The organism is Klebsiella sp. GW_Kp182 (assembly GCF_040062275.1).
In the GTDB taxonomy this organism is placed as follows: Bacteria; Pseudomonadota; Gammaproteobacteria; order Enterobacterales; family Enterobacteriaceae; genus Klebsiella; species Klebsiella michiganensis.
Genome location: NZ_JBEAFQ010000007.1, coordinates 230,687 through 286,069 on the forward strand (window position 1 = coordinate 230,687; position 55,383 = coordinate 286,069).

At 55.6% G+C, this 55,383-nt stretch carries 62 protein-coding genes and 1 other annotated feature (2 of these 63 only partly in view); of the genes, 27 read left to right on the plus strand and 35 right to left on the minus strand.

Annotated elements, in window-relative coordinates:
- On the plus strand, window positions 1-2,145 hold the 3' portion of the coding sequence (gene ttrA / locus ABLU88_RS09485; protein ID WP_348836398.1) for a tetrathionate reductase subunit TtrA. 921 nt of this gene lie to the left of the window's left edge; 2,145 of the gene's 3,066 nt are visible here — the last part of the coding sequence; its start codon lies beyond the left edge, outside the window; the stop codon is at window positions 2,143-2,145.
- Window positions 2,146-2,204: 59 nt separating this feature from the next.
- On the opposite strand, the gene ABLU88_RS09490 is transcribed toward ttrA, so the two are convergent.
- The 14 genes from ABLU88_RS09490 to ABLU88_RS09555 all read right to left on the minus strand — a co-directional run bounded on the left by ABLU88_RS09490 (window position 2,205) and on the right by ABLU88_RS09555 (window position 14,307).
- Entirely contained in the window at window positions 2,205-3,059 is an 855-nt protein-coding gene (locus ABLU88_RS09490) for a hypothetical protein (RefSeq protein ID WP_048262843.1), read from the minus strand.
- A gap of 27 nt (window positions 3,060-3,086) precedes the next feature.
- Window positions 3,087-3,587 (minus strand): fimbrial protein, encoded by a 501-nt coding sequence (locus ABLU88_RS09495; RefSeq protein WP_025106314.1) that lies wholly within the window; start codon window positions 3,585-3,587, stop codon window positions 3,087-3,089.
- Between the two features lie 18 nt (window positions 3,588-3,605).
- Window positions 3,606-4,091: a fimbrial protein gene (locus ABLU88_RS09500; RefSeq protein WP_025106313.1), complete on the minus strand. Its 486-nt coding sequence runs from the start codon at window positions 4,089-4,091 to the stop codon at window positions 3,606-3,608.
- Between the two features lie 20 nt (window positions 4,092-4,111).
- Complete coding sequence (locus ABLU88_RS09505) at window positions 4,112-4,639, minus strand: fimbrial protein (RefSeq protein WP_064378023.1); 528 nt, start codon at window positions 4,637-4,639, stop codon at window positions 4,112-4,114.
- 1 nt (window position 4,640) lies between these two features.
- Entirely contained in the window at window positions 4,641-5,396 is a 756-nt protein-coding gene (locus ABLU88_RS09510; RefSeq protein WP_046877952.1) for a fimbria/pilus periplasmic chaperone, read from the minus strand.
- Window positions 5,397-5,605: 209 nt separating this feature from the next.
- Window positions 5,606-6,580 carry a LuxR C-terminal-related transcriptional regulator gene (locus tag ABLU88_RS09515; RefSeq protein ID WP_025106310.1) on the minus strand — a complete coding sequence of 325 codons (975 nt, stop codon included), beginning with the start codon at window positions 6,578-6,580 and terminating at the stop codon, window positions 5,606-5,608.
- Between the two features lie 136 nt (window positions 6,581-6,716).
- Window positions 6,717-8,039 carry an FKBP-type peptidyl-prolyl cis-trans isomerase N-terminal domain-containing protein gene (locus tag ABLU88_RS09520; protein WP_224226061.1) on the minus strand — a complete coding sequence of 441 codons (1,323 nt, stop codon included), beginning with the start codon at window positions 8,037-8,039 and terminating at the stop codon, window positions 6,717-6,719.
- Window positions 8,040-8,071: 32 nt separating this feature from the next.
- Window positions 8,072-8,461: a hypothetical protein gene (locus ABLU88_RS09525; protein WP_025106308.1), complete on the minus strand. Its 390-nt coding sequence runs from the start codon at window positions 8,459-8,461 to the stop codon at window positions 8,072-8,074.
- A 184-nt stretch (window positions 8,462-8,645) separates the two neighbouring features.
- Complete coding sequence (locus ABLU88_RS09530) at window positions 8,646-9,173, minus strand: fimbrial protein (protein ID WP_025106307.1); 528 nt, start codon at window positions 9,171-9,173, stop codon at window positions 8,646-8,648.
- Window positions 9,173-9,721: a type 1 fimbrial protein gene (locus tag ABLU88_RS09535; protein WP_224328029.1), complete on the minus strand. Its 549-nt coding sequence runs from the start codon at window positions 9,719-9,721 to the stop codon at window positions 9,173-9,175. Before ABLU88_RS09535 ends, ABLU88_RS09530 begins: the two co-directional genes overlap by 1 nt.
- 77 nt (window positions 9,722-9,798) lie before the next feature.
- A complete protein-coding gene (locus ABLU88_RS09540) occupies window positions 9,799-10,533 on the minus strand; it encodes a fimbria/pilus periplasmic chaperone (RefSeq protein WP_148851933.1) in 735 nt (244 codons plus the stop codon).
- A 19-nt stretch (window positions 10,534-10,552) separates the two neighbouring features.
- The gene (locus ABLU88_RS09545) at window positions 10,553-13,054 is read right to left on the minus strand and encodes a fimbria/pilus outer membrane usher protein (protein WP_048262851.1); all 2,502 of its coding nucleotides are present in this window, start codon (window positions 13,052-13,054) and stop codon (window positions 10,553-10,555) included.
- A gap of 106 nt (window positions 13,055-13,160) precedes the next feature.
- A complete protein-coding gene (locus ABLU88_RS09550) occupies window positions 13,161-13,694 on the minus strand; it encodes a fimbrial protein (protein WP_025106303.1) in 534 nt (177 codons plus the stop codon).
- Between the two features lie 67 nt (window positions 13,695-13,761).
- Window positions 13,762-14,307, minus strand: a complete 546-nt coding sequence (locus ABLU88_RS09555) for a fimbrial protein (RefSeq protein ID WP_025106302.1) — start codon at window positions 14,305-14,307, stop codon at window positions 13,762-13,764.
- A gap of 891 nt (window positions 14,308-15,198) precedes the next feature.
- Here ABLU88_RS09555 and ABLU88_RS09560 point away from each other — a divergent pair.
- On the plus strand, window positions 15,199-16,521 hold the full coding sequence (locus ABLU88_RS09560) for an FAD-binding oxidoreductase (RefSeq protein WP_348836400.1): 1,323 nt from the start codon (window positions 15,199-15,201) through the stop codon (window positions 16,519-16,521).
- 49 nt (window positions 16,522-16,570) lie between these two features.
- Here the strand turns inward: ABLU88_RS09560 and map are convergent, their stop codons facing one another.
- The 3 genes from map to ABLU88_RS09575 form a co-directional block, all read right to left on the minus strand.
- Window positions 16,571-17,350 (minus strand): type I methionyl aminopeptidase, encoded by a 780-nt coding sequence (map, locus tag ABLU88_RS09565; protein WP_038424529.1) that lies wholly within the window; start codon window positions 17,348-17,350, stop codon window positions 16,571-16,573.
- Complete coding sequence (locus tag ABLU88_RS09570; protein WP_014838522.1) at window positions 17,331-17,549, minus strand: ParD-like family protein; 219 nt, start codon at window positions 17,547-17,549, stop codon at window positions 17,331-17,333. Before ABLU88_RS09570 ends, map begins: the two co-directional genes overlap by 20 nt.
- A 113-nt stretch (window positions 17,550-17,662) precedes the next feature.
- Window positions 17,663-18,130, minus strand: a complete 468-nt coding sequence (locus ABLU88_RS09575; RefSeq protein WP_014229412.1) for a helix-turn-helix domain-containing protein — start codon at window positions 18,128-18,130, stop codon at window positions 17,663-17,665.
- A 61-nt stretch (window positions 18,131-18,191) separates the two neighbouring features.
- Here ABLU88_RS09575 and ABLU88_RS09580 point away from each other — a divergent pair, with 61 nt between their 5' ends.
- Window positions 18,192-18,422 (plus strand): tautomerase family protein, encoded by a 231-nt coding sequence (locus ABLU88_RS09580; RefSeq protein WP_014229413.1) that lies wholly within the window; start codon window positions 18,192-18,194, stop codon window positions 18,420-18,422.
- 72 nt (window positions 18,423-18,494) lie between these two features.
- On the opposite strand, the gene ABLU88_RS09585 is transcribed toward ABLU88_RS09580, so the two are convergent.
- A complete protein-coding gene (locus ABLU88_RS09585; protein WP_025106299.1) occupies window positions 18,495-19,373 on the minus strand; it encodes a LysR family transcriptional regulator in 879 nt (292 codons plus the stop codon).
- A gap of 108 nt (window positions 19,374-19,481) precedes the next feature.
- On the opposite strand from ABLU88_RS09585, the gene ABLU88_RS09590 reads away from it, so the two are divergent.
- Window positions 19,482-20,789: a serine hydrolase gene (locus tag ABLU88_RS09590; RefSeq protein WP_064378196.1), complete on the plus strand. Its 1,308-nt coding sequence runs from the start codon at window positions 19,482-19,484 to the stop codon at window positions 20,787-20,789.
- 131 nt (window positions 20,790-20,920) lie between these two features.
- Here the strand turns inward: ABLU88_RS09590 and ABLU88_RS09595 are convergent, their stop codons facing one another.
- Window positions 20,921-21,589 (minus strand): class I SAM-dependent methyltransferase, encoded by a 669-nt coding sequence (locus ABLU88_RS09595; protein ID WP_014229414.1) that lies wholly within the window; start codon window positions 21,587-21,589, stop codon window positions 20,921-20,923.
- 71 nt (window positions 21,590-21,660) lie between these two features.
- Window positions 21,661-22,548 (minus strand): LysR family transcriptional regulator, encoded by an 888-nt coding sequence (locus tag ABLU88_RS09600; RefSeq protein ID WP_064404999.1) that lies wholly within the window; start codon window positions 22,546-22,548, stop codon window positions 21,661-21,663.
- Window positions 22,549-22,645: 97 nt separating this feature from the next.
- On the opposite strand from ABLU88_RS09600, the gene ABLU88_RS09605 reads away from it, so the two are divergent.
- The 5 genes from ABLU88_RS09605 (at window position 22,646) to ABLU88_RS09625 (ending at window position 26,309) form a co-directional block, all read left to right on the plus strand.
- Entirely contained in the window at window positions 22,646-23,701 is a 1,056-nt protein-coding gene (locus ABLU88_RS09605) for an SDR family oxidoreductase (RefSeq protein WP_064378194.1), read from the plus strand.
- A gap of 393 nt (window positions 23,702-24,094) precedes the next feature.
- Complete coding sequence (locus ABLU88_RS09610) at window positions 24,095-25,198, plus strand: serine hydrolase domain-containing protein (protein ID WP_064378193.1); 1,104 nt, start codon at window positions 24,095-24,097, stop codon at window positions 25,196-25,198.
- Window positions 25,195-25,539: a hypothetical protein gene (locus ABLU88_RS09615; protein WP_025106293.1), complete on the plus strand. Its 345-nt coding sequence runs from the start codon at window positions 25,195-25,197 to the stop codon at window positions 25,537-25,539. Before ABLU88_RS09610 ends, ABLU88_RS09615 begins: the two co-directional genes overlap by 4 nt.
- A gap of 27 nt (window positions 25,540-25,566) precedes the next feature.
- Window positions 25,567-26,100 (plus strand): DUF2975 domain-containing protein, encoded by a 534-nt coding sequence (locus ABLU88_RS09620; RefSeq protein ID WP_025106292.1) that lies wholly within the window; start codon window positions 25,567-25,569, stop codon window positions 26,098-26,100.
- 2 nt (window positions 26,101-26,102) lie between these two features.
- On the plus strand, window positions 26,103-26,309 hold the full coding sequence (locus ABLU88_RS09625) for a helix-turn-helix transcriptional regulator (RefSeq protein ID WP_004120193.1): 207 nt from the start codon (window positions 26,103-26,105) through the stop codon (window positions 26,307-26,309).
- Here ABLU88_RS09625 and ABLU88_RS09630 read toward each other — a convergent pair.
- The 7 genes from ABLU88_RS09630 to ABLU88_RS09660 are packed head-to-tail and all read right to left on the minus strand — an operon-like array spanning window position 26,306 to window position 31,610.
- Window positions 26,306-27,061 carry a GntR family transcriptional regulator gene (locus ABLU88_RS09630; protein WP_004851009.1) on the minus strand — a complete coding sequence of 252 codons (756 nt, stop codon included), beginning with the start codon at window positions 27,059-27,061 and terminating at the stop codon, window positions 26,306-26,308. The two genes, ABLU88_RS09625 and ABLU88_RS09630, sit on opposite strands and share 4 nt — an antisense overlap.
- A gap of 14 nt (window positions 27,062-27,075) precedes the next feature.
- Window positions 27,076-27,816 (minus strand): SIS domain-containing protein, encoded by a 741-nt coding sequence (locus ABLU88_RS09635; protein ID WP_025106291.1) that lies wholly within the window; start codon window positions 27,814-27,816, stop codon window positions 27,076-27,078.
- A 16-nt stretch (window positions 27,817-27,832) separates the two neighbouring features.
- A complete protein-coding gene (locus ABLU88_RS09640) occupies window positions 27,833-29,143 on the minus strand; it encodes a PTS ascorbate transporter subunit IIC (protein ID WP_004851013.1) in 1,311 nt (436 codons plus the stop codon).
- Window positions 29,140-29,427 (minus strand): PTS sugar transporter subunit IIB, encoded by a 288-nt coding sequence (locus tag ABLU88_RS09645; protein WP_004851015.1) that lies wholly within the window; start codon window positions 29,425-29,427, stop codon window positions 29,140-29,142. The genes ABLU88_RS09640 and ABLU88_RS09645 overlap by 4 nt, the downstream gene beginning before the upstream one ends.
- Window positions 29,428-29,452: 25 nt before the next feature.
- Window positions 29,453-29,896, minus strand: coding sequence for a PTS sugar transporter subunit IIA (locus ABLU88_RS09650; RefSeq protein WP_014229418.1), 444 nt, complete (start codon window positions 29,894-29,896; stop codon window positions 29,453-29,455).
- The gene (locus tag ABLU88_RS09655; protein WP_348836405.1) at window positions 29,889-30,629 is read right to left on the minus strand and encodes a creatininase family protein; all 741 of its coding nucleotides are present in this window, start codon (window positions 30,627-30,629) and stop codon (window positions 29,889-29,891) included. Before ABLU88_RS09655 ends, ABLU88_RS09650 begins: the two co-directional genes overlap by 8 nt.
- A 9-nt stretch (window positions 30,630-30,638) precedes the next feature.
- Window positions 30,639-31,610 (minus strand): phosphotriesterase, encoded by a 972-nt coding sequence (locus tag ABLU88_RS09660; RefSeq protein ID WP_014229420.1) that lies wholly within the window; start codon window positions 31,608-31,610, stop codon window positions 30,639-30,641.
- 360 nt (window positions 31,611-31,970) lie between these two features.
- On the opposite strand from ABLU88_RS09660, the gene ABLU88_RS09665 reads away from it, so the two are divergent.
- Entirely contained in the window at window positions 31,971-32,219 is a 249-nt protein-coding gene (locus ABLU88_RS09665; protein WP_004120166.1) for a hypothetical protein, read from the plus strand.
- Between the two features lie 36 nt (window positions 32,220-32,255).
- On the opposite strand, the gene ABLU88_RS09670 is transcribed toward ABLU88_RS09665, so the two are convergent.
- Window positions 32,256-33,149, minus strand: coding sequence for an oxidoreductase (locus ABLU88_RS09670; RefSeq protein WP_025106287.1), 894 nt, complete (start codon window positions 33,147-33,149; stop codon window positions 32,256-32,258).
- Window positions 33,150-33,295: 146 nt separating this feature from the next.
- Between ABLU88_RS09670 and ABLU88_RS09675 the strand changes: the two genes are divergently transcribed.
- Window positions 33,296-33,514 (plus strand): YdcH family protein, encoded by a 219-nt coding sequence (locus ABLU88_RS09675; RefSeq protein ID WP_004102179.1) that lies wholly within the window; start codon window positions 33,296-33,298, stop codon window positions 33,512-33,514.
- A 41-nt stretch (window positions 33,515-33,555) separates the two neighbouring features.
- Here ABLU88_RS09675 and ABLU88_RS09680 read toward each other — a convergent pair whose 3' ends face one another.
- From ABLU88_RS09680 to ABLU88_RS09700, 5 genes are all read right to left on the minus strand, one after another.
- Window positions 33,556-34,392, minus strand: a complete 837-nt coding sequence (locus ABLU88_RS09680; protein WP_014838530.1) for an alpha/beta hydrolase — start codon at window positions 34,390-34,392, stop codon at window positions 33,556-33,558.
- A 234-nt stretch (window positions 34,393-34,626) separates the two neighbouring features.
- Window positions 34,627-35,055, minus strand: a complete 429-nt coding sequence (locus ABLU88_RS09685) for a cyclophilin-like fold protein (RefSeq protein WP_047723791.1) — start codon at window positions 35,053-35,055, stop codon at window positions 34,627-34,629.
- 4 nt (window positions 35,056-35,059) lie between these two features.
- Complete coding sequence (locus ABLU88_RS09690; protein ID WP_064378191.1) at window positions 35,060-35,860, minus strand: carboxymuconolactone decarboxylase family protein; 801 nt, start codon at window positions 35,858-35,860, stop codon at window positions 35,060-35,062.
- A gap of 21 nt (window positions 35,861-35,881) precedes the next feature.
- Window positions 35,882-36,478, minus strand: a complete 597-nt coding sequence (locus ABLU88_RS09695; protein ID WP_348836409.1) for an NAD(P)H-dependent oxidoreductase — start codon at window positions 36,476-36,478, stop codon at window positions 35,882-35,884.
- A gap of 98 nt (window positions 36,479-36,576) precedes the next feature.
- A complete protein-coding gene (locus ABLU88_RS09700) occupies window positions 36,577-37,485 on the minus strand; it encodes a LysR family transcriptional regulator (RefSeq protein ID WP_207172718.1) in 909 nt (302 codons plus the stop codon).
- A 226-nt stretch (window positions 37,486-37,711) separates the two neighbouring features.
- Window positions 37,712-37,806: a sequence feature (Trp leader region), on the plus strand.
- Window positions 37,807-37,955: 149 nt separating this feature from the next.
- Between ABLU88_RS09700 and trpB the strand changes: the two genes are divergently transcribed.
- From trpB to ABLU88_RS09725, 5 genes are all read left to right on the plus strand, one after another.
- Window positions 37,956-39,149, plus strand: coding sequence for a tryptophan synthase subunit beta (gene trpB, locus ABLU88_RS09705; RefSeq protein ID WP_025106281.1), 1,194 nt, complete (start codon window positions 37,956-37,958; stop codon window positions 39,147-39,149).
- Entirely contained in the window at window positions 39,149-39,961 is an 813-nt protein-coding gene (gene trpA / locus ABLU88_RS09710) for a tryptophan synthase subunit alpha (RefSeq protein WP_108703466.1), read from the plus strand. The genes trpB and trpA overlap by 1 nt, the downstream gene beginning before the upstream one ends.
- A gap of 201 nt (window positions 39,962-40,162) precedes the next feature.
- A complete protein-coding gene (locus ABLU88_RS09715; protein WP_025106279.1) occupies window positions 40,163-40,762 on the plus strand; it encodes a dienelactone hydrolase family protein in 600 nt (199 codons plus the stop codon).
- On the plus strand, window positions 40,762-41,334 hold the full coding sequence (locus tag ABLU88_RS09720; protein WP_004851043.1) for a DUF1349 domain-containing protein: 573 nt from the start codon (window positions 40,762-40,764) through the stop codon (window positions 41,332-41,334). The genes ABLU88_RS09715 and ABLU88_RS09720 overlap by 1 nt, the downstream gene beginning before the upstream one ends.
- Before the next feature lie 137 nt (window positions 41,335-41,471).
- Complete coding sequence (locus ABLU88_RS09725) at window positions 41,472-41,864, plus strand: VOC family protein (RefSeq protein WP_025106278.1); 393 nt, start codon at window positions 41,472-41,474, stop codon at window positions 41,862-41,864.
- A gap of 133 nt (window positions 41,865-41,997) precedes the next feature.
- On the opposite strand, the gene ABLU88_RS09730 is transcribed toward ABLU88_RS09725, so the two are convergent.
- Together ABLU88_RS09730 and ABLU88_RS09735 are read right to left on the minus strand one after the other, a co-directional pair.
- Window positions 41,998-42,606: a DJ-1/PfpI family protein gene (locus ABLU88_RS09730; RefSeq protein WP_025106277.1), complete on the minus strand. Its 609-nt coding sequence runs from the start codon at window positions 42,604-42,606 to the stop codon at window positions 41,998-42,000.
- 189 nt (window positions 42,607-42,795) lie between these two features.
- Complete coding sequence (locus ABLU88_RS09735; RefSeq protein ID WP_014229435.1) at window positions 42,796-43,422, minus strand: DUF1062 domain-containing protein; 627 nt, start codon at window positions 43,420-43,422, stop codon at window positions 42,796-42,798.
- Window positions 43,423-43,788: 366 nt separating this feature from the next.
- Here ABLU88_RS09735 and ABLU88_RS09740 point away from each other — a divergent pair, with 366 nt between their 5' ends.
- The 11 genes from ABLU88_RS09740 to ABLU88_RS09790 form a co-directional block, all read left to right on the plus strand.
- Window positions 43,789-44,808, plus strand: coding sequence for a LacI family DNA-binding transcriptional regulator (locus tag ABLU88_RS09740; RefSeq protein ID WP_025106276.1), 1,020 nt, complete (start codon window positions 43,789-43,791; stop codon window positions 44,806-44,808).
- A 286-nt stretch (window positions 44,809-45,094) separates the two neighbouring features.
- Window positions 45,095-46,048, plus strand: coding sequence for an ABC transporter substrate-binding protein (locus tag ABLU88_RS09745; protein ID WP_014229437.1), 954 nt, complete (start codon window positions 45,095-45,097; stop codon window positions 46,046-46,048).
- A gap of 65 nt (window positions 46,049-46,113) precedes the next feature.
- Window positions 46,114-47,646, plus strand: coding sequence for a sugar ABC transporter ATP-binding protein (locus ABLU88_RS09750; protein ID WP_025106275.1), 1,533 nt, complete (start codon window positions 46,114-46,116; stop codon window positions 47,644-47,646).
- Window positions 47,633-48,652 carry a ribose ABC transporter permease gene (locus tag ABLU88_RS09755; RefSeq protein ID WP_064374663.1) on the plus strand — a complete coding sequence of 340 codons (1,020 nt, stop codon included), beginning with the start codon at window positions 47,633-47,635 and terminating at the stop codon, window positions 48,650-48,652. Before ABLU88_RS09750 ends, ABLU88_RS09755 begins: the two co-directional genes overlap by 14 nt.
- 77 nt (window positions 48,653-48,729) lie before the next feature.
- On the plus strand, window positions 48,730-50,100 hold the full coding sequence (locus tag ABLU88_RS09760; protein ID WP_025106273.1) for a hypothetical protein: 1,371 nt from the start codon (window positions 48,730-48,732) through the stop codon (window positions 50,098-50,100).
- Window positions 50,097-51,017: a carbohydrate kinase gene (locus ABLU88_RS09765; RefSeq protein ID WP_025106272.1), complete on the plus strand. Its 921-nt coding sequence runs from the start codon at window positions 50,097-50,099 to the stop codon at window positions 51,015-51,017. The genes ABLU88_RS09760 and ABLU88_RS09765 overlap by 4 nt, the downstream gene beginning before the upstream one ends.
- Before the next feature lie 239 nt (window positions 51,018-51,256).
- On the plus strand, window positions 51,257-51,397 hold the full coding sequence (locus ABLU88_RS09770; protein ID WP_004851064.1) for a hypothetical protein: 141 nt from the start codon (window positions 51,257-51,259) through the stop codon (window positions 51,395-51,397).
- Between the two features lie 314 nt (window positions 51,398-51,711).
- A complete protein-coding gene (locus tag ABLU88_RS09775; RefSeq protein WP_004851066.1) occupies window positions 51,712-52,503 on the plus strand; it encodes a phospho-2-dehydro-3-deoxyheptonate aldolase in 792 nt (263 codons plus the stop codon).
- 14 nt (window positions 52,504-52,517) lie between these two features.
- Complete coding sequence (locus ABLU88_RS09780) at window positions 52,518-53,069, plus strand: glycerol-3-phosphate responsive antiterminator (protein WP_004851068.1); 552 nt, start codon at window positions 52,518-52,520, stop codon at window positions 53,067-53,069.
- A 20-nt stretch (window positions 53,070-53,089) separates the two neighbouring features.
- Entirely contained in the window at window positions 53,090-54,628 is a 1,539-nt protein-coding gene (locus ABLU88_RS09785) for an FGGY-family carbohydrate kinase (protein WP_025106271.1), read from the plus strand.
- 11 nt (window positions 54,629-54,639) lie between these two features.
- Window positions 54,640-55,383, plus strand: partial view of an SDR family oxidoreductase gene (locus tag ABLU88_RS09790; RefSeq protein WP_025106270.1) — the 5' portion only. 18 nt of this gene lie beyond the right edge of the window; only the first 744 of its 762 coding nucleotides appear in the window; the start codon lies at window positions 54,640-54,642; its stop codon lies off the right edge, out of view.

The following is a 55,383-nucleotide window of genomic DNA, read 5'->3' on the forward strand; positions in this document are numbered from 1 at the left end:
CAGCTCGCCAGCGCCCGCCTGCGCAATGACTTTCAGTATGTGGTGGTCGCGCCGGCGCTGCCGCTCACCACGGTGATGGCAGACGATCGCGGGCACTGGCTGCCGGTGATCCCCGGGAGCGATTCGGCGCTGGCAATGGCGATGATTCGCTGGATTATCGAAAACCGGCGCTACAACGCCGATTACCTGGCGCTACCGGGCGCGCAAGCGATGCGGCAGGCCGCCGAAAAGAGCTGGACCAATGCGACCCACCTGGTCATCACCGATGACCAGCCGGAGCTGGCCGGACAGCATTTAACCCTTGCTCATCTGAATGCGGAGGGAGCCAGCGAACCGGTGGTGGTTAACGAAAGCGGTGACGTTGTCGCCGCCAGCGGCTGCCCGCGCGGCGCGCTCTTTGTAACGCGCCAGCTAACCCTGCCGGACGGGCTCAGCGTGACGGTCAAAAGCGGCTTCCAGCTGCTGAAAGAGTCCGCTGAAAAGCTCACCCTGGCACAGTACAGCCAGCAGTGCGGCGTCGCGGAAGATAAGATCGCGGCGCTGGCGGATGCCTTTACCCGTCATGGTCGTAAAGCCGCGGTCATTACCCACGGCGGCATGATGGCCGGCAACGGATTTTACAGCGCCTGGGCGGTCATGATGCTTAATGCGCTAATCGGTAATCTCAGCCTGGAAGGCGGCGTGTTTGTCGGCGGCGGCAAATTCAACGGCGCGACAGACGGCCCGCGTTACAACCTGGAGAGCTTTGCCGGTAAAGTGAAGCCGAAAGGGCTCAGCATCGCGCGCAGCAAAACCGCGTATGAATCCTCCGAAGAGTATCGCAGCAAGGCGGCGGCGGGCGTCTCCCCCTATCCGGCCAGAGCCCCGTGGTATCCGTTCGTCGCCGGACAGCTGACCGAGCTGCTGACCTCGGCGCTCGAAGGCTACCCCTATCCGCTGAAAGCGTGGATTTCCAATATGACCAACCCGCTGTATGGCGTGCCCGGGCTACGCGCGGTTGCGGAAGAGAAACTAAAGGATCCGCAGCGGCTGCCGCTGTTTATCGCCATTGACGCCTTTATGAATGAAACCACCGCTCTGGCCGACTATATCGTTCCGGATACGCATAATTTCGAAAGCTGGGGATTCAGCGCGCCGTGGGCCGGCGTCGCCAGTAAGGCCACCACCGCCCGCTGGCCGGTCGTCCCTGCCGCCACCGCAAAAACCGCTGACGGTGAGCCAGCGTCAATGGAAGCATTTTGCATTGCGGTGGCGAAGCGTCTTAATCTGCCAGGATTTGGCGAAAACGCCATTACCGATGCTCAGGGTAACCGCTATCCACTCCACCGGGCTGAGGACTATTACCTGCGCATGGCCGCGAACATTGCGTTTCTGGGTAACGCGCCGGTTGCCGAAGCCATTAGCGAGGATCTGACGCTGACCGGGGTGCAGCGTATTCTGCCGGTTATCAACCAGACCCTGAAAGCGGACGAAGTGAGCCGGGTAGCCTTTGTCTACTCCCGCGGCGGGCGCTTCGCGCCGGACACAATCGGTCGAGCGGAGAATCGCGTCGGTCAATTGTGGGAAAAACCGCTGCAAATATGGAACGCGGAGGTTGCCGCCCACCGCCACGCCATCACCGGCGAGCGCTACAGCGGCTGCCCGGCATGGTATCCGGCCAGATTGTCCGACGGACGCGCTGTCGAAGCGCTTTTCCCGCGACAGCAGTGGCCGCTGAAGCTGATCTCGTTTAAATCCAATACCATGGCCAGCGCCTCGACGGTGATCCCGCGCCTGCATCACCTTAAGCCGACCAATCTGGTGGCGCTGAATCCGCTGGACGGCCAGCGCTACGGCCTGGCGCACGGCGACCGCGTACGAATTTCCACGCCCGGCGGCCAGGCTGAAGCCGTCATTAGCCTGTTAAGTGGCGTGATGCCCGGCGTCATCGCGATTGAACACGGCTACGGGCATCGCGAAATGGGCGCGGCGCGGCACATCCTCGACGGTGAGCCCATGCCGTTCGCGGCGCAGATTAAAGCCGGCATTAACCTTAACGATTTGGGATTTGCCGACCCAACCCGCGAGGTGAGCAATACCTGGCTGGACTGGGTCTCCGGCGCGGCGGTGCGTCAGGGGCTGCCGGCAAGGATTGAGCGGGTGTAGACCGCTTCGGTACGTACAGGGTTGTGCTCCTTAGCGTACCGGTATCGAGGCGGCCATGATTAGTTATAAACCACCATCATCACGCCGGTTCCGTTGAAGGCGCCGGTCGAGGTTGGCGTCCCAGCCAGCGTTCCTCTTAACCGTAGCGAGGACTGAGAGCCGGAGTAGGTGGTATTACCCGGCGCTGAGTTAGCTGCCCCAAGTCCCAGATTGGCACGCATGCCGTTGCTGAGCGGGATATAGGTATTGCCTGTTTGTAGCTTTAACACATAGCTCACCGAGGAAGACGTGCAGGAAACGCCCACCGTACTATCAGCCGTTTTGCCCGCCGCCTGGTCAAGCATTAGCGTACCGAAACTTAGCGTTACCTGAGGCACAGACATGGCGCACCACTCGTTTAGCGGTGGCGCCGTCATGCAGTTTATACCGCTACCGGCTCCCGGCGGATAAACAAGGTCGGAAAAATTAAAGTTACCATTAGCTTCACGAAGCGTGTATCCAAAGCAGACGGTGGAAGAGCCTCCCACGACACTGTAATTTCGGATGGAAATTTGATTTCTGACGCTATCGACGCTCGCGTTAAGCACTTCTCGCCAGGTTCCCTTATACGGGACGCCGGGCGGAGGATAACTCGTGGCAACATCCGATGTCCCCCAAAAGTCGCCATTCGCAGTCAGCGCGTTTGCAACCAAAAGCCCGCCATTACTGCCTAAGTTCGCTGGTGTATCCAGGCTGACGCTACCTGAACTCACGGTAATATCACCTGTGGTGATAATCCACTCAGTACCCGTACCGAAAGGGACCAACCTTACTGCGGTGACCGTTTTCCACCGATAGTTTTCACCGTACACGGGTACAGAAACCGGCACGATCATGGCTGCCGCTAAGGCTGCCTGAAATAGCTTTTTCTTCACCTGCACTCTCCTGTGCATAAAATAGCGTTACTGGTATTCGGCCCGCAGGGTTGCGGTGGCGCTAAATAATCCTTCCACCAACTCCACCCCGTTGCGCTGAACAAGGAGAGCTTCAATACTCGGCAGCGTCACGCTATTGATGTTGATGGCCTCGCCCAGCTTAAACGGCTGGCCGTTCTGGTAGATTTTCACGCCAAGATTGGCCTGCTCAGGGGTCACCACGGTGGCATTGTCGGCATCAAACCCGGCCGCGTTACCGCGTACGCTAAGCCGCAGCTGCCATGCAAGGGTGCTGTCTTCACATTTCAGGGTTAGTGGAACGGTTTCACGGTATTTTCCCTCCACGATTTTTTTTATTCGGACATCACCGAAATCCACATACACAGGGCCGCCTTCGCTTATTGAGCAAGCCGGTGGCGTCACCAGAGTGCCGATAAACTCGAGGTTTTCCGGGTCTGCCGCCTGAAGAGATGACGTCATCATCAGGCCGACCAACAGCAAGGGGGCATATCCGCTCAATTTCATCATGTTGTTTCCCTGCGCCATTTACTGATACTCCACGACCAGCGAAGCCATGACCCTGAACGGCCCACCGCTCAGAGTCACTCCGCTTTGTTTGATGGGGGCGGCGTAAAGCTTGGGGATATTGGGGTCGGTGAAATTTAGCCAGGTGCCAACGTTAAGGCGGGTATCACCATTGTACAGGGCGATGCCCAGCCCGCTTTGACCTCCCGCCAGCGCCGTGCTGTCAAAGCTTGCCGCTGTCCCCGTTATGCGCACTTTCTGTTTTGACGATACCGCCATGGAGCAATCTAAATCGAAATCAATCAGCTTCCGGTATTGCGTCCCGTCGATACGGGTGGTCATCACCTCGTTGCCAAAGTTGACGGTGATAACGTTATTGTTATGTACCACGCACGGAGGCGCTTCTATTAAGGTGCCGCTAAAGTTAACCGTTGCGTCGGCCAGCGCGCTGGTGCCAAAGCACAACGTAAGGGGAAGCACCAGGCCACGCAGATTTATGGGGGTCACTATGTCTCTCTCCTCTCGCGTCACTGGTAGTCAATGACCATGGTGCCTGTGCCGAAAAACGGACCTGCGGTAAGCGTGGCGTTATTCTGAGCCACGGGTACGGCCCACAGCCTGGGTTTATTGGCTGTGCCATTGAAGTTGACATAATTGCCGGGAGTCATGAGCGTGGTGCCGGCACTTCCGCTGTACAGCCGTATGCCCAGGCCCCCTTTACTGGTCAACAAAAGACCGCTGCCAAAACTCGCCAGAGCCCCTCGAATCGTCAGTTTGAGGGCATTACTGTTCAGGCCAGTACAGGTGAGACCATATTGAATCTCTTTCTTATAATTCACTCCGTCTACCAGACGAGTAATCAGATCATCACCAAACTTCACGTCTACGGTGTTGTTACCGTCAATAACGCACTGCGGCCCATCGATCAGGGTGCCGTTGACGGTGATAGTGGTGGTATCTCCTTCAGCGGCCTTCGCCTGTCCGCCGGAAAAAAGCAGTAAGGCTCCAGCCATCATCAGATACGCTCGGGATGTTATTGAGTGTTGGCGCGTCATATCAGCCTTCCTTTGGTAGTGCCACTTTTCCCGCACGGCATAGCGTCCCGGTGCAGGTAAACGGTAATAATCGCGCGCTGCCATAATCATTAATAAACATCAGCGTCGGATTATTTCCCAACCGCAAGGTGGGTAGCGTCAGCGCCGCTTTATCTTTTGGAGAAACCATCACGGGCTCGAAATCGTCCAGTGCTTTTCCGTTCAGGCTGTCACGCGCTTCAACAAATGAAAAATGGTACGGTGTCGGATTATTAACCTCATAGCGGTCCCCCTTACGAGCGAGGGTCAGCGTTTCTACGCCGGGCACCGCATCAAGCAGGGGATCCACCTTAATCCCCTTTGGTCGCCAGAACACTTTCATTCGCGTCTGCATAGCCAGCATCAGAACGTTAGGCTTGTCGGATTTTGGCGGGATCTCGCGTAAGTTAAGCCAGAATACGCTTTCTCTGTCGTTGGGCAGTGAAGAGGCATCCGCAACCTGCTGTACCCTGATCATCGTTCTACCGTCGGGCTCAATACGCTGTACGGGCGGTAAAATCATCAGAGGGCCGTTTATTTTTTCTTCTTTCTCGTTTTCCATCCACCCCTGGGCGAGATAGGGATCCTGCGTATTATTATTTTTCACGCTCAATCCGACAGATTTCTCCCCTTCATTGAAAATAACCCGGGAGCGTTCCACAGATAATGCAGCCTGAGCTGAATGCTGGCTTCCGGTAAACAGTAGAATACCCAGAAAAGACGTTAATTTAAGTTTCATACTTTCACCTGTCGTATCACTTACAGGACCAGAGTTATTTCATCTAGCAGATAATTTACATTTTATGTCTATCTGTACATATGCGTTTTTAAGGGGGAGATCCATTTTCAGAAATGGCATGATGAACATTCCTAAATTTGCACCCCACCCATTATTAATATTCATTTTCGTCCCTGCTTATTAGCCGAGACAGTTGTCCTGGACAAGAATTAACTTGCCAGCTTCCAGCGGAGAGTATGACTTCTCCCTTTTCCGGTTTTGATACTGATCACTTTACCGTTTGATTCCATCTGGCATAATAAATAACGCATGCTGTAGATACTGATATCCATCTCATTGGCTATTTCTCGCGTTGTCAGCCATACCTCATCATCCAGTTCGCTTTTTCGTAACCGTTTTTTGGTCAAGCGTTTTATACTTTGTAAAGCTCGCTCTTTATCATCGAGCTGTCTCTCCATATCACCGGACAACGTGGTTTTCCATATTAGCTGATCTTCATCCGCATCACGTTCGTGATTATTAACAACCTCAGCATATTTATCAGAAACCGATTTGGTACCCAGCCACGAAACGAAATCACTGTATCTGGTGATATTGACTTTCCGCATAATCGAGCGTCGATAGCCACTGAGCGCCTTAATACTACAGCCCATTTTGCGAGAAATTTCATCGTGGCCTAAGCCCTGGCTCAAATAGCCTAGCATTAGCTGTTCACGCCATGTCAACTGGTAGGGACCAGGACATTTATTACAATTTGGTTTACGTAAGTCAGGAGGCCCGCACATGAGATCGGCGAAAAACAGCATGAACAGTTTGCGCCGGATGGTCGCCACTGAGTTCCTCATCGCGAGAACTGAACTAACAACCGGGCAATGAAAGTTTTTATCATAGTGTTCACTACGTGGATAAACGCTTAACCACTTTTTCTTGAGGAGCTTAAATTTATAGTCATTGTGGGCGCGAAATCGTTGACAATCGACCCAGTCAAAGGCTTTTTCCCCAGGAGATTGCACTTGCACAATGAGATCGGCTTCCTGCAATTTTTTGACTAAGGATACGGTAATATTGCCGCTAAACTCATCCTCAAATAACTCCTCAAGGAGAAAGACCACCCCCTGAGAAAAATAATTATTCTCAGTTGCCACATAAACCGGCAAATAGGTACCTCTGGTGTCATCCATCATATTTTCTCCTCTTTCCCGAACAATTAATATCTCTACATAAATAAACACTAAAATAATTATACAATTGATGCCCCACTCACTCTCTCGGCCATGCGAGCTATATTTTAAAAGTAACGTAAATTTTTACTTAAATTATTTACATTGCATGCAATTCAATTACCCGGATGCGCCAATGTTCAATATAATTCCCGTATTTTCGAGGATCGCCATACTCATCAACCTTAACGGCTAACTCTGCTTCACCATGAAGACGAATATCCTTCACCACAATCTGAAGCCATTCAGGAAGATCGGACAACTTTTCCTGTAATACCAGACCCGTCAGATCGGTGTCCGCAATCACGGTACCATCTGACAGACGGCGATTGACCGAAATGGTTAGCGCCGCTTCAGAGTGCTCATCCTCGAACAGCGGCTCACCCGCATGGATGACTTTATACCAGGCCTGCTCACCCGCAGTTTGTATGCCCTCCTCCCGGCGAAATTTCTCCAGCCATGCGTTATCCCGCGCTTCCTTTTGCTGCTTGATCTTGTGCATCGCAACCTCGACTCGCTGATTGGCGCGGTTAAGATGGCGCTCAAATTCCTCCTGAGATAACCGGCGTTCGCCGCGTATCGTTTCGCTAATGCCGGCCAGAAAGGCCGCCTTATCAACATGAACATCTTGTTCATTCCGCTGTTCGAGTACGCCCAAAATGTCAAACCCCATCGCCATCCCGGCGGCAAAATCGGCCAGTTCATCGTCGGTTGCCGGCAGTGCGGGATGCTGTGCTTGCTTAAGGCTCGATTGCAATTTTCTGGTTACTACTTGCCACTGCGCATTTTTCTCTTCCAGCTGATTGGCACGCACGGTGAGCGCCTGGAGCTCCTGTTGTTGCTTGCCATTGTTCTCCATTGCCGCGGCGAGCTGTTCAGAAGCCGCCTGGAGGGTAACGAACTGCTGCTGTACTTCACGGTGTCGCAAAGCGAGTTGAGCCTTCAATCTCTCTACCTCATTGCGCGATAGCTGGAAATTTTCGCGTAAATCAATCTCTGCGGGACTCAGTGACGCATGTTGCCTTAACGCCTTAAACCAGCGCCCCAAAATCTGGGGATCGGGTAAAGAGGGATTCTTACTGGCCCCAGCCACTAACTTGTCCCGGTCTTCCGCTACCGTTGGCGCCTGCTTATCCGTCGGTTTAGAAGGCGTAATCGCAGGTGATGTCATTCGCTTATCGGCGGCAACAGCCGGTGGTACTCTTTTTTTTCTTGTTGCCGCCGGAGGCGGAGCTTTAGATTTCTCACCGGGCAGCGATCGCTGTACAGCAGATTTTTGACGCGGCGCAGAAGATTTGTCTTCCTCCGCTTGTGGCTGAGACGGGGATGTAATGGCTTTATTTTCATCATTGCGTGACGTCCATTCACGAGCATAGTTCAACACATCCGCCCGTGAAGATGAAATCAAAACGATACCCATCATCAGGACCAAAACGTTCCCTGCTCTACGATCCATTAAATATTCTCACCCGTTGGCTTCACGGCGAGGCTATTGAGCATTTCGGCGCGGACCTCCGAGCATAATTTTACCGCCTGAAACTTATACAAAGCGTCAATGGCATTACGCGTTTCAGGATTAACGGAACTTCGTACGTTGGTATAGCCGGAAGCGCCGAGCATCACTCGCTCAAAGCGAGACTTGAGCTCGACATGTTTAATAGGGTTAATCGACTCCAGCGCCCTGAGTTCTTTTTCGCACTGCACCATATCCAACTCCCCGTCTGAAGTCGTGGGGGGATCCACGGATTCCATGGAAGAGGTAACCTGTGACGGAATGTTTTTTGCGACGCAACCCGTTAAAAATGTACCTGCGATGATCGCTGCTATACATCCTGATTTAAACATTATTTAATGCACTCCAGTATATGACTTATTAATGTCTTCTTTCCTGAAAATAAAGCAACAGGAAGCAAGCAGATTCTTATAAAGAACATTCAAATGGTTATTTGACCCATGAATAAATAGCAGCCCAGAAAAGTTAACCAACTGACATTTTGCGTAAAGCAGTAATAACTAATCAGCCCGGGTTTTAATCATATTCCAGAAGAAAAGTGGTGACGCATTCAAAATCTCCCTCTCTGACCAGATGATGTACTGGTGCGGAAATAAAGGCCTGAAAATTTAAAAAAGTATCTCCCGCCTTCAATGCTGCCGGCCGCATAGGGACATTGGGTTTTACCGGCGTACCGTTCTCATCTTCCAGCGCAATGGCAATACCACTCGCCGTTCCGCTGACGGCGAATAGCCCTGGCTGAGCGCTATCCTCAGTTCCCATAAAGGTTACGGTCACCGTGTCGCCCAGCGAGAGATCGCACTCCGTCAACCAGATTGAAAAACGCTCGCGTTCGCTGCGGGGATATTTCATAAATGTCTTAGAAGGCACGTTACGAAAATCGACAATCTGATCTTCCGAATCCACGTGTAATTCACAAGGGTCGGCAATCAGATTCCCGGAGAAATGAACGTCAGTATCGGCATGAGTGACCGACACACCAGCCAGCAAAAGCAGCAGAGGAAAGCTTGCCAGGCTGAGTACGCGCACGATATTTTTTTTCATTATTCGTACTCCAGGCCGATATTCACCACGCTGCGCCATTCATTAGCCATCAGCGGCGCGGGAAGACGCCATAGCTGAGCCTGCACCACCAAATCGTTGCGTCCCGGATAGAGAATCTGCGGTCGACTCTGGATCGCGGGTCGTAAGAGTTCTCCCTGTCGGTCGCTAAGGCGCAACGCGACCCCTTCTACGCCACCATGCACCCGGAAAAAGCGGTCATCCATCGGTTCTGCTTCCCCATAGATAGTCAGTCTTACCGCAGACTGTCCGTTTAACATCGTGGCGCCGCGCATCATTTGGCGATCGCGCATAAACGAGTATTCTCCCGGGCAACGATCTAATTTGATGTACACCAGTACTGATGGCGTAACGCTACCCGGCCGTTCCAGTCCCCAGGCAACGGTGCTGCCCAAATCGATCTCTTGTTCTGCCGACTCAGGCAGCAGCGCGCACGGTGACGCAACAAGCGTTCCGCTTGCGCGAATGCCGCCATTCAGGCCATCGGTATCCCAGTTAGCGGCGCTCGCCGCGGAAACGACTCCAGCCATCAAAAGCCACAACATGAGGGCGGTATGACCAAATCCTTGTTTCATCAGGCTTCTCCTGTGTTCAGCTTCGGCGTCCATCAGCTTGCCGGGGTATCCGCAGCCTGGCAGATGTTACCGCTGCAGCTAAACCGCAGGGTTGGCTTACCGCCGAAGTCGTTAATCGTGGTGACATGCGGCACGGTATAGTGCGCGCTATTGACCATCGAGGTGGACTTCGGCGGTACCATCACCGTTTGAAATCCGCTGGCCACCGCCACTTTCGGCGCAGCGGTAATCCCGATCACCGTCAAGTAATAGGGCGTCGGGTTTTCTACCCGATAACCGCCGTTCACTTTATGCAGCACCAGTTGGTTATCCCAGCGGCTATACTTCTCCGGCAGAATGGCTTTGGGGCGATAGAACAATTTTATTTTGGTGTGTAACGCCAGCTGCATCACGTTGGGTCGCTCGCTTTTTGGCGGCACCTCGCGCACGTTGAAATAAAAAATGCTCTCTCTGTCCTGAGGTAACATCGCGGCATCCGGCATGGCGTTGATACGCATCATGCTCTTCCCTTTCGCCTCAAGACGCTGCAGCGGCGGAACAACCACCAGAGGACCGCTGATTTTCTTCCCGTGTTCATCCTCAATCCATCCCTGCGCCAGGTACGGCATTGACGTACTGTCGTTAGTAATACTCAGGGAAATGCTCTTTTCCGAACCGGGGAAAATCGCCCGCGTTCTGTCCAGCGCAATCGCTGCCCCGGCTTCGTTAACCAGACCTGCCGCCAGGCTTGCCAGCACTATCGTCATCGCTATCTTTTTGCTTTTCATTACATCACCATTCACTTTCTCAGCCGCGAGTGACCGGCTTGCACGGCAGCAATAGCTGCTGTGCAGGGATAACCCGTGGCAGTACGACTTCACACTGAGCGGAACCACTCCAGTGCACGGTTAAGCGTTCATCCGGATTTACGCCGGTCAACCAGGCCAGTCCGCTGTCGCTGACCATCCCCAGTTCGCGATCTTTTGCGTTATGTACCGTGGCGCCGAATGGCGGATGGCGCCCATCTTCCTGGCTGAGGATGGCCACGACCTTAGAGCCTTTCAGCACATCAAAACGACGGAACCCGATGGCCCCTTCAGTCAGGGCGAGTTCAACAACCGGCGTTCCGCCAGACTCGACATCGTCTGGCAGACGATTAACGTCAATCTCAGCGCGGGTTCGATAGTAATTTGGCACCCCAGGGATTACCGCGATGCCAAAAGCATTGGTATGGCCCTGAAAGCCCACCGGAACACCGCTTACCCCATCAGTACTGACCATCAGACGAGTCCCACCCTGTACCCCACCAGGGTGCAGCGCCACGCCTTCAGCGGTCGCGGTCATACCGCCGCTGGCGGAAATACCAAACGAGGAGTACTGGCTTTGCGCCCAGTTAAAGTTGGTGGTGACATCCGCCATATTGCCCAGGTGCGAGTAGTACCCGCTCATCTGGCTGCGAGTTCCTTCCCCACCGCCGACGCTGTTGCCGGCGTTGATGCTGTAATAGTCGTTGTTATCCAGCCTTTGGCTCCAGCTGGCATTTTGTGTATAGCGGTCGCGGCTCATGCTGCCGTTATAGCCAACGGTTCCCGATCCAAACGGCATCGTCAGTGAGATATAGGCGCTGTCGTCCTTACGCCCGTTAAATTCACTGCGGGCGGCGTTGAGGGACAACGACAGATGCCGCCAGTCGCCGAGGTCAAAATATTTATTCAGCGACACGCTGTAGCGATCGGTTGCCGGGCGGTTCCAGTAAGTCTGATGCGACCAGTTGATGTGCGTCGACAGGCGCAGGTCTGCGAAATTTTTGGTCGCCTGGAGGGTATAAAGCTCTTTGCTATTCCCGACGTAGCCTTCCCGATAGCGCATATCCAGATATTCACCCATGGTGAGATAGTTGCGCTCAGAAAAACGGTAGCCGGCAAACGTCACTTCACTGTTGATTTCATCAAAACGTTTGGAGTAGCTCAGGCGCCAGGATCGCCCTTGCCTGTTTTTATCATCCGGGAAACGCGCGCTGGCATGAGTCACGTCAGCAGAAAGTGTCCCGAAGGCGTTCATATCACGACCCGCCCCCACCGCCAGGCTGTTGTAGTCCTGGGAAAAAATGCCACCTCCGTACAGTGACCACGCGTTGGTAAGCCCCCACGAGAGCTCACCTGTGGCGAAGTATGGTCCCTGAGTGCTGTGGTTATAATCGCGCGGACGACCGGTGGTCATTTTATAACGCAGCTGGCCGGGGCGCGTTAGATAAGGAACCTGAGCCGTTTCAACCGAGAATGTCTGCACGGAGCCATCCTGCTCTTCAACGCGAACATCCAGACGTCCGGTCAGGGCGCTGTTGAGTTCCTGAATACGAAACGGGCCAGCGGCAACCGTCGTTTCATAGATGACTCGACCCTGTTGGCTGACCGTCACTTTGGCGTTGGTACGGGCAATGCCGGAGACTTCAGGCGCGTAGCCTCGAAGTTTAGGCGGCAGCTGGCTTTCATCGCTCGCCAGCGACAAACCGGTATAGCGCCAGGAGTCAAAGAGATCGGAAGAGAGATAATCCTCACCAACGGTGAGTTTCGACATCATTCCAGGTAACGCGCGATAGGCGTAGAAACGACTCCAGTCAAAATTACGTGAATTTTTATCCGCGCGTCCGGTCGTATTGTAATAGCTCCCCTGATAATCCCCCCTCAGGCGCCAGGCACCCAGGTTAACGCCTGTTGTACCGCTGATACTGGCACTCTGGCTCTGATTACCCTGACGAGGCCAGGTGACGTTGGTATTCAGGTTATAGTCAACCAACATCCCGGGGATGCCCTCTTCCCAGCGGGAAACAGGCAGCCACGAAGCATCCTGATATTCCAGCCAGGCCTGGGGGACCGCAATTTGCAGGGAAGATTCTGACAGATCGCCGCGCAGGACGACGCCTTCAAGAGCGGAAAAATCAGCGCAACGCCCCTCGTCGAGCCACTTAATCATGTTGAGCGCGTCATCCCGCAGACCGAGAAGTTCGACCTGCGCAGGCGTCAGACAGGTTTCTACAACCACCCCATCGTCACGGGTTCTTTCAATAAAAGAAATTTCCTGGTCAGAAATACCGTGCTCATTTAAACGCATGCTGAGCGTATAGGTTCCGGGCATAATATAGCCGGCCCGGGAAAAGCGTGATAAGTCGATATTTTCCCGGTCTTCCGAGTCCAGAATATCAATATTAAATTCTACCGCCACTACCGGTGATGTAGAACCCAAAATGGCAATAGCAATGTAAATACCCAGACGTCGCAGGTAAAAAGCTGGTGGTCTGCTTTTTTTCATTTTTTAAAATCCGTTTATTGCCTGGTAGAATTCACCGGCGGGAAGCGTCAATCCCGGAAATAATTTAGATGAGAGGCTCATCTGTTTTTATCATTCATATTTCCCGCTACTGATAGGTCACCATGAAACGAATAATTCCGTACCAGTCGCCTTCTGACAACGTTTTTCCACCGCGCACTAACGATAATAAATAACGTAATTCATTATTTTCATTTTGGATCATGACGGCAGGCATCGGTATTCCATCACGCGCCACATCGCCAGCCTGATTGTGGATACGCAGTCCAAGCCCCTGCGCCTCGCCATTGACTTTAAAAATATCCGGGCGGAATATCTCCGTTTCGCCACTAAAGGTAATATTTACGCTTTGCCATAAACCGCCGCGAATCCGTTCCAGTGAGCAATTCACCAGCCGAACCGCAAAAGGTTTGATGACCGCTTTGCCTTCCTGATTAAGATCGCTATACGAGATCACGCCGAATGGAATCTCCTGCCAGATATCGTCGGTATGAATAGAACAGGCCGACTCCTGAATTTGACCATTCATTGTAACCAGGCCCCGCCCCTGGTCGGATGCCTGAGACAGCGGTGATATGCCTAATAACAAACTCAACATCAGAGAACGCGATATATTTACCATGACTGTGCTCCTGAATATCGGGCTGCAAATGCAGCCCGAATAAAGCTACATGAGAACAGGACTCACCTTATTCATAAGCCAGGGTAAAGTTGGTCACTGCTTCAAAATCACCCGGAGTGACGTTGGTTACGGTAGAGATTTTTTCGAGGTAAGCGCTGAAGTTTAGGGTATTGTCGCCAATGCCCAGGCCGCGACCGCTAGTAGGTACCAATAAAGTCACGGGTTGACCAGAACCATCTTCAATACGCACGCCGGCGCCAGCGGCCTGACCGGAAATAGCCAACATGGTCATATCTCCTGGGACATTACCGCCAGCAAAGGTCACTTTAACGGTGTTATACATCGGGTCGCCGTTTGAATCCTTCTCGAAGGAGCAGTTTTCCAGCTCGATGTCGAACGGACGAGGAGTGGAAATACCGCCGTTATCTAAATGAGTATTGGAAATCTGACCCAGTTCAATACGCTGATCGCCGTAACCATTTTTGATTGAGCATGGTGCATCAATAATGGAACCCCAGAAAGTCACCTTGCCGCTTCCCTGATCGGCCTGAGCTGCGAAAGAGGCGACACCCATAGTGAGAACAACAGCAGATGCAATTTTGCTAATTTTCATAATACATTCCGTTATATTAAAAGTTACTGGATAACCATCCTGGAAATAACATCAGAAGATAATAACGCATATTTATGCTGACAAAATACCGCTATATCCTCTTGAGTTATGTGTATTCCTGACAGCGAAATCATACTAACTTGAAAAATCTTACAATTGAACATATGCATCTACCAAATGGGTAATTACGAGCTAATAATTTCATTAAAAAATAATTTGCAGGATAAAATCTCGCAAAAGCAGCTTAATGCGACAATGTATGTAAAAATATTACCAATAATTTAAAAAAATATATTCACAACTTAAAAAATTTCATCGACAGCATCACGCAATTAAAAAAACCATGTATTTCATACAATTGCAAAAGATCGATGCGCTTGTGGAATATTAGGACTCATCCGTAAGAAAATTCCTAATACATATTGTAGGAAGCGAAGTTTAAAAGCTGAAAAATCCTATGAAAGGGCAGGATTTCTTTATAGAGAGGAGCGCGGAGAGGCTATATTTTACCAGTTGGTCAAAATTCCCTCTGCGGAAGAAATAACCTTATAGAGATGTTGGTCATGCGATCATGATCCACAGCAATATCTTATGCGGTATCTTGCAGGGTTAGAGGAAAGGAATAACCAGGTAGCCGACTCGCTGCCGTAGTGAATCGTCAGGGTGATATCGCAGGCCAGAGAAAACCGCATACCCCTACAGCAAGAGGTGTTATTTTGCCTGTTCCTTGTTATTCTGCTGAATTGTTGTCCAGGTGATTATCATTCAGCGTGGTGATTTTTCAGACGCTGCCCTGGCGCTTGCCGACTCACACTCCAGACCAAAAACGCGGAGAGCGGCAACCCCATTCACACCTGCCCTGCAGGTGTTTTTTCCACAGGGAGATTAACCGTGAAATTTGCATCAGTGCCTTTCAATCAAAATCAGGTGGGATGGCCGCTTAATGAAGAAGATCTTTATCGACAGCCCTCGCTGAGCGGCGACATTAAAGCTGACTGGGTGATTATCGGCTCCGGCTATGCCGGCGTAAGCTTTGCCCGCAGGCTGGCCAGCCTCAATCCGCAGCTGAACATCGTGCTCATCGACGCCGAATGCGCCGCGACCAGCTCCTCGACGCGAAATTCCGGCTTTATCATCGGCCTGCCGCACAATATCGGCAGCTCTACCGCCGAGCTGAAAAAAGCGCAGGATTACCGCGCCCTGCTCCAGGAGGGGATCCGCCTGCTCGATGAAACGGTGACCGAGCACCAGATTGCCTGCGAATGGGAAAACGTCGGGAAATACCACTGCCAGATAGATCCGTCCAGCGAAGCCATTATGCAGGAGTATGTGGATAACCTGCAGCTGATGCAGGAGCCTTACAGCCTGCTGGACGGCGAAGCGCTGTACCAGAAGCTGGGAACCCGCCTCTACAGCAAAGGTATTTACACCCCCGGCTGTATTCTGGTGAACCCGGCGAAACTGATTGCGGGCCTCGCGCGTCATCTGCCGGAAAACGTCACGGTTTACCATCAAACCCCGGCGCTGGCTATGCGCCAGGAAAACGGCGGCGTCAGGGTGACGACGCTGCAGGGCACGATCCGCGCCGACCAGGCGATGCTGGCGACCAACGCGCTCTCCCGCGAACTCTCGCCCACCGTGAGCCGCCAGGCGTCAATGGCGACCTACGCCAGCATTACCGCCCCGCTCACCCCTGAACAGCGCCAGCGTCTGCCGGCAATGGAAAGCTGGGGATTAACGCCGGTCAACGCGATCGCCGGCGCCACGCTACGCTATACCCACGATCATCGTTTTCTGGTCCGCCAGCATGTCGATCCGGCATTGCGGGGAGTGATTACCGCCGGACAGACCGCCAGCGCCGCGCGCCAGCATCTGGCGCTGTTCCATACGGCCTATCCGCAGCTGCAGGATGTGCCGCTGGAGCGAACCTGGTCCGGGACCATCAGCGTCACCCGCAACGGCGCGCCGGTCTGGGGGCGTTTTGCGCCGCAGATCTGGACCGCCGGGGGCTGTAACGGCGCCGGCGTATCTAAACAGACTATCGCCGGGACGCTGCTTGCCGATCTGGCGATGGGCCAGGACAACCCGCTGATCGCCGCGATGCAGTCGCTCGGCCAGGCGAACGTTATGCCGCCTTCGCCATTCCTCGATATCGGGGTGGCGGGCGCATTATGGAAAGAGCGTTATGTGGGGCGCAAAGAGATGCCCGCGTAGTCGCTGTCTGACAGGTTTCACTGCCCGGGCGTGAAACCTGTTGTTTGGGCTACTCCGGGATCGCTTCCTCTTTACGCAGGGTCAGGACCTCGAATCCATCCGCGGTGACGGCGACGGTGTGCTCCCACTGCGCGGACAGTTTTTTATCGCGGGTGACCACCGTCCAGCCATCTTTTTTGGTTTTAATCCGGCTATCGCCCTGGTTTACCATTGGTTCAATGGTAAACACCATCCCCTCCTTGAGCACGGCGCCGGTTCCGGGTATGCCGTAATGCAGCACCTGGGGATCTTCGTGCATCTCTCTGCCGACGCCGTGGCCGCAGTACTCCCTGACCACGCTGTAGCCGTTACCTTCGACATAGGTCTGGATCGCATGGCCGATATCGCCCAGCGTCGCGCCCGGCCTGACGACCTTGATCCCTTTCCACATCGCTTCGTAGGTTTTCTGCACCAGCCGACGGGCCAGCGGTGAAACCTCGCCAATCAGATACATTTTGCTGGAATCGGCAATCAGCCCCTCTTTTTCCAGCGTAATATCCACATTCACGATCATGCCGGATTTCAGATGCTCGCTCTCCTTTGGCATACCGTGACAAACCACTTCGTTGATCGACGTATTTAGCACGTAGGGGAAATCATACTGCCCTTTGCTGGCCGGGCGCGAATGCAGATCGTTGACGATAAAATCCTCCACCCGGTTGTTGATGGCCATGGTGGAGATACCGGGCTGAATAAAGGTATCCAGCATGTCGAAAACCGAGGCCAACAGCTCACCTGCGCGGCGCTGTCTGGCCAGCTCGTCCGCGGTCTTAATGGGAATTGATAGCATTGATCACCTCCAGCAAGCGGTCAGAGCCGGACTTGAGCATCAGCAGCTTAATTTGCTGATGGTTAAGTTCGGGATAGAGCTCGCTCATCATACCCAGACGGATCCAGTACTCCGCCTGCGCGTTGACCGAACGCGACATCGCCTTGCTGGCGTCACGAATATCGTCGTGCAGCAGGTCGGAAATTTTTACAATGCCCATTTATACGTACCGTAACAATTTATATATGTTTCGTATATTACGCCTCCCCGCTCAAGCAGACAACGTTTGCCGTCAGAAAGCAGAAAACGGGGTTGCGGTTTTTGTCGCCCGCGCTACGGCTGGTTAAGGTTCAGAGCCACTATCTGGATGTTCCGAGGTTCAACAACGGTGCCTTTCGTCGTCACAAATGCATTGTGGACGACGTCCCCGCTCTCTTTATCCACCAGCGCAATATGCGGTTCATCATGCAGGATATTTTTATGCCCCCACGCCATCAGGGAAAACAGGATCGGCGCCAGGCTGCGGCTTTTTGGCGTAAGGATATACTCATAACGTTCGCGCACGCCTTCTTCCTGATAAGGCGTTTTGCTCAGTAAACCCAGTTCCGTCATTTTCTTTAACCGGTTTGCCAGCGTCTGCTTAGGCATTTTTGTATGCGAGCGAATCGTTTCAAAGCGCGTCACGCCGTAGAAAGCCTCTCTTAAAATCAACAAAACCCACCGATCTCCCAGGATTTCCGCTGCCGCAGAAAGCCCGCAAAGCTCCGGTAATAGGTAGGCAACTGAATTATTTTTTGACATGTCCGCTTTCGCTCTTTAATCTGAGTATGAATTTTAGACCTAGCTTATCAAGGAGAATACAATGCCCTTCGTCAATGTACAAACCATTAAAGGAATAATGAACCCGGAGCAAAAAAAAGAGCTTTTACGCCGCATGACCGATCTGATTGTCGAAATTGAAGGGAAAGGCGATCCCGAGTTCCGCCGTTCAGTCTGGGTTCGCATTGATGAGCATGAGCCGGAACAGTGGAGTCTGGGCGGCATACAGCCCACGGCTGAAGCGATCGCGGCAAAATTTTCGTCTGCTCAATAGCTCTGCAAGGTAGCGTATTTATCGATTTACGCCTCGCCCTGTCGCCGAAATGCCAGCAGCGAGGCCCGGCTTTCACCACAATGCCGGCAACAAGTCCAGCGTGTCAGCTACCAGCGCCCGCCTGTCGTTGCCTGGCTTCCAGATAGTGACCATCGTTTGGCCGATCCCCTGATTGCCGACTTCGGTGCGCAAGGTTGTGACGTTTTTCCAGCGCGCCGCATTCATGTGCGTCGGCAAGAATCCCCAGCCGCAGCCCTGTTCAAGCAGGCCACGCAGCATCTCCAGGTCGTTGGTGAAGATGGTATGTCCTGAAATTTGCAGACGGCGGGCCACGGGCTCGTCAGTATCCGGGTGCATAATCACCTGCGGCGCCAGCGAAAGTTCCAGCAGGGATAGCGGTTGTTTAGCGCCGGGAAAAAGCGCTTCGGCGGCGTAAAAATCCATCTCGATTGCCCCTAAGGCGCGCCACTCCATAGCGTCTCCCACGCTACGATGGCGCGCCTGGCAGATCCCCAGGTCGGCCTGCCCGCTCGCCAGCAGCTTTTCCGCCTCGTCGCGCGACGCGTTTATCAGACTCAGACGAACGTTGCGCTGGGCCATAGCGCTAATCAGCCCCTGCAGCAGCGTTCTGGGGGTAAAGGGATCGTAGACCAGGGTCATGTCCTGCGTGGCGCTGTTCGGCACCGCCCTGGCAAACGCTTCAAACGCTTTCACCTGGCGCATCAGCAGGTGCGCCTGCCGCTGCAGCTGCTCACCTTCCGGCGTCAGGCGCAGGCTTCGCCCTTCGCGCAGGAACAGCGCATACCCCAGGCCATCTTCGAGGAACTCAATTAAATCGCGCAGCGTCGTCCGGTCCTTGCCCAGCTGGCGCGCCGCTTTCGCCAGGCTTTTGCACTCGACCACGGCGGTGAAGGCCTCCAGCTGGGCAAAAGAATATATCAGGCTCGGCATACGGCCCTCCATTCAGTTGTTGTGGGGGATTTTCCCCCATGATGCGTTTTTTATTATAGGCCGCGTTTTTTTAAGCTGAACACCTTCCTGAGCTGAACGAGTAAAAATATGAAAAGCAAAGTGTTTAACCCTGGCCTGCTGTCTGGCGTTGTTATCAGTCTCTGCAGCGTCCTGCTGGCGCCCGCCGCGCAGGCCGCCTGTACCGGCACCGAACTCAGCGTCTGTCCCGCCCCCTTTGATGCGCCGCTTCCGGATCCCCACAACATGCTCACCTGGAGCCAGACCGACCGGGTAATCGGCTTTCGTAACGACTACCGCAATTACGCTGGCGATGTGTTTCATCACGGTAATGCCGTGCCGTTGCAGGCCGCGGCGAAACGCTTAACCGACGCAAGCTATCGGGTGAACGGTCAAACCTGGAATCTGCAGGATTACCTGCGGCGCCAGAACGTCAGCGGCATGCTGGTGCTGAAAAATGGCAAAGTGGCCTGGAAATATCTGGCAGAAGGCAATACCGACACCACTCTCTGGACATCGCGCTCGGTGGGCAAATCCGTGGTTGCCACCCTGGTGGGCGTGGCGATTAAACAGGGCAAAATTCACTCGCTCGACGATCTCATCACCCAGTATGAACCCGACCTGAAAGGCACCGCCTGGGACGGTGTGACCCTGAAGCAGCTGATTAGCCACACCTCCGGGGTGGCGTGGAATGAGGACTACACTAATCCGCAGTCGGACTTCGCCCGGCTTACCGAGTGTGAAGCCAGACCCGGCGCCTATGACTGCGTACGTCAGTTGGTGTCCGGCCTGCGCCGCGCGCATCCGGCCGGCGAGAACTGGTCTTACTCCTCCGGCGGCGCATGGCTGCTGGGGGATGTGCTGGAACGCGCCACCGGCATGACGCTGGCGGCATATCTGGAAAAAAGTATCTGGCAACCCTACGGTATGGCGAGCGACGGCGTGTGGCATGCCTACACAAAAGGTGAGCACGATGTGGGCGCACACGGCTTTAACGCCACGTTAGAGGATTGGGGGCGCTTCGGTGAGTTCATTCTGCATAACGGCGTGCTGCCGAACGGCGAGCAGATCTTGCCGGAAAACTGGGTTGCCGAGTCATCACGCTGGACTCGGGCGGCAGACTCGGTGTCCGCGGCGCATCCACACGGTATTTACGGCTACCAGTGGTGGAACAATGAAGTGCCGGCCAATGCGGCCAACGTTGAACCTGCGCCGCAGGCACCCCTTCAACATTCGCTGTGGGCGCTGGGCATTTTTGGTCAGATGATAATGGTTAATCAGGCGGAAAATCTGGTCATCGTCCAGTGGTCGACCTGGCCGCAGGCTGAGCCCGCCTTCAGCGCCCAACCGCTGGAAGCCTCGCTGATGTTTAGCGCGATAGCGAAGGCACTGCATTAACGCCGGTTTGGATCCCGTCGGTGCTGAGCGCCTGAATCAGGGGCCTGGCACCGTCGCCGGCGGCAGAACGTTCACGTTTACCCATAAGCTCCCCGTCCGCTCCAGGCCATAGCGGACGGGAGGCGTGAAGGTTAATCGACTCTACATACCACGGTGGCATGATCCCACCATGCGTTCTCATTAATATTCACCTCAAGAACCGTAAATTGCTCCGCCCGAATCTCGTCCAACAGGGCCTGGAGCGGTCGCAACGTACGCCAGGGTTTGCCCTCTTTAAGTAAATGATGGCGGATAGGATCGTACGCGAGAATATCCTCGGGATGACGCGGGGTTCCGCACATGGAGCCGATCACCAGCCGTCCTCCGGGTTTCAGTAATCTTCTGACTTCGGCAAAGCAGAGGTGGCGGGCATCGTCAATCAGGCAATGCACACAGCTGCCATCAACAATGAGCTCAAACGTCGCATCCTGACACTGATGAATATGGCAGACATCTCCGACAAAAAAATTTGCCGGGAGACCCGCTTGCTGAAAACGATTTTGTGCCCATCGGATCGCGGTTTCGGACCAATCTATCCCCCACACCGAATAGCCTCGTTCCGCAAAATACTGCGCGGCCATCGCGCCATTCCCGCACCCCAGTTCAAGGACAGGCGCGCCGGGTTGGGGGAAATAGTGCTGTAAATGAAGCCAGCTAAAAACGCGCTCCTGCTGTTCTTTGGCCCGGAAATAACCTTCGCCAGCCCAGGCGATAGCGCCATTTGCCAGCAACTGCCGATACTCTTTTTCATAGCGGTTCATAATCAAGACGCCTTTGTCAGCAGCAACGCTCGTCACTTTACGCGCGGTAGAGGCAGGAGAAAAACCAACCGTCAGACACGCTCCGTCATCTCAGGCAGCAATTGTTCAATCACGTCGATAATACTTCTTACCCGCGGTGGGATAAAGCGGGCGTCAGGATAGACCGCATAGAGAACGCGATCGGGTAATCGCCAGGCGGGTAATACCGGTACCAGCCTGCCCGATTGCAAAGCGTGGGCCGCAAGGGGTAACTGCATGCCGCCGATACCGATGCCGGACTCTAGCGCCTGCAGCAGCGCTTCGCTGGTGTTGGCACGGAAGACGGTATTCACTTTCATATCAACCGTTTTATCACCCGAGACCAGCCGCAGCGGCGCGTCCTGCGCGATGCCGCTGAACCGCACGTGCGGGTGGGCGGACAGCTCGCTGACGGCATGCACCGTTTTAAAACCGGGGGCGGCAAAGAGCGCGGTTTCAATACGCGCCAGCACGCGCGCCGCACTCCCCGGCGGCGGTTCACTGCTCAACCGCAGCGCGACATCCACTCCTTCAGCAACCAGATCGGCAATGCGGTCATCAAGGGAAAGCGTCAGTTGCAGCTCGGGGTGCATTTTCTGCAGCGCCAGCAGATGCGGCAAAAAGAGCTGCCCCAGGCCGCTCGGCAGCTGCACGTGCACCCGGCCTTGCCACTGGCGATCGGTTGGCTGTAAGCGTCTTTCCGCTTCATGCATCGCTTCCAGCAAAAGCTGCATATCGCGCCGGTAAATTTCTCCCTGCTCGGTCAGCGCCATCGCACGCGTGGTTCGGTGCAGCAACACCACCCCAAGCTCCTCCTCAAGCGCCGCGATCTGCTGACTGACGGCGGATTGTTTCATCCCGCACTGGCGGGCTGCCGCTGAAAAGGATCCCGCTTCTACCACGCGCAGGAAGGTGGCAATGGCGTTGAGCTTATTATTCATTTAATGATTCTGCTTATAAGTGCCATCAGTTTTACGGGATATGCGTGAAAAAAATAATATACCACACTGCCTCTGTCACCCACCCTGGAGAAGCAACGTGAATAAGATACCGCAACCCAAAATCGCCCTGGTCGCCGGCGCCAGCGGCATTATTGGCAGAGAACTGGTGAAAACGCTGTTACGCAATCGCTGGGAGGTTATCGGCCTCAGCCGCCATGCATCGTCCCACCCGGAAAACATTCCCTTCATTCACGTCGATTTACTGGATGCGCAGCACAGCGCGCAAAAACTGCATTCGCTCAACGGCGTCACCCACATTTTTTACAGCGCATGGGCCAACGCCGGGAACTGGGCGGAAATGGTTGAACCGAACGTCACCATGCTGCGCAACCTGGTCAGCAACATCGAGCAAACCGCACCGCTACGGACGGTAAGCCTGATGCAGGGATACAAAGTGTACGGCGCGCATCTTGGTCCGTTCAAAACCCCGGCGCGTGAAAGCGATCCCGGCGTACCCGGGGCCGAATTTAACGCCGCTCAGCTCACCTGGCTCAGCCATTTCCAGCGCGGAAAAACGTGGCGCTGGAACGCGATCAGGCCGGGCGTGGTCGGCAGTACGGTGCCCGGCAGCGCCATGAATCTCGCACTCAGCATCGCGATCTATGCTTCGCTATGTAAAGCGCAGGATCTACCGCTGCGTTTCCCCGGTTCGGAAAAAACCTGGCACAGCATTGTCGATCACACGGACGCCGGGTTGCTGGCTGATGCCACGCTCTGGGCCGCGACCTCGCCAACGGCGCAAAACCAAGCGTTCAACGTCAATAACGGCGACATCTGGCGCTGGTGCGAGCTGTGGCCGCGCATCGCGAGCTGGTTTGAACTGGCATCCGCCCCGCCGGTCAGACTGTCATTTCACCAGCTGTTTGTGGATTACCGCGCGCACTGGCGCGAACTGGCCGGGCAGAGTCTGGTGGAAGCGGACATCTTAAGGCTCAGCGACGGTAAATTTGCTGATTTCGTCTTTGGCTGGAACTACGACATGTTTGGCGATGGCAGCAAACTGCGCCGGGCGGGCTTCACTGAAATGCAGGCCACCGACGATATGTTTTTCCGCCTGTTCGCTCAGCTGAGAGCCGCGCGCATTATCCCCTGATAACGCCTCCGCCAGACAGATATTCTGCCACTTTCAAAGAGCCATTAACGCCGCGCGATCAACCCACCGCTTCTGTTTTTCGCGCGCGACTCGCGCTTCGTGCTCTGGCTCTCCCCGCTTTTTAATTAAATATAAAACGATAAAAGTTTATTGTAAAACGATAAACACCAGGATAATCTGCGCGCTCTTTCACCAACCAGATTGCCAGGAGAGGCAAGTCATGAACAGAAGTATGCTGCGCGGGGGGTTACTCTCCGGGGCGCTGCGGCGCGCGCCGGCGATGTCAGCCGAGATGTCAGGATTTGCCGGGACGGGCGCGTCAGTTGCTCCACGCTATTCAGGGTCCAGTACACCTTGTATTCATTGCGGTTGTACTCATTTTAAGGAGAAAGCATGATCGGGTATCGATACCGCAGTGACTGGCAAATCCTGTGCTCAGGCCTGGCTTTTGTCGCGGTGATGGCGGCAGGCATTTATTTGCAACCCGGCTTCAGACCCTTGACCACCCAGGTATCCGGGGACAAAGCACTGGTTGCCTTTTTAACGCCGCTGCTCAAAGGCGCGCACGGTCACGTCGCCGCAGCGCTCATCACGCCAGGCGGCGTGCGCTATGGTATCTGGGGCAATGATTATGCCAGGCAGTTTGAGATTGGCAGCCTCAGCAAAACCCTGACCGCCAGCCTGCTGATTGATGCCATCCGGCGCGGCGAAGTCACAGCCACGACGCAGGTCGGCGATCTGGTGCCAGAGCTCGTCGGTCCGGCGCGGAATATTAGCCTTGAGGAGCTCGTCTCGCATCGTTCGGGCCTGCCTCCGTTCGCCTCATCGCTCACGCAGAAAATCGCCATGCTTACCGCCATTGTGAGACGAGAAAACCCGTGGAGCTACGATCGCCAGGAGCTGGCGGAAATGATTAGCCGGGCGCGGATACCGAAGGTCAAAATATTTGATTACTCCAATTCCGGGTTTGCCCTGCTGGGGCTAGCGCTGGAACGCGCCTCTCACCGTACATTCGCGGCGTTGCTGGAACAGCGCGTTTTTGCACCGGCCGGGATGACCCGTTCGCTTGTGGCGCAAGAGACGACGCCGCCTGACGCGGCATTTATGCCGGGCTGGTCAGCGTCAGGTTTACGCGAAGCGCCGTGGATCTTAAACGCCTTCTCGCCTGCGGCCGGCGTACGTTCCACTATTGTCGATATGACGAAATATGCCCAGGCGCTTATGGCAGGAAAACTGGCCGGAAGCCAGGGCATGGCGCCGCGGTTCGCGACCGACGATCCCGATTCACGGGTAGGCTATTCATGGTTCACCACCGCTATCAAGGGACGGGATATTATCTGGCACGATGGTCAGTCCGCGGGCTATGCCGCCGTGATGGCCTTTGACCCCGAGCGTAAAACCGCCGTCGTGATCCTCTCAGATACCGCATGGCCGGTAATTGTGCCGGCAATCAAATTGCTGCTTTCCACGCTATCCGACGTTAAGGAAGAACGATGAACTGGATTAATATGCTGTGGGCGATATTGACCCTGCTGTCAGTGGCGGTCTTTATTTCCGGAAACGGGTTTGCACGGTACAAAGTACGCCTTATTAATTATGTTCTCTTCACCTTCATTGTTATTTATATTGCCGAGTCATTACAAACCATCGATAACCTGAGTAAAACAGGCTACCTGATGCGAATGTTGACCTGGACAATACAGGCGGCGTTTATTGCCATCGGTCTGTTTAGCGTCTGGCAGCGCCCGTGGTTCCGCGGCCCGTCGCGACGGGCGGCCGGACTACACGTTGTCTTATCTCTGCTCCTTATGTCATGCTTAGGCGTGCTGGTTCTGTAATCGCACCATTATTCAGGAAGGTTAAAGGTGAAAAACGCACGAAACAAACTCAGTCTGTTCTTACTGGCTGGAATATTACCGCTGTTTTTTATTCTGGCGGTCATTACGCCAGCGTGGATCTATTTTACCGGCGAGTCGTTTTTCCTCGCAAATATGCTTGAGTTTGCCGAGGTTCCGCTCGGTAATGAAAGCGGTCTGACGGCACCGACTTTTAAACTGCTGGCGCTGCTGGCGATACTCTATTTACCCGCCGGGCTTTTCGCCTGGGCGATCTGGCAGGGGATCCGCGTCACTCAATACGTCAGAAAACGCACCATTCTGAGCCTCGACCTGGCGCTGAGGGTAAGAAAAATCGCGCTGGCGATGCTGGGGATGGGGCTCCTGCTGCCGCTGTTTCGCTTCCTGGTGCCGCTGGTTTTTTACTGGCCGCATCCTTATACCCAGATCGTTCTTTTACTTAGCGATTTTGTCCTGCTGCTGACCGGCGGCTTGTTATTTGTGACGTTTCACTCCATGCTCGAAGGGATCAGAGCGGAAAATGAGAATAAGGAGTTTATCTGACTATGGCGGTAGTGGTTAATCTGGACAAATTGCTGGTAGAGAGAAAAATGACGTCCAGAGCGCTGGCGGCCTATGTAGGGATTACCGAGCAAAACCTGTCTTTGCTCAAATCAGGAAAGGTGAAAGGTATCCGCTTCGATACGCTGGCAAAAATCTGCCAGGCGCTGGAGTGCCAGCCAGGCGATATTCTCGCCTGGGAGGCGGATTAACGCCCTTTCTCGATCGTGCAGGCCCACTGCTGGCTCATGCTGCTCTGGCTGGTGGCGATTTGCAGCGACAGGCTGGCGTCAAGGGTATGCGTGACGCTGTATTCAAGCACCACATCATCCAGATCGCGGGCGACGCGCTCAATGCGAAACAGAGCCTGGCCGGGTTCAATATTGAGCAATCCCGCCGTGCGGCTATCGCAGCACACCGGCGTATAGCGTTCCGTGGCGTTGGCCGGCGAGTAGCCGAACGTTTCCCGCAGCTGCTTATACAGCGATCGGCTGCCGTCAACGTGGCTCAGATCGTTATAGATACGGCCATTAAGCCAGGTCAGCACATGGCCAACCGGCCGATCGCCCTGCACTAACAGCCGCTCCAGACGCATCAGCTGGCAGCCTAAATCCAGCCCCATTTGCTCCGCCACCTGGCGGTCGGCCATGGTCGAAATCAGCGACAGAACTTCCACGGCTATCTCCCCCGGCGGAGCAAAGGTGGTCAGTACGTCCGGGAGGTCGGTGTAGTATTTCTGCAGCGCATCGCGGTTAATAAACGTCCCTTTACCCTGTTCGCGGTACACCATGCCAATACTGGCCAGCGAATCTATCGCCTGTTTAATGGTACCGCGCGCGACCTTAAACTCCCCGGCGAGCAGCAGTTCGCCCGGGAGTTTATCGTCATAGGTAAAAGAGAGGATCCGCTGCAGGATAACGTCTTTTATCCTTAAATAGAGAGGGAGTCCATCCGACTCAAACATACTTGTGCTCCAACTCAGAGGTAGTGTATCTGGCTCCTGTAAGCGCTAAGTATATCCTGATTTATCTCCTGATTACCGTCTATGTTTGCGCTGGCGAGAATGGGCGGCGTGCGCGCATTTTCCAGCATGATTTCGCAAATACGTAATACCAGGCTGTTGGCGATAGTCGCGCCCATGATGGTGGAGAGCGGCGCGGCTTTCTGCGCCATCCCCGGCAGGCTCACCGCCGCATCGCCATATTCGCAGTGGTTATCAATGGTGATATCGGCCACATCCACCAGCAGCTTGCCGCTGGAGTGGCGCGACGTGACGCGCGCCGCCGTCGCCAGGCTGGTAATCGCGATAACCGTTGCGCCGCACGCTTTCGCCGCCAGCGCGACATCAATGGTAATCGCGTTGCGTCCCGACACCGAATGGATCAGCAGCGTATCTTCAGCCCTTAGCGGCGACTGCTCCACCAGTACCCGACCGAGGTGCTCCACATTTTCCACCGCGCTGGTGAGGGTTAACGGCCTGACGTTAAGCATCAGCGCAGGCGTAAAAAGCGGATTGATGATGGCCAGGCCGCCCGCGCGATAGCTCATCTCCTCCGCCAGAATCCCGGCGTGGCTGGCGCCAAAGACGAAGATGTTGCGCTGCCCCATAATGCTGTGGGACATGATTTCCGCCGCCCGGGTGAGTTCATCGGGGCGCTGCTCAAGAAAAGCCAGCTTCTGGCGGATCTGACTGTAGTACTGTTTCAGGGCCTGACTCATAGACTTCCTCCCGATATCAGAACGCCAGCAGGCGGGTCAAAAGATGAATGACTGGCGCGAGGACAAACATATCGCTGTCGCCTGCCCATAGCGCGGTATCCGGGATCGTATTGTCGATAAAGCCGGTGACGCAGAAATACTGCCCCCAGGCGACCACGGTCGAGGTGATAAACCCCGCCAGCAGAGCGCCTTTATAGCCTCCGGTAATATTGCCGAAGACCCCCGCCGTACCGGCGTGAAAGAAAATCACAATCATGCTGGGAATAAAAACGTAGCCGGTATAGCGGCCGATCAGGGTCAGCCACAGCAGCGAGCCGACGAAAGCGCCGACAAACCCCAGCACCACCGCGTTTGGCGCAAAGTTAAACAGTATCGGGCAGTCCAGCGCCGGTTTTGCGCCGGGCACCAGCCGCGAGCCGATGCCGTTAAATGCCGGCACCATTTCGCCAATAAACATCCGTACGCCGAGCAGCACGACGGCAATGCCGCCGGTAAACATCAGCGATTGTTTGAGGGCATAGATGTAGAAGCTCAGGTCGCCGGATTGCGCCAGAATCTCCGCCGCTTTCGGCGTACCTTTAATCTGCAGAATAAAGGTGCCAATAAAGAACAGCAGCGCCATGGTCAACGCCGTCACCACGTTGGAGTCGCGCAGGAAACCCAACTTTTTAGGGACTTTGATATCTTCGGAGCTGATTTTGTTGCGGGCGAAAATCTGGCCAAAAATCGCCCCCAGCAGCGCGACGGAGGCGGAAGTATGCCCCAGCGCCACGTTGTCGTTGCCGGTGATTTTTCGCACCCAGGGCTGAACCAGCGCGGGCTGTAGGGTCCAGTAGAGCCCCATAATCACCGTTAGCATCAGCGTCAGCTGCACCGCTGAAATAGCGGGCTCGGTGTTCACCATCACCCCGGCAAAGATCATCGTCGTCCAGAACATCATATGTCCTGTCAGGTAGATGTATTTAAAGCGCGTCAGCCGGGCCAGCAGCAAATTGATAGCGAATCCGCCGGCAATGGCGATGGTCACGCTGCTTCCGTAGCGTTCGCTGAAGCGCGCCTGGCCGATAATATTGGTCAGGTTCATGGAGCTGAGACCGAAAACTTCGGTCCAGATCGGCTGAAATATCAGCAGCGCGGAGACGATAATCCCGGCCCCCGCGCCGATGATCAGAAAGCCCAGAATGCCTTTCAGGGTGCCGGACACAATGTCCGCCAGCGATTTCTTTTGCAGCACTAGCCCCAGCAGCACAATCAGGCCAATTAAGATCGACGCTTCACCAAATATATTGATGGTGATCCAGCGCAGCACGCCAAGAAACTCGCTCATGACGGCTCTCCTGCGGGCAGAATTTTCGCCTGGGTCAGCGCCGCGGTGATTTCGGCGTTATCGATATAGTTGTTCACCACCACCACCGGACAGGACAGATGCTTAAGGTTGTCCACCAGCTCCGCGTTGGTTATCACCACATCGGCGTTGGCCGAAGCGGCGGAAGAGACATCCATATGTTCCACGGAGGCCTGAATCCCGTGCTGTTTTAACACCGCCTCAACGTTCATTTTTAAAATCAGGCTGGAGCCCATACCTAAACCACAGACTGTCAGAATTTTCATCGCTACTCACTCCGTGTTCATCACGCTACAAACGCTGCGAGCCGCTGGCTAACAGCCGATAAAGTTGTTCTGGATCGTTCGAATGCATCAGGGTATGCAGGTTATTTTCATCGCTGAGTACGGTCACGATATGCTGGATAAGGTGGATATGCGCATCGCTGCTGGTTGCCGAAAGCCCCAGCACCACCTGAACCGGGTCGTTTTCCGCATGACCAAACGCCAGCGGTTCACGCAGCCTGACCGCGCTGATCTGCGCTTTCATCGCCCCCTGCTCCGGGCGGGCATGCGGCAGCGCCAGCCCGGGGGCAATGACAAAATAGGGGCCCAGCTCGCGGTAGCTATCGACCATTGCCTGGACGTATTGCGGGCTACAGGCTCCCGCACGGCACAGCGCGTTCCCCGCCTCGCGGATGGCCTCCTCAGGGGTAGCGGCCGGGCAGTCTACACGTATCGCCTGACGCTCAATCATCGGAGGCTCCTTGGGTTAGGTGATGATGGATAGAGGCAAGCGTGGTCGCCAGCGCCCGCTGGACGAACGCGCGCCCTTTCTCTTCGCTGGCGGCAGTTGGATCGCCCAGCACCGCATAGTCAGAAAACTCGGTCCAGGGTATCGGCTGATAGCGAAAATTGTTCGGGAAAGCCGGATAGTGCGCGCGGGCGTTGGTCATGGTGACGAACTCTGGCGCCAGCGCCAGCATCAGCGAGGTTTCGACCTCATCAGCATGCATATAGCCGGGGTAAGCCACCGCGGTGGTTTGCCGTCGTTTTACCTCCTCCTCCATCCCCGCCCAGCTATAGCTAAGCAAGGTAATACCCTGCTCTTTTAGCTGCCGGGAGGCCGCTTTCATCGCATCAAAATTGCCGTAATGCGCGTTAATCACCGCCGTGGTGGTGATACCGTAGCTGGCCATGTTTTCCGCCAGCGACACCAGCAGCGACGTCAGCCGTTCATGACCGATATCAATCGCGCCCGCGTGGCCGCGCAGGGACCAGACCTGGCTGTAGGAAACGACCGGCAGGCTCAGGGCGCACTCGCCCAGCTGCTCGTCAAGCAGCGCGCAAAACCGCTCGGCCAGCAGGTTATCGGTATCCAGCGGCAGGTGGTCGCCGTGCGGCTCGACGGCGCCGAGCGGCAATAAGGCGATCCGCGCCTTTTGTAAAGCCCGCCGGGCCTCGCTTTCGTTTAAACGATGCAGCTTCATAACATCTCCTCAGGCAAAAGCGAGGTAACGCGCCGGGTTGTCGACGAAGAAATCATGCAGCAGCGCTTCGCCGTCAAACCCGGCTTCCCGGGCCTCGTCAATGAATCTTGGCCGCCAGTCGCTAAGGATAAATTTCAGTCCCAGCCCCCCTTTGCCGTAATGCGCGCTCATGGATTTACGGGCAAAATCGCCGCCGATTAAGATCTGCTTTTGATAACCGCGCTGGCAGAGCGCCAGGATGGCCTGGGTACGGATGTGCTCTGGGTGATATTTGATGCGGCTGATACCGTCGAAAGAGAGAAACGCCCCGGTGTTGGCGATCTGACGGTGCAGCCAGGGATCGGGGTTACGATCCATATGAGCAAAACATAAGCGGGAGAGATCCAGCCCCCATTTTTTGAAGAGCTGCGCCTGCTCGAGTCCCATCGTCCCCATTTCCGTATGGCTGTGCATCGGCGCCCCGGTGCGCTGCTGGGCGCGAACGATAACCTCCATGGTTTTTTGTTCCAGAGGGGAAATTGCGTTATAGCCGGTACCGCACTTCACCACGCCGGCCCGATGTTCGGTGCCCTCTATCCCCTCCGTGACCTCGCGACAGACATGTTCAACCAGTTCATCAACCTCTGAATGTGCAATCCACTCGGCGAAAGTCTGCGCGGAGCCCGGCCGCTTGCTGCTCCACAGAAAGCCTTTGTTAAAACCCGCAGTGGCGATAATGTGCAGCTGCTGGCGCTGCGCCATGGCGGCGACGGCTGCAGCCTGACGACCATAGTCCGGCGCGGTGGCGTCGTAGATGGCGTTACCACCCGCCCGGCGGAAGTCGCTTAATTCACGCTCTGAAGCCTGCGGATCGTCGAGTAACAGATCGTCATCCTGACGCTCGGCCCAATAGGGCGGAATACAGTAGATATGGTCGTGGCTGTAGGTGACGCCCAGCTGATTAGCGGAAATATCCCCGTTTAACGTTCGAATGATGCCCATTTTTCTTGCTCCCCGGAACGGATAAGAAGGTGCTTTCAACATAGGCGCGCCCCACTTGACCAGTCAAGTGATCAAGTTCGCATCCGTCATATAAAATTTCTATCTGTGAGGTAGGTCGACATTAACATTTATGTGACGTTGTCACATAAATGGATTCGGGATAAAAAAACCGTTACTCATGGAAAAACATACGTATCCCGGGTGAGGTGATTAAATTTATGTTAATTAAATTCAGTGGGATACACACTCACTAAGCCAATGCATTCCTGACTAATAATCCATAGCTTTGATTAAAATGTTTAATTGAATGAATCGATAAAGAGAGTATTGTTAAAAACAATGATGAGCGGAGATAAATAAATGTTACGTGATTTTTTGAAGGTAGAAAAAGAGGATCGTCTGGTCGAACAACAGGACGCCAGCAGCGGTAAAGCGAATTCAACGGACGTCACCGAATGGATTATTGTGAATAAAAATGGTGATAAAAAAGGCCGGGTGGCATTATTCAATCAATTTACCACCCGCCGTTCCTATTGCGTGAATTACCGCATCACCCAGTTTGATAATAGCGGCAAAGTGGTTGTCGACCGGCTGGCGGAATCAATCTGATCCCGGGGAACGTTATCACGCCGGCGTCCCGCGCCTTTAGCCCGGCCCGTCGCTGGCGGCGGCCAGCAGCGGCACAATCACATCGCTTAACGGCGTGGGGATATGGTGAATACGGCCATATCGCTGAACGACCCCGTTGCGAATATCCCACTCCAGCGGCAGCCCGGCCTCGCGATCCGTCAGTATTGAAGTGCTTAAATCCGGAGGCGCTCGATGGAAACCGGCGAGAATTTCCTGCGGCACGCCGTCGTCCAGGCTGGCGCCTGCGGCGCGCGCCACCGTCAGACCCTCTTGCAAATAGGCCAAAGCAAGCGCCGTAATATCGTCGCGGGCAAACATCCCTGCCCGCCTCCCCGCCAGCACCATCAGACCGGCGACCGCATTCTGCAGCAGTTTACGCCACGCAACGGAGAGAAAATCCGCGCTGATATCCACTTCACAGCGCGTGTCCCGTAGCGCGTGCCGCACCCGCTCGGCCCCCTCAACATCCGGCAGCGTCAGGCGCGGTTTCGCCCGCAGCCAGACCGACGCTTCAGGTTCACGCTGGGCGGGGAACCAGACGACCGATGGCAACACGGCCGCTTCCGCCACGTACGGCGCGAACAGCGTTTTTTGTTCAACGCCGTTTTGAAGCACGCAGACTACCGTTCGATCGTGACACAGCGCTTGCAGCCACGGTGCAATAGCCGCAATTTGTGTCGCTTTTACCGCCACAAATACCAGGTCGTACGGCGCGGCGACCGATGCCGGTTCCGTCAAGACCGGCCCCGGCACCACAATATTTCCACCATCAAAACGCAGCGAAAGCTGCGGGTGCGCACGGCGGCCGCATACCAGAGGCGTACGGCCAACCTCGTGCAGCGCCGCGGCGATGGTGGTACCAATTGCGCCCGGACCGATCAGCGCAACGGTGGGTTCTTCAACTGTCATCTATGCCTCCAGGCCGCTTCCGGCCCCTGAGATTTCATTAGTACGTAACATAAACGCGACTTCGTTCGCATTACCATTTTATTCATATGGGTAATCTGAATGTGTGTGTCAGCGTACACACTTTTCACCATCAACAAGGAAGGTACATGTTTCCAGAATACAGAGAGCTGATTTCTCGATTAAAAACCACGCATCCGCGCTTTCAGTCGCTATTCGAAAAACATAATGCACTCGATCACGACATTTCCCGCATAGAAGGAGTCGATGGCAAAGGATACAGTCTCGAGCTTGTACAGATGAAGAAAGAAAAACTTATGTTGAAGGACGAGATGCTCAAAATCCTCCAGCATGAAAGCTTGATGTAAACAAGAAGGCCGCCGGATGGCGGCCTTCTTATAGCACCAGGCTACGAGCGAATAAACGCCAGCAGATCGGCGTTAATCACATCGGCGTGCGAGGTATGCATACCGTGCGGAAAGCCGGGATAAATTTTTAGCTGGCTGTTCGGCAGCAGCTTATCCTGCAGTATCGCGGCGTTTTGATAAGGCACAACCTGATCATCATCGCCCTGCATCACCAGCACCGGCAGCGTAATGGCTTTTAAATCTTCGGTCTGGTCGGTTTCCGAAAACGCCTTAATCCCCTCATAGTGCGCTTTTGCGCTACCGGTCATGCCCTGCCGCCACCAGTTCTGAATCGTGCCCTGGGACACCTCCGCGCCTTCACGGTTAAAGCCGTAGAACGGCCCGGACGCCACGTCGAGATAAAACTGCGAGCGGTTGGCGGCCAGCGCTTTGCGAAAACCATCAAACACCTCGATTGGCGTACCGCCCGGATTACTCTCCGTTTTTACCATCAATGGCGGAACCGCGCTGATCAGCACCGCTTTGGCCACGCGCCCCTGCGGCTGACCATACTGCGCAACGTAGCGCGCAACCTGCCCACCGCCGGTAGAATGCCCGATATGCACGGCATTATGCAGATCCAGATGCTCCGCCACCGCTGAGGCATCGGCGGCATAATGATCCATATCGTGACCGTCACTCACCTGATCTGAACGACCATGACCGCGTCGGTCAATCGCAATAACCCGGAACCCTTCTGCCAGGAAAAACAGCATCTGGTTATCCCAATCATCGGCACTTAAAGGCCAGCCATGATGAAATACGATCGGCTGCGCCTCCTTCGGGCCCCAGTCTTTAAAGAAGATATTGACGCCGTCTTTGGTTGTCACAAATGCCATGTTACAAACTCCTCTCGTGAGAAAACAAGGCTGCGGGCCTGACGCCTGCAGTGGGTCGGGTCTAAAGGCGGGATGCTATCTCTGGACGATAGCGTCCCGTTAGGTGTGAAAATGACCTGGCTGGAAAAGTGTAGATGATTTTTGCCGATACTGAGCGTTCGCTTTGTATCCGATAAATGGGCTGTTAACAGCCCGGTTAAGCATGCAGAAAGGAAAATTTAACGCAGCACGAACTTAATAACGCCGGATGGTTACCGTTTCGGCTCCCGCCTGGTCGAGCGCGGCGAGTCCCTCCTCTATCCGCCCGAGGCTTATCAGCCCGGGGGAGTGGCGAAAATCCTCGCGAAAAATGGCCAGATTGCCCCACGGTGCGTAATAGGCGATGTCGCCGCGCCGTGGGGTCATTGAGGCGCCAGAATCCGCGCGGCGCAGTTTCGTCGGCAGCCAGGCGATTTTTTCCGTGGAACCATAATCCTCGAGCTTCACCGTCATCGGCAGCTGCGCCAGGAACTCATTAGCCGCTGCGCTCTCATCCAGCGAGCCGACAACAGTGGCGCCATTGAACTCAAACTGAATCTTCACCGCGTTCTCCCGCCCGGCGGCAAATGCCGCCCCCGTCGTAGCAATAAAAATCAATAGCGTGGCGCTAAGAGAGTTGAACATCCGCTCACCCTGCCAGGCCACGAGCGCGCAGGACTTCACTCACCACCGCTACCGCCGAAAAGGCATTTGGCCAGCCGGCATAGAAAGCAGCATGCGCAACGATCTCCCCCGCCTCTTGTGCGGTGAGGCCGTTATCCATCGCCCGGTTAAGGTGGTAGCCAATTTGCGCGCTTTGCCCGGCGGCAATCAACGCGCTGACCGTGACCAGGCTGCGGTCGCGCGGCTTCAGCCCCGGTCGCTGCCACAGGTCAAGAAACAGCGGTTGAGTCGTAAACTTCACCAGTCCAGGGGAAATCGCGCCGAAGTTCTGTTCTACGGTTGTTGAACGCTGGTTCTCCACCGCCTGATTAAGAGGGAGCAGCTCCGGGGAGGCAGCAGCCAGCTGCTCGCGGCCAATGCCGCGCGCGACAAAAATATCTTTCGTCACCGCAACGGCGGCCATCGCGTTGGGCCAGCCGGAATAAAAAGCCAGATGCGTGACGATCTCTGAGATTTCAGCCGCCGTGACGTCGTTATCCAGAGCAACTTCAACGTTATGTTTTAGCTCCGCCGGCTGATTACGGGCGATAAGAATCGCCACGGTCACGATGCTGCGGTCGCGACGCGAGAGTTCTGTTCTCTGCCAGAGATCCCCTATCAGCACCTCGCTGCCGAAACGGGCAAGCGCCGGCGCGACGGATTGAATATCCTCAGCGGACAATACGGATGGACTACGTGGGGCCATTTTTTCACCTCTTTTTTCTTCTGCCAGGGCTGGCGCGCCCAGCATTAACGACATTGCAGCTACGGCAATAAAAGCTTTCATTGTGAACACCTTCCCGGCACGTTAATTCTTCAGCCTTTCCACCAGTTGACGCTGGTATTCAGGCAGTTGATCGCGGCTGGCGCGCTGAAAAACCAGCGGAGGCAGCCAGGTCATTCCCGCATGCAGCGCGCTGGCCTTCATTGGCGTAAAGATGTCGGCCAGGCTGACGCCCGTTCGCCCGGTCTCGCCGTATGTCGCGTCACCGCCTGCGGCCGTCGTGACAATCAGCATCTCTTTGCCCTGCCATACTCCCGGCCCTACGCTGCCCCAGGTATCGTTCAGCCAGGCCTTCATCATCGGAGTGATGTTGAACCAGTGGGTCGGGAAGATAAAAACGATGCGCGAGTGTTCCCGCATGAGCCGTCGCTCTTCATCGGCATTGATATTTCGGGTGTCAAAACCGTAAAGCGCCTCGAGATTGCGTACGGTCACGCCGGGTACGCTTTGCGCTGCGGCCTCAAGACCTTTGGTCATGACCGATTGCTCGGGATACGGATGAGAGACGATAACCTGCGTGTTCGACTCTGCCGCGCGGCTGGTAGAGGTAAAGCTAAACAGAAATGCGGTGACGGCCAAAAGCCAGAACAGACCGGGAATACAGCGGTGCGAATAGTTCATCAAGCTCTCCTTCTCTTTTGCCACAGGGTAAGGCGCGGAATAAGAAGGAGCCAGCCCTCGCTATCGAATGGGGCTGTGAGTTATTTTCATCAATCGGGCTACAGACCGAGCGGCTTCATTTCCCGCACAAGGGAGATTAACAGGCGCAGCCCGGTGGGAACCTGATGACGGCTGGAGTAATAGATATAGAATCCCGGTCCGTATGACGCCCAGTCGGTCAGCACCAGACGCAGGCGCCCTGCGCTGACGTGCTCTGCTATCAGCGGTTCCGGCAGGTACATCAGGCCAAACCCCTGCAGAATGGCCACCACGCCCGTCTCGGCCAGATCGACCGTTAACAGCGGCGGTACTTTGACGATGAGCTGCTCTTCGCCACGTTCAAACTCCCATTTATAAATGCGGTTGTTTCCCAGACGATTGCTGACGCAGCGGTGCTGTTGAAGATCGTGAGGATGCCGGGGCTCGCCAAAGCGGGCAAGATATTCCGGGGATGCGGCGACCACCCAGCGCACATCGGCGGACAGCCGCTGCGCCACCATATCTTCAGGCACGGTTCCGCCATAGCGGATCCCTGCGTCAAACCGCGCTTCCGTTACATCAACAATGCGGTTGCTGGCCACGATATCCAGCTCAATATCGGGGTAACGTTCAGCAAAAACAGGCAGGACCGGGGCCAGCAGCAGCGTGGCCGCCTCGACGGCGACGTTGAGCCGAATATGTCCCGCAGGCGAGTCGCGAAACTGGTTGAGCTGTTCAATCGCGCCATCTATGGCGGCCACCGGCTCGCTCACCGCGCTGGCCAGACTCTCACCTGCCGCCGTCAGGGTTACGCTTTTGGTCGTACGGTTCAGCAGACGCACGCCCAGCCGCGCCTCAAATCCCTTGATCGCGTGGCTCAGCGTCGATGCGCTCACCCCAAGTTCAACGGCAGCTTTACTAAAACTCTGATGGCGGGCTATGGCGAAAAAATAGACAAGATCGGCCATGTCGGCACGGGTTATATTCATACGGTCTCGCTAACTGGATAGACTTTAAGCTGAAAAAACAACGTTACTTTGATGTGATGGCGTAAAGCAATCTGGCGCGTTACGCCTGCCCTGGCCGGAAAAACGGCAACGATTCATTCTGCGTGTCAATTATTATGTCGTTGACATTGATCTACAGAACTAGTTTACTGGTACAAAATAAATTCCTGGGTAGTGAACAATGCAACACGTAAACAATATGAATTTGCACGGCTGGTGGCGTACTTCCCGATAACGGGCAGTATCGCTACGTCTGCAGTTTGCACACCGATACCCGGCCCGCCAAAGCGCGGGCTTTTTTTCGTCCAGATTTTACGCCTACGGTACATCTACCGTAGAAAAAGCAGCCAGGAGTCGCTGCGCAGTACCTGATTTCACTTCACGTGCAGCGTCCTCTCCGGAATCAATAGACCCCGAATCATCAGGCACTGCGCATACAACAAGGAGCAATAATGAATACCTTACTCAACCCCTACTTTGGCGAATTCGGCGGTACGTACGTTCCGCAGATCCTCGTCCCCGCACTACGCCAGTTAGAAGAGGCGTTTGTTAGCGCCCGCGAGGATTCGCGCTTTCAGGCTGAATTAACCCGGCTGCTGAAAAACTATGCCGGTCGTCCGACGGCGCTGACCCGATGCCGTAATCTAACACAGGGTACCCGCACAACCCTGTATCTCAAACGTGAAGATCTGCTGCACGGCGGCGCGCATAAAACTAATCAAGTGCTTGGCCAGGCGCTGCTGGCAAAGCGTATGGGTAAAACCGAGATTATTGCCGAGACCGGCGCCGGTCAGCACGGCGTGGCCTCGGCTCTGGCCAGCGCGCTGCTGGGCCTGAAATGCCGCATCTACATGGGGGCGAAAGATATTGAACGTCAGTCGCCGAACGTCTTTCGTATGCGCCTGATGGGGGCGGAGGTGATCCCGGTGCACAGCGGCTCATCCACTCTGAAAGATGCCTCGAATGAAGCGCTACGCGACTGGTCCGGAAGCTATGAGACCGCCCACTTTATGCTGGGCACCGCCGCTGGCCCGCATCCTTTCCCGACTATCGTACGCGAATTTCAACGCATTATTGGCGAAGAGACCAAAGCGCAGATCCTCGAAAAAGAGGGTCGCCTGCCGGATGCGGTTATCGCCTGCGTTGGTGGAGGTTCCAACGCCATCGGCATGTTCGCTGACTTTATCGATACGCCCCAGGTCGGGCTGATTGGCGTTGAACCCGCTGGCCTGGGGATTGAGACTGGGGAGCACGGCGCGCCGTTGAAACACGGACGTACCGGCATCTATTTCGGTATGAAAACGCCTCTGATGCAAACCGATGACGGCCAGATCAAAGAGTCCTGCTCCATTTCCGCCGGCCTCGATTTCCCGGCCGTCGGGCCGCAGCATGCCCATCTGAACAGTATTGGCCGCGCAGAATACGTTTCGGTCACCGACGATGAAGCGCTGGCGGCATTTAAAATCCTGAGCCGCGCGGAAGGCATTATTCCGGCGCTTGAGTCATCCCACGCCCTCGCGCACGCCTTAAGAATGATGCGCGACAATCCGCATAAAGAGCAGCTGCTGGTGGTGAATCTCTCCGGCCGCGGCGATAAGGACATCTTTACCGTGCACGACATTCTGCAAGCGCGAGGAGAAATGTGATGAAACGCTATAACGATATGTTTTCGCAACTGCAAACTCGGGGAGAAGGCGCGTTCATTCCCTTCGTGATGCTCGGCGACCCGAATCCGGAGCTGTCGCTGCAGATTATCGATGCGCTGATCGAGGGCGGAGCCGATGCGCTGGAGCTGGGGATACCGTTCTCCGATCCGCTGGCCGACGGCCCGACAATACAAAACGCCGCCCTGCGCGCGTTTGCAGCCAACGTCACCCCTGCGCGCTGCTTCGACATGCTGGCCACCATTCGCGCCAGGTATCCGGCGCTGCCCATCGGTCTGCTAATGTACGCAAACCTGGTGTATAACCGGGGAATCGAGACGTTTTATGCCGCTTGCGCCCGTGCTGGCGTCGATTCTGTACTGGTAGCAGACGTCCCGTTCGGAGAGTCGGTACCGTTCCGCGAGGCTGCGATGCGCCATAATATTGCGCCCGTTTTTATCTGCCCGCCGAACGCTGACGATGAGCTGCTGCGACACATTGCCGCTCACGGCCGCGGCTACACCTACCTGCTGTCGCGCGCGGGCGTAACCGGCGCGGAAAACCGCGCCGCGCTGCCGCTGGAGCATCTGGTCTCTAAGCTTGGTGACTATCAGGCGCCACCGGCGATTCAGGGGTTTGGTATTTCAACCCCGGAACAGGTGGCGGATGCCATGAAAGCGGGAGCCTCCGGGGCTATTTCCGGCTCAGCAATCGTGAAAATCATCGAACAACATAAGGACGATCGGGAGGCGTTACTCAGTCGGCTGAAGGCTTTCGCCCGCAGCCTGAAAGCAGCCACCGTCAGGCTAACATAGCGCGGGGTTAATGCGGCAAAATGCCGGTGATGATTAATATCAATCACCGGCAATATCGCCTGACCGCTGAGGAATGAGCAGGGTATGGCGTAAAAAGCGAGCTTGCTGCTCTGACCTAAGTGCTGCAAAATTTAGCCAGGTTTCCCGGATACCATCATTCGGCCATCTGGCAATCCTCTTTTATCCGACCGAGGCGCATTTATGTTACCTGATTGCGATAAAGCCATCGTCCTGCTGCATGAAATCTACGGCATCAACGCGCATATTCAGCGATCCGCCGCGACCTGGCGCAGCCGCGGCTTCGATGCGTACACGCCAGCGCTTTTCCCTCACTCTGCGCCGTTCGCCTATGAGCAGCAGGAGCAGGCCTGGCGCCACTTTTCCGATAACGTCGGATTTGATACCGCCGCCATCGTGTCGCTGCTGGCCGAGCTAAGAGCGAAATACGGCACGCTAATCCTTATCGGCTACAGCGTGGGCGCCACCTTAGCCTGGCTGGCCGCCAGAAGCGGACTCTGCGACGGTGCGGTTTGCCACTACGGTTCACGGATCCGCCAGTACTGCGATGCGGCGCCTCCGTGCCCAACGCAGGTGATTCTCGCCCGCCATGAGCCGGCGTTCGATCCCCGCGCCCTGCAAAACGAGCTGGAGAAATATCCCTCCGTGGCCTGCCGGATGTTCAATGCGCAGCACGGCTTTTGCGATGCCGACAGTCCGGCGTGGGATGCGCGCCTTGCGCAGCAGGCGGACGAAGACACGCTGCGGTTTTTAACGCTTATTCAGCAAAGACAGGAGGCCTGATGCATCAGATATTTCAATGGATTAACGAACCCGCGACATGGTCAGAAGAGGACGGCGAACTGCGCGTCGTCACCGATGCGCAAACCGACTTCTGGCGCGAAACCTGGTACGGGTTTGAGCGTTTTTCCGGGCATATCTACGCCACGGAAGCCGCGGGGGACTTCACCTTTCAGGTAAGGGTGCGAGCAGATTTCAGTACGCTGTATGACCAGGCAGGGATCATGTTAATGCAGGACGCCAGGCGCTGGATTAAGGCCGGTATCGAGTACAACGACGGCGCGCCCGCTATCGGTAGCGTACTGACGCAGGGAACATCAGACTGGGCAACCGGTATTTTCCCGGGCGACCCCGGTGAGTTCTGGCTGCGTCTGACCCGCCGCGGAGAAGCGCTGCGCCTGCAGTATTCAACGGATGGCCAACTGTGGCCGCTGCTGCGGCTGTGCCCTTTTCCGGGCGGCGCGGCGAAGGTCGGCATCATGTGCTGCACGCCGCAGCGCAGCGGCCTGCGGGTTACTTTCGACCAGATATCACTGCTGCCGCCGAATGATAAAGATTTGCACGATCTGAGCTGAGCAGTCGGCTCGCGCGCGGGCAAAATCGCTGAAGAATCGCGACGGAGGTATGATTTCTGGCTCCTCGGGCTGCCCGTGCTCGCGCCTTGCTGCTAGATTGGCAGCAGCAACCTTCAGGCGAAAAATGAGGAGGAGTCATGTTTTCCTACATCATGCTCGGCACTAACGATCTGCCGCGCGCGATTCGTTTTTACGACCCGTTGATGGAGATGCTGGGGCAGCCCCGGAGCGGCCGCAGCGAGCAAGGCGCATCGTGGGGGACATTCAGCGGAAACCGCACCATCGGGCTGTGCGTTGGCAAACCGTTCAACCAGCAACAGGCAACAGCGGGCAACGGCGCTATGGTGGCCCTGAACGCACGTTCGGTTGAGCATATTCAGCAGTTGCATCAGCTGGCGCTACGCCTGGGAGGAAGTGATGAAGGCGCCCCAGGACACCGCCCGCAGTACGGTGAAGGTTTCCACAGCGCCTACGTCAGAGATCCGGACGGCAACAAGCTGGCGTTTGTTTATTACGCAAACACAGACTAAGCCCCACGCCGGAAAGTTAAGGCAGGGTTAGCGCATGGCGAAACCCTGCGCATCTCTCAATATCGCGACGGATGCTCTCAGCCAGATGATTCGATTTCGGCAAATGGCCATGCAAATCGCGGCCTTGTCTGCATCAGCCTTCCGTAAACATTCCCGACCTGAACGTCTCCCTCATGGCTTCGATCTCTTGCTGGCGGGCCGCCTTTAAGGCAGACAGCATATTGCAGGTAAAATCCACAAAGCCAACGCCGTTGGCAGTCACCAGGTTACCGTCGCGAACAGAAGGCACGTTTCTGTACCGCGCGGCGCCGCTGTAGGCTGACCCCGCCCGGCTCTGCAGGTAGGCCAGCCCGTTCGAGGTGTGGTCGACATCATTGAGAAAGCCATGCGCGCCAAGAAAGGCCGAAGCGTCGCATATCGCGCCTACCACAATCTGCCGGGCCTGCGCTTGTTCTACCAAAGGTACAACCCGCCGGGCCTCCTCTCCCCACCAGTTCATTCCGCCCACCAGCACCAGCGCGGCGTAATCATCGGGTATCGTCTCGAAGGTATAATCCGGCAGGCAGCGCACCCCGCCAATTGACCTCACCGGCCCCTCATCGGCAGCCACGGTTCTGACTTCGTATCGCGGTTCCCATACGCCAAACCCGCGGCGCAGCCCCGGTGCCAGCAGCGCGAACTCCCAGTCGGCGTACTCCTGGATGAGGACAAACAGCACTTCTTTACGCGTATCCATAGACATCGCACTCTCCTTTTATTAACAGAATTTGCCGTCGCAGCATCCGGGGTACCGATGGACACTATCGCCGTACTGCCGCCAAAAACTGTATAAATTCACAGTATAAAAGGCAAGGCTATTTTGCCCCTTGCGGCAACCCGAATCGATTTTTGCGAGTCAGCTCCCCGGATAGAAAACTATCCGGGGCAATGGCTATCGTCTCCCGCGCGCTGAGCCCGCGTTTAATGAAATAGGCCTGCGCGCCAGGAGAACCTCCCTCGTGATGTACAGCGTATATCCCTCCGGCCGCAGCCTGGGCGCCCGCAGTTCTTTCAGCGTAATACCGACGATATCTCCCGATTGAAGACGTTGACGGATCGCGCTACCGCTAAGCCGCAGCGCTCGTCTCAGGACCGACAGCAGGCTGGTCTGAAAGGCGCGCGTGACTCTGACATCCACCCTCACCTGAGAAGCGCGAACAAGGTTGATGCGCCAGCGTTCCTGAACCACAAAGTCAGGCGTACCCGATAGCGCCGCGCGATTACGCCGCAGAACGACCGGATCGTGAGAGTAAGCCTCGACGGCAGATTTATCGTTAGCGATAAGTCGCGCGTAGAGCTGCGGATTGATTTTGCTGACGGGCAAACGCGAGAACAGGCTGATGTTCCAGGTATACGCGCAGCGCACGCACTTATAGATACTCCAGACATCGAGCACTTTTTTTTGCGAGTTGACCCGGAAGGCGCCGGACGGGGTGAAATCCTGCTGCCCATGACAGGCGGGGCAGCGCTTGCTAATCAGCTGATAGCCGACTGGCCTGACGTTCCATGTAATTTTCATGGTGAACCTTTTTTTAACCCATACAAAAGCGGATCCGTCGAAAACGGACCGTGATTTTTGCGATGTGAAAAATATTTAGAGAATACTTTTCAGTGGGTTAAAAAAAGATTTCCAACGCGACGACCCTGTCTGACCGTGAATGAATGCGTTCAAGAGTAGCAAAGCGGCAAGCGGGCTAAATATGCATTAAATCAATAAATACATAGAAATCATTCACAAACGACGTTGTTTACCTTCTGTTCACAAAACGAGAAGCGGCTCACTGATCAAACAAACCTAAACGTTTATGTTTAGTCTCATAAACGTTTAGGTCAAGGAAATAGCCGTCTGTATCGCGGGTAATTTCATAAATGCAGAGAGCGAAATATGCGTAAAGCAACGATGCGGGATGTAAGTGAAGCGACGGGATTTTCTATGTTTACCGTTTCACGCGCGCTAAACGGTGGCGATGGCGTTGCTGACGACAGCCGGGAGCTGATTTTAAAAGTGGCGCGAGAACTCGGCTACGTACCTAACCGCGCGGCCCAGGCGCTACGCCGCTCAAGCAGAGACTCGGTGGCGGTGATTACCGCCCATGCCTCGAACTCTTACTACCTCAACCTGATGTCCGGTATTCAGCAGATGCTGCAGCCGTCGCAGTGGACCGTAGTGCTTGGCGATATCGCGGTCAACGGTACCTACGACCGCGCGCAGGAAGATCGCATGATTAACCGCCTGATCGAGTCGCGAATGGCCGGGATCATTTCGACGGTGACGCTTCAGCCGGAAAGCCTGAGCCTGCTGGCGAAATGGGATATTCCGGTCGTCTTCGTTGACTCACCTCCCCGCGGCGAGCACAACTTTCCCAGCGTCACGACCGACAATTATCAGGCCAGCCTGCTGGTGGGGAACCATCTGGCGCAGCACGGCTATAAAAGCTGGCTGCTCCTCATCTACCCGGACCGCTGGACCACGCGTTTTGAACGCGAGCGCGGTATTCGCGAGGCCGCAGAGCGCTGCGGCGCAACGCTTGAAGTTGTCGAAACGGAGAACGACGCGCAGTCGGCTGCGGACACCCTGAGCCGATACCTGGACCGCCAGACATCGCTGCCGGACGCGCTTATTGCCGGTAACAACCCTATTCTGCTGGGTTCACTTAAACAGCTTCAGCAGCGCCAGATAGCCATCCCCAACGATATGGCGCTTATCGCCTACGATGAATTCGACTGGGCGCCGCTATTAAATCCGCCGCTAACGGTGCTCAATGAAAACAGCGAAGAGATTGGCAGGCAGTCGGCTGAAATGCTTATCCAGTTAATTAATCCGGAAGGAAAAGGAGAAATTAATACCCAGCGTAAAGTTCCCGCCGAACTGGTTATTCGCCAGTCCTGCGGCTGTAGAAAATGAATAACTATTAAAAAGATTGCTGACAACGTACCGCCCGGACGGCATTGCCCGGCGGCGCTTCCCCTGCACGGGCCGACAGAAACGGCGCTTGCGGTTTTCGTCGGCCGGGTAAGGCGCCACCCGACAAAAAAGCGGGCTACGGCGTGCTATACGCGCTCATCATTTTAGCGATGTAAATAACGGCTGAATTTCAGTCGCTACCGAAAAACAACATCAGGGGATTATTTCTGAGGCTTCCCCACACCTGGCCGTACCTTATACCACACGATAATGAAAGGAGCAGAATATGACCAAACTTCGCAAAGCATGGCTGGCTGTCGCGGTTAGCGCGGTAATCACCACCATGACAGGGTTTATTCCCGCAGCCAGCGCCGCGCCGCAGGATGGCAAAAAAATCTCCCGCATCGGCTTAATGGTGCAGGACATGTCCAACCCCTTCTTCTCGGCAATGGAAAGGAACGCTAAGCAGGCCGCGGCGCAAATCGGCGCAACCCTTAACGTACAGGATGCGCAGGTCGATCTGGCAAACCAGAACACGCAGATTGACGCGTTTATTCAGCAGAAAGTGGATCTCATTATTATTTCCGCCGTCGATGAGTCCGGGATCGAGCCGGCCATTCAGCGGGCAAAAGCCGCCGGAATTATCGTTATCGCGGTCGATACGCCCGCGAAAGGCGCAGACGCGGCGATCATGACCAACGCCATCCAGGCCGGGGAAACCTCCTGCGAATACCTGTTCAGCCAGATGGGCGGCAAAGGCAAAGTGCTGCTGGTGGATGGCACGCCGATTCAGACCATTATCGACCGCATCAAAGGCTGTAAAAACGTCGCGCAAAAATACCCGGATATCAAAATCGTCGGCCAGCAGGCATCGCGCAACGACCGCGCTTCCGGCCTGATGGTGACCACCGACATGCTCACGGCCAATCCGGACGTCGCCGGTATTTTCGGCATGAACGATCCTTCCGCGCTCGGTGCGGTACTGGCCGTTGAACAGGCGGGCAAAGCGGGCGCGATCAAAGTTACCGGCGTCGACGGTAGCCCGGAAGCGGTTGAAGAACTTAAGCGCAGCGGCTCGCCGTTTATCGGTACCGCAACGCAAAATCCGGGCGAAATGGTGCGCCAGGCCATCACGCTTGCTCAGGATATGGTCGACGGCAAACCGATCGCCTCCCATACCGTCCTGATCCCCAGCGTACTGGTCACCCGCGATAACGTCGACAGCTATCCGGGCTGGTAATCACTTCGTCACTTTAAGAGGCAAAAACGGGATGACGCTCAGGTTCATCCCGGAGGGCAAAGACAATGGCCGATACAACATCACCTCCCTTGCTCAGGCTGGAAGGGATTTCAAAACGCTACGGCGCGACCCTGGCGCTGAACAACGTACGCTTTGATTTATTCGCCGGAGAGGTCCATGCCCTGATGGGGGAAAACGGCGCGGGCAAATCCACGCTGATGAAGATCCTCTCCGGTAACGAGCAGCGCGATAGCGGCGTTATTTTTATCGACGGGCAGGAGATTGATATTCGCACGCCCAGGGATGCCCGCAAATATGGCATCGCCATTATCCACCAGGAGCTGAATACGGTTCCCGATATGACGGTGGCGGAAAACCTGTTTCTCGGCCAGGAACCGACCGCTTTCGCCGGTATTCTCGATCGCAAACGGATGCACCGGGAGGCCAGAGAGAAGCTGGATCGGATTAACGCGGACATCGACCCGCAGGCGCCGCTCGGCTCGTTGAGTATCGGGCGTCAGCAAATGGTCGAGATCGCCCGCGCCGTCAGTGAAAACGCCAAAGTGCTGGTGCTTGATGAGCCGACCGCCGCCCTGTCGCGGGCGGAGACTCTCCAGCTATACCGGCTGATCGAGCAGATGCGTCAGGATGGCGTCGGGATGGTCTATATCTCGCACCGCATGGAAGAGGTATGGCAGCTGGCAAACCGGGTCACGGTCTTCAGGGACGGCACGTGGATCGGCACGGAAATCCTCGGCAACGTCTCAACCACCGATATCGTCCGCATGATGGTCGGCCGGCAAATCGTCGATCTTTATCAGCACGAGCCGCGTACGCCCGGCAAGGTACTGCTGGAAGTCAGGGACCTGGCAGGCAGTGCGACCGGCCCGGTCTCCTTTGAGGTCAACGCGGGCGAAGTGGTCAGCATGTCCGGTCTGGTGGGCTCCGGGCGAACCGAAGTCGCTCGCCTGCTCTTCGGCGCCGACCCGCGCACCCGGGGAAGCGTGCGCATTGACGGCCGGACGAGCAATCCGGTAGACCCCACCGCCGCTATCGCCGACGGTATCGGGATGGTGACCGAAGACCGCAAAACTCAGGGACTGTTTCTGGGGCATTCGGTTGAGCACAACATTGATATCAGCTCGCTGGATAACTTTGTCGCCGGCGGCGTGGTGAAACGCAAGACGATTCGCGCCGCCGTCCTTGAGCAGATGCGCAGGCTGCGGCTGCGGGAAAATGCGGTTGAACTGCCCGTCAGCGCCCTGTCCGGCGGAAACCAGCAGAAAGCGGCGCTGGCGCGCTGGCTGCTGCGCGATTCGAGGCTGCTTATTCTCGATGAACCGACCCGCGGCGTGGATATCGGCGCCAAAAGGGAAATCTACGAACTGATCGACAAGCTCGCCCGCGCCGGGAAAGCCATTTTGGTGATCTCCTCCGATTTACCGGAGGCCATCGGCATTAGCGACCGCGTGCTGGTCATGCGCGGCGGGCGAATCGTTCATCAGTTACCCTCGTTTTCAGCCACGGAAGAAGAAGTGATGCTGCACGCAACAGGAACCTTTACCAGTCAATCCGGAGAATGCCATGGACAACAATAAACCTGTGACGGAACTGCCGGTCAAAGCGCCGTTTGATTTTGCGAAATGGTGGGATCGGGTGGGGATCTTAATCGTTCTGCTGGTGCTGCTGATCCTGATGTCCACCCTCGCGCCAAACTTTAACCGCGTCGATAATCTGCTGAATATCGCCCGCTCGATTTCCGTCAACGCTATTCTGGCGGCGGGCATGACCTTCGTCATTTTAACCAGCGGCATTGATTTATCCGTCGGGTCAATCGTCGCCGTTTCCGGCGTAGTCTCAGTGGTCGCGGCGATGGCCGGGCTCCCTGCGCCGCTGGCGATTCTGGCCGGCGTTGGCGTGGGCGCGCTGTGCGGCCTGCTTAACGGCGTGCTCACCGCCTATCTCGCTCTCGCGCCCTTTATCGTCACTCTCGGCACCATGACCTTCCTGCGCGGTATGGCCTACACCATTACCGAAGGGCAGCCTATTGTGTCGAGCAGCCTGAGCTTCCGCGAGCTGGGAAATGGCTATCTTGCCGGTATCCCCGTGCCGGTCATTATTATGCTGATTGTTTATCTGCTGGCGTGGTTCATTCTTGAGCGCACGCGGTTCGGCCGTCATATCTATGCCGTCGGCGGCAACGCCCAGGCCGCGCGCCTGGCCGGCGTACGGGTCAAACGCGTGCTGGCGGCGGTCTACATGATTGCCGGCGTCTGCGCGGGTCTGGCGGGAATTATCTTCGCCGCCAGGGTGATTTCCGCCCAGCCCACGGCGGGTACGGGATATGAGCTGGACGCCATTGCGGCGGTGGTGCTGGGAGGCACCAGCCTCGCCGGTGGACGCGGGCGGATTATCGGCACCCTGATTGGGTCGATTATTCTTGGCGTACTCAGCACCGGCCTGATTCTGCTGAGCGTGCCCTTTTTCACCCAGCTATTGATTAAAGGCATCGTCATCATTCTTGCCGTGGCGATTGACGGGCTGAAGCAGCATCCGGAGCTGTTTACCTTCTGGCGGAAAAAAGAGATCGCCCGTACCCGCTAGCTTTCCCTGACGCTTTGTTTATCCGCCGCGCTGGCGGCGGGTCTTCGCACGCTTAAATTTTAATGGAGTATACCCTCATGACATATCACATTACGCTGACGGACCCGATGAACGGTACCCGGGATCGCGAACCGATTACGTTTACTCTCCCGGAGAAACTGCAGGAGCCCCTGTGGTGGGCGATTACCGACGAGGATGCGCGGATCCTGTGCCAGCGCCTTGAGCAGGAGTCGTCGGCAAGCCGTACCGCTTTTATCGCGACGGTCAGCTTCAGCGGGACCCTCAAGATGCGGCTTGACCGCCCGCTCACGGCGGCGGAAGTCGGTGAAATCGCCGGTATCCACCGGCTGCCTGGCCGGGAAAAGGACTGTTTTGTCCGTCTCAATACCGGCTGTTTCGATCTGGAAATGTGTCGGGGAACCGCCCAGGGCGTCGGTGCATCCAAGTGGGGGCTGCGCCATTTTCGCGCGCTGCAGGACAACGTCGAGCTGCTTCCTTCCGGAAATAACGCCATTGGCGGGTTTTACGGCCCGTTTTTCACCCCGGAAAATGGGCTGATAAACCCGCCGGAGCATACCCTCGTTGATATTGAGATCCTCGAGGAAGGCCCGGTCTATCATCACTACCGCATGCGCGGCGCGATCCCCGACGGATTATTACCGGAGCTGCGCGGTAAACGTTTCTCCATCGACTGGAAATTTAGCTGGAACACGCCCTGGTTTCAGCGGCGCTACTGCGTAGATGATTTTTCAACGGTGATTAACGGCCGTTCGGTGACCAACAAGATCACCGTCGGCGACGAATTTGAGAGCGGCCCGGGAAAACTGCTGTTCGATCGCTTCGCGGCGTACGGCGGCACCCGCTATCGCGCGGGCGACCCCTATGCCGAAGAGCTGGTCGCCATGGTGGCCAATACCGTCACCACCTCGGAAAACCAGAGCCCGAAATTTACCGAATTCCGCGAACAGCTCGCCGATATGGCCTCCGCCCACTGGGATCTCTACTGGCGGATGTTCTGCCGCTGGGAGAACGTGCTCGATGAGGCGGAGATTCGCGAACGGCTGAGCCAGGTTCGCGCCCGGGCGCATCGCAGAGCCGATCTCACCGAGCGGGAATGGCTGCTGACCGATTCGCCCGTTGACGTTTCCGCCGTCGCGGATGAAACCATCTTTCCCGGGCCGGCCAGTAAAACCGTCGAGTATGATTCAGCGAGCGGCCGGGCGATGATCTGGTGGACCTCCCGCCCCTCCGGCGCGTTTCAGATAGTCCAGCGCCGCCAGTCCGGATGGGTTAACTGGGGCAGCAACGGCGAAAACGAGTGTCCGGAGCTCCCCGTCGGCGTCGATATCAAGACCGCCTGCGGACGTTTTGCCGAAAACTGGATGCAGGTAGCCGATCGGCTGGAAACCCCGCCGGCGGTCGCGGTGAGCCAGGGAGAAAAGCCATGATCCTTTGCTGCGGTGAAGCCCTCATCGACATGCTGCCCTGTCGGAGCCGCGAGAATGCCCCCGCCTTTACTCCCTGCGTTGGCGGGGCGGCGTTCAATACCGCCGTCGCCCTGGGTCGCCAGGGGATGGCGGTCGCGCTGTTTTCCGGTTTATCGGACGATTTTATGGGTGACATGCTGCGCCACACGCTTGACGCCTCCGGCGTGGATTATTCGCCCTCAACCCGCGCGCCGCTGCCCACCACCCTCGCCTTCGTCAGGCTGGTAGGCGGTCAGGCCCGCTATACCTTTTACGATGAGAATAGCGCCGGTCGAATGCTGACTGAAAACGACCTGCCGACGCTCGGGGATGACGTCTCCGCCGTTCTGTTCGGCTGCATCAGCCTGATCGCCGAACCGTGCGGCAGCGTTTATGAAGCGCTGATGGTAAGGGAAGCGCCGCGTCGGGTGATGTTCCTCGACCCTAATATTCGTGAAATTTTCATCCCGGACCGGCAGAAACACCTGGCGCGCATGAGGCGCATGATTGCGCTGGCGGATATCGTCAAGCTTTCCGATGAGGACCTCGCGTGGTTTGCCGAACCCGGCGAAGAGCATGAGGTGATAGGCCGCTGGCTGGCGCGGGGGCCGAAGCTCATCGTGGTCACCCGCGGCGCTGACGGCGCTGATGCCTGGACCGCTGATTTTCATCTGCATGTGCCCGCTATTCGCGTAGCGGTGGCCGATACCGTCGGCGCGGGCGATACGGTGAATGCCGGTATTCTCGCCAGCCTCTCGCAGGCCGGGCTCCTGGAGAAGGAGAAACTAGTGACACTGTCACGCGAGCAGGTTCGCCAGGCGGTGGATCTGGGGATGCGCGCCGCAGCGGTGACGGTTTCCAGGCCGGGCGCTAACCCGCCCTGGGATCATGAACTCTGAAGACAGCGGACGCCCTGTCAGCAAGCGATAGCCAGATGAGGGTCTGAAACAGCATTTATTGACGGACCCTTATCCTGATTTATTTTGTATATGATTTGAGTCCCAATTATTGAATGAAAGCTAAACCAGCTTCATTTATTCATGGGTTATTGCCGACTAATCCATTAATATCAGCTAATTAGATCGTCATTCAGTTTCTGTCGATCCCGTTAACAGACATCAGGGACAGGACGTCAATAATGAAAAACAATCCATGGTTCGTGCGTTTGCGTAATACCTCTATTCCGCAGCATAAGCTGCGTCCGGCGAAATGGCTGGCGCTGATTGCCCTGCTGCTGCTGCTGGCGCAGTTGACGATAGAGTTTTTACTCTTAGCATAAGCACAATAAAATCGGCTGTTGGTGTTCAAATTCGCAAGCGCCGATAAGATTAAACTCAAGTTTAATTCGTGATAAGCATCTCAGTTTATCAACAACGGCTAGACAGAAAGAACGCCGGCATGCTAGTAATTAATTCAAGCAAGGGAACGGATTTAAATTAAACACCATTTAAACCCTACCCGTCAGGCTGAAAAATTAATTGATAATGGTTTGGATTACTGAACGATTATCAAAAGGGTAAGTGAATCGAAGGCCCTCAGAGACGAAAGTCTCTGAGGGCCTTTTTTGTTTTTTTCTATCTCAGGAGTCAAAAAATGTCTAAAGAACGTCGTCTCTCTCGCATTTTCGCAAAAGATGGTAAATCCGTCACGCTGGCGCTGGATGGCTACTATTTTTCAAGCAAAACAAATGGTATTGATAATACGATAAATCAGCTTCCGGCCCTTGTTGAAAGCGGCCTGGACTGCGCGCTGGTCACTTATGGCATGTTGAAAAATTTCCGCGAAGTTTTCAATTGCGTTCCCGTTGTATTACGCGTCGATAGCACAGTGAATATTTTTGATAATACCGTTCCCGATACGACCCCCGTCTTTTCCATTGAGGATGCGCTGAAAGTGGCTGCGGAAGGCGTGGTGTGCATGACCTTCCCCGGCGCGTTCAATGAAGAGAAAACGCACATCATGGCGATGCAGCTGGCGCAGGCCGCCGATCGCTGGAACGTGCCGCTGATCGTGGAATCCCTGCCGTACGGCTATCCCGTGACCAGCGACGACTCCAACAACCCGGCCGTTATCGCCGCCTCGGCCCGCATCGCCGTAGAGCTGGGGGCTGACGTGATCAAAACCCGCTTTACCGGTACCGAAGATGATCGGCTTATCGTCGAAGCGGCCGGCGTGCCGGTACTCGCGCTGGGCGGCCCGAAAACCGGCATCGACGGTTATTTTAAATTTGTGCAGCACTGTATGCAGGTGGGTGCAAAAGGCGTGGCGGTGGGCCGCAATATTACTCAGGACCCACAGCCGGCAAAAGTAGTAGCAGGTCTGAACGCCATCATCCATGAAAATGCCACAGCGGAAGATGCCTACAGCCTCTACATGGCTAAATAACATCGGATATTAATATGTTCTTAAATAACACCATCATTCCTTCCGTCAGAAAATATAAACATTTTGAACAGGCGTTGGCCTGCGCATCAGAATACGTACTGCTGTCCGAAGCAAATATCGGCAACCTGCAATCGCTGATTGGCAAATGCCATCAGCGCGGCAAAAAAGTGCTTATTCACCTGGAGCTACTGGGCGGTTTTAAACCCGACCAGGCGGGGATCAGTCTGCTCAAAAATTACTACAAGGTTGATGGTGTTATTTCGTCCAATCTCTCGGCCCTACGCTATGCCAAAAAAGAGGGATTGTTAACTATCTTCCGGGTATTGCTCATCGACTCGCGTTCGCTGGATCACTCCATCGATATTGTTAAGCATAACCCGCCAGATGCTATTGAAATCCTACCTGCTGAATATGCCTGCCAGTGTCTGGAATTGATTAGCCGGAATTTAAAAGGCTTTGACGTGATATTCATCGCCGGAGGCTTTGTAAAGCGGAAATACCTTGTAGATAAAATTTTCCATGCCGGATTTAAAGGCATTACTACCAGCGAACCCGGTTTATGGTAACGCATAAGGAGTCCACGTCAATGAAACAACACTACGTCATGGGCATTGATAACGGCGGCACCGTCACAAAAGCGGCGATTTACGATCGCGCCGGCAACGTGGTGGCCAGCGCGTCGAAGTCTACGCAAATGCTGACCCCGAAGGAATTTCACACCGAGCGAGATATCAACGAACTCTGGGCGGCCAACGTTGAAGTCATTAAAACGGCCCTCGCGCAGTCGGGGATCGACGCCAGCCAGATCAAAGGCGTGGCGGTCACCGGCCACGGCAACGGGCTGTATATGGTGGATGAAACGGGCGCCCCGGTGCGCAACGGGATCATTTCCACCGATAGCCGGGCTAAGGGCTGGGTTGAAAAGTGGTACCGCGACCCGACGTTTGTCAGCGACATTTTGCCCAAAACCATGCAGTCCATCTGGGCAGGCCAGCCCGTCGCCCTCCTCGCCTGGCTGAAAGAGAACGAGCCTGAAGCGCTGAACAACGCGCGCTACATATTCATGGTCAAAGATCTGATTCGTTTTTATCTGACCGGCGAAGCCTTTCTCGAACTTACCGATATCTCAGGGACTAACCTGATCAACGTTCGCGACCGTGACTATGATGCCTCGCTGCTGGCCTGGTGGGGGCTCGGCGATCTGCGCGACAAGCTTCCGCCCATTAAACGCTCCACCGATTGCTGCGGCTACATTACCGACGACGTCGCGCAGCTAACCGGTTTGTCTGCCGGCACGCCTGTCTCGGGCGGCGTGTTTGATATCTCGGCGTCATCCATCGCTTCCGGCATCAATACGCTGGATAAGCTGGCGATTATTACCGGCACCTGGAGCATCAATGAATACGTGACCGACCATCCGGTTATCGACCGGGATCTCTTTATGACCTCGATTTATCCGATTGAGGGCAAATGGTTAATTACCGAGGCCAGCCCCACATCCGCCAGTAATCTGGAGTGGTTTATCAATAACTTTATGGAAGGCGATCGCACCGCCGCGGCAGCGCAGGGATCGTCAGTCTACGATCTGTGCAATGAGCTGGTCTCCACGACAACGCCCGCCGAGAGCCACCTGCTGTTCTTCCCGTTTGTCTTCGGCTCCAACACCATCCCGGACGCCTCCGCGGGGTTTATCGGCCTGAATAGCTTCCATAAAAAAGCGCATTTTCTGCGCGCTATCTACGAGGGGGTCGCCTTCAGCCACCTTTATCACACCGAACGTCTGCGCAACATCAACCCTGATCTAAGCCGCACCATTCGGATTGCGGGCGGCGTCACTAACTCTGCGGTCTGGCTGCAGATATTCGCCGATATTTTCCAGTCCACTCTGGAGATTGTCGACGTGAAAGAGCACGGCACCCTGGGCACCGCGATGACCGCCGCGGTCATGGTTAGCTGGTTTGATGACGTCTTTGCCGCCTCAAATGAGATGGTTCACGTTTCGCGAACGGTCACGCCAAACCCGGACAATAACAAGGTCTATCAGGATAAGTATCAGCTCTACAAAAATCTGCTATCGGAAATGCAGTCTCCGTGGAAAAGCTGCAGTAACTACATCACGCATTAAGCGAGGAAAGTATGGATCTGAATTTACACCACCGCACGGCTATCGTCACCGGCGGCGCAACGGGACTGGGCAAAGAGTTTGTCCTTTCCCTCGCTAGAGAAGGAGTCAACATCTGCTTCACCTATATGCGTGATGAGGAGCGCCCGGAGCAGCTGATCGATACGGTAAAAAATAGCGCCAGCGTCGAGATTATTGCGGTGAAAACCGATCTTTCCGATGAGCAAAGCCGGGAGAATCTGTTCGCGACCTGCATTGAGCGGCTGGGGAACGCCGATATTCTGGTCAACAACGCCGGGATCTGGCTAAGCGGCTACGTCACTGAAATCACCCAGCAGGAGTGGGACAGCGTGATGAACGTCAACCTGAAGGCGGTTTTCCACCTGAGCCAGATGTTTGTCAACCACTGCCTGGCGAAAGATCGGGCCGGCAGCATTCTGAATATCACTTCTCAGGCGGCCTTCCACGGTTCGACCACCGGTCATGCACATTACGCGGCCAGTAAAGCGGGCCTGGTGGCATTTTCTATCTCGCTGGCGCGCGAGGTGGCGAAACAGAAAATCAATGTCAACAACATCGCCGTCGGCATTATGGATACCGCGATGATCCGTAAAAACATTGAGCAGAATCCTGACTATTACGTCAGCCGTATTCCGGTGGGCCGGGTAGCCCAGCCGCACGAAATTGCCGACATCGGCGTCTTCATGGTCTCTCCGAAAACCAGCTATATGACGGGAGCGACTCTGGATGTCACCGGC

Bases quoted from the DNA above. Each gene is read 5' to 3' on its own strand.
- ABLU88_RS09495 (WP_025106314.1), bottom strand. From the start codon at position 3,587: ATGATGAAATTGAGCGGATATGCCCCCTTGCTGTTGGTCGGCCTGATG.
- ABLU88_RS09505 (WP_064378023.1), bottom strand. From the start codon at position 4,639: ATGACGCGCCAACACTCAATAACATCCCGAGCGTATCTGATGATGGCT.
- ABLU88_RS09510 (WP_046877952.1), bottom strand. From the start codon at position 5,396: ATGAAACTTAAATTAACGTCTTTTCTGGGTATTCTACTGTTTACCGGA.
- ABLU88_RS09515 (WP_025106310.1), bottom strand. From the start codon at position 6,580: ATGATGGATGACACCAGAGGTACCTATTTGCCGGTTTATGTGGCAACT.
- ABLU88_RS09520 (WP_224226061.1), bottom strand. From the start codon at position 8,039: ATGATGGGTATCGTTTTGATTTCATCTTCACGGGCGGATGTGTTGAAC.
- ABLU88_RS09525 (WP_025106308.1), bottom strand. From the start codon at position 8,461: ATGTTTAAATCAGGATGTATAGCAGCGATCATCGCAGGTACATTTTTA.
- ABLU88_RS09530 (WP_025106307.1), bottom strand. From the start codon at position 9,173: ATGAAAAAAAATATCGTGCGCGTACTCAGCCTGGCAAGCTTTCCTCTG.
- ABLU88_RS09535 (WP_224328029.1), bottom strand. From the start codon at position 9,721: ATGGCTGGAGTCGTTTCCGCGGCGAGCGCCGCTAACTGGGATACCGAT.
- ABLU88_RS09540 (WP_148851933.1), bottom strand. From the start codon at position 10,533: ATGAAAAGCAAAAAGATAGCGATGACGATAGTGCTGGCAAGCCTGGCG.
- ABLU88_RS09545 (WP_048262851.1), bottom strand. From the start codon at position 13,054: ATGAAAAAAAGCAGACCACCAGCTTTTTACCTGCGACGTCTGGGTATT.
- ABLU88_RS09550 (WP_025106303.1), bottom strand. From the start codon at position 13,694: ATGGTAAATATATCGCGTTCTCTGATGTTGAGTTTGTTATTAGGCATA.
- ABLU88_RS09555 (WP_025106302.1), bottom strand. From the start codon at position 14,307: ATGAAAATTAGCAAAATTGCATCTGCTGTTGTTCTCACTATGGGTGTC.
- map (WP_038424529.1), bottom strand. From the start codon at position 17,350: ATGCTATCAATTCCCATTAAGACCGCGGACGAGCTGGCCAGACAGCGC.
- ABLU88_RS09570 (WP_014838522.1), bottom strand. From the start codon at position 17,549: ATGGGCATTGTAAAAATTTCCGACCTGCTGCACGACGATATTCGTGAC.
- ABLU88_RS09575 (WP_014229412.1), bottom strand. From the start codon at position 18,130: ATGTCAAAAAATAATTCAGTTGCCTACCTATTACCGGAGCTTTGCGGG.
- ABLU88_RS09580 (WP_014229413.1), top strand. From the start codon at position 18,192: ATGCCCTTCGTCAATGTACAAACCATTAAAGGAATAATGAACCCGGAG.
- ABLU88_RS09585 (WP_025106299.1), bottom strand. From the start codon at position 19,373: ATGCCGAGCCTGATATATTCTTTTGCCCAGCTGGAGGCCTTCACCGCC.
- ABLU88_RS09590 (WP_064378196.1), top strand. From the start codon at position 19,482: ATGAAAAGCAAAGTGTTTAACCCTGGCCTGCTGTCTGGCGTTGTTATC.
- ABLU88_RS09595 (WP_014229414.1), bottom strand. From the start codon at position 21,589: ATGAACCGCTATGAAAAAGAGTATCGGCAGTTGCTGGCAAATGGCGCT.
- ABLU88_RS09600 (WP_064404999.1), bottom strand. From the start codon at position 22,548: ATGAATAATAAGCTCAACGCCATTGCCACCTTCCTGCGCGTGGTAGAA.
- ABLU88_RS09610 (WP_064378193.1), top strand. From the start codon at position 24,095: ATGATCGGGTATCGATACCGCAGTGACTGGCAAATCCTGTGCTCAGGC.
- ABLU88_RS09615 (WP_025106293.1), top strand. From the start codon at position 25,195: ATGAACTGGATTAATATGCTGTGGGCGATATTGACCCTGCTGTCAGTG.
- ABLU88_RS09625 (WP_004120193.1), top strand. From the start codon at position 26,103: ATGGCGGTAGTGGTTAATCTGGACAAATTGCTGGTAGAGAGAAAAATG.
- ABLU88_RS09630 (WP_004851009.1), bottom strand. From the start codon at position 27,061: ATGTTTGAGTCGGATGGACTCCCTCTCTATTTAAGGATAAAAGACGTT.
- ABLU88_RS09635 (WP_025106291.1), bottom strand. From the start codon at position 27,816: ATGAGTCAGGCCCTGAAACAGTACTACAGTCAGATCCGCCAGAAGCTG.
- ABLU88_RS09640 (WP_004851013.1), bottom strand. From the start codon at position 29,143: ATGAGCGAGTTTCTTGGCGTGCTGCGCTGGATCACCATCAATATATTT.
- ABLU88_RS09645 (WP_004851015.1), bottom strand. From the start codon at position 29,427: ATGAAAATTCTGACAGTCTGTGGTTTAGGTATGGGCTCCAGCCTGATT.
- ABLU88_RS09650 (WP_014229418.1), bottom strand. From the start codon at position 29,896: ATGATTGAGCGTCAGGCGATACGTGTAGACTGCCCGGCCGCTACCCCT.
- ABLU88_RS09655 (WP_348836405.1), bottom strand. From the start codon at position 30,629: ATGAAGCTGCATCGTTTAAACGAAAGCGAGGCCCGGCGGGCTTTACAA.
- ABLU88_RS09660 (WP_014229420.1), bottom strand. From the start codon at position 31,610: ATGGGCATCATTCGAACGTTAAACGGGGATATTTCCGCTAATCAGCTG.
- ABLU88_RS09665 (WP_004120166.1), top strand. From the start codon at position 31,971: ATGTTACGTGATTTTTTGAAGGTAGAAAAAGAGGATCGTCTGGTCGAA.
- ABLU88_RS09670 (WP_025106287.1), bottom strand. From the start codon at position 33,149: ATGACAGTTGAAGAACCCACCGTTGCGCTGATCGGTCCGGGCGCAATT.
- ABLU88_RS09675 (WP_004102179.1), top strand. From the start codon at position 33,296: ATGTTTCCAGAATACAGAGAGCTGATTTCTCGATTAAAAACCACGCAT.
- ABLU88_RS09680 (WP_014838530.1), bottom strand. From the start codon at position 34,392: ATGGCATTTGTGACAACCAAAGACGGCGTCAATATCTTCTTTAAAGAC.
- ABLU88_RS09685 (WP_047723791.1), bottom strand. From the start codon at position 35,055: ATGTTCAACTCTCTTAGCGCCACGCTATTGATTTTTATTGCTACGACG.
- ABLU88_RS09690 (WP_064378191.1), bottom strand. From the start codon at position 35,860: ATGAAAGCTTTTATTGCCGTAGCTGCAATGTCGTTAATGCTGGGCGCG.
- ABLU88_RS09695 (WP_348836409.1), bottom strand. From the start codon at position 36,478: ATGAACTATTCGCACCGCTGTATTCCCGGTCTGTTCTGGCTTTTGGCC.
- ABLU88_RS09700 (WP_207172718.1), bottom strand. From the start codon at position 37,485: ATGAATATAACCCGTGCCGACATGGCCGATCTTGTCTATTTTTTCGCC.
- trpB (WP_025106281.1), top strand. From the start codon at position 37,956: ATGAATACCTTACTCAACCCCTACTTTGGCGAATTCGGCGGTACGTAC.
- trpA (WP_108703466.1), top strand. From the start codon at position 39,149: ATGAAACGCTATAACGATATGTTTTCGCAACTGCAAACTCGGGGAGAA.
- ABLU88_RS09715 (WP_025106279.1), top strand. From the start codon at position 40,163: ATGTTACCTGATTGCGATAAAGCCATCGTCCTGCTGCATGAAATCTAC.
- ABLU88_RS09720 (WP_004851043.1), top strand. From the start codon at position 40,762: ATGCATCAGATATTTCAATGGATTAACGAACCCGCGACATGGTCAGAA.
- ABLU88_RS09725 (WP_025106278.1), top strand. From the start codon at position 41,472: ATGTTTTCCTACATCATGCTCGGCACTAACGATCTGCCGCGCGCGATT.
- ABLU88_RS09730 (WP_025106277.1), bottom strand. From the start codon at position 42,606: ATGTCTATGGATACGCGTAAAGAAGTGCTGTTTGTCCTCATCCAGGAG.
- ABLU88_RS09735 (WP_014229435.1), bottom strand. From the start codon at position 43,422: ATGAAAATTACATGGAACGTCAGGCCAGTCGGCTATCAGCTGATTAGC.
- ABLU88_RS09740 (WP_025106276.1), top strand. From the start codon at position 43,789: ATGCGTAAAGCAACGATGCGGGATGTAAGTGAAGCGACGGGATTTTCT.
- ABLU88_RS09745 (WP_014229437.1), top strand. From the start codon at position 45,095: ATGACCAAACTTCGCAAAGCATGGCTGGCTGTCGCGGTTAGCGCGGTA.
- ABLU88_RS09750 (WP_025106275.1), top strand. From the start codon at position 46,114: ATGGCCGATACAACATCACCTCCCTTGCTCAGGCTGGAAGGGATTTCA.
- ABLU88_RS09755 (WP_064374663.1), top strand. From the start codon at position 47,633: ATGGACAACAATAAACCTGTGACGGAACTGCCGGTCAAAGCGCCGTTT.
- ABLU88_RS09760 (WP_025106273.1), top strand. From the start codon at position 48,730: ATGACATATCACATTACGCTGACGGACCCGATGAACGGTACCCGGGAT.
- ABLU88_RS09765 (WP_025106272.1), top strand. From the start codon at position 50,097: ATGATCCTTTGCTGCGGTGAAGCCCTCATCGACATGCTGCCCTGTCGG.
- ABLU88_RS09770 (WP_004851064.1), top strand. From the start codon at position 51,257: ATGAAAAACAATCCATGGTTCGTGCGTTTGCGTAATACCTCTATTCCG.
- ABLU88_RS09775 (WP_004851066.1), top strand. From the start codon at position 51,712: ATGTCTAAAGAACGTCGTCTCTCTCGCATTTTCGCAAAAGATGGTAAA.
- ABLU88_RS09780 (WP_004851068.1), top strand. From the start codon at position 52,518: ATGTTCTTAAATAACACCATCATTCCTTCCGTCAGAAAATATAAACAT.
- ABLU88_RS09785 (WP_025106271.1), top strand. From the start codon at position 53,090: ATGAAACAACACTACGTCATGGGCATTGATAACGGCGGCACCGTCACA.